The organism is Bradyrhizobium sp. MI1.3, from assembly GCF_055811695.1.
Genome location: NZ_JBVVPQ010000020.1, coordinates 71949 through 116625, shown reverse-complemented (window position 1 = coordinate 116625; position 44677 = coordinate 71949). Strand labels below are relative to the sequence as shown.

Here is a 44677-nt window from a genome sequence, read left to right as displayed (position 1 = left end):
GCTTGTGTCACTCGATCCTCATCATGTCACGTTCGCGCGCGGCTTCTTCTTCACCGCGCCCCGCTTGCGGGGAGAGGTCGGATTGCATCGAAGATGCAATCCGAGTGAGGGGGGCTCTCCGCGAGTCTCGCTGTCACCGTCCTCGTGGAGACTCCCCCTCACCCCAACCCTCTCCCCGCAGGCGGGGAGAGGGAGAAGATGCGTCCTGCCTTATATCGTCCCGATTCCACGAATTGCCAGCGCCACTGCGCCAAGGACTGCGCCAGAATAGCGTCAAGTCGCCGGGTTGTTGATCGGTCCCTTCTATGCTTTAGGCTTCCTAATCCCCGCCGCCGGTCCAGCCTGATGCTGTTCAATTCCTACCCGTTCATCCTGCTGTTCCTGCCGGCCGCGCTGGCAGGCTATTTCCGGCTCGGGCGGCGCAGCAATCTGGCCCCGGTGATCTGGTTGGCGGCGGCCTCGCTCACTTTTTATGCCATCGGCAATTGGCAGTTCGTAGCCCTGTTGCTGATATCGATCGCCTTCAACTATGGCATAGGCCATCTCCTCATCGTAGCGAAGCTTGCTCGGTCGCAGCGAAAGGCCGCCCTTGCCCTCGGCGTCGCCGGCGATCTCCTCGTGCTTGGCATCTTCAAATATGCCGGCTTCGTCGCCGAAAACGTCAATGCACTGGCCGGCACGCATTTTGCGGTCCACATCCTGCTGCCGGTCGGCATCTCCTTCTACACCTTCACCCAGATCGCGTTCCTGGTCGATGCCTGGCGCGGGCAGGTGGCGGCCTACGCGCTGCCGCACTACGCGCTCTTCGTGACATACTTTCCGCATCTGATCGCGGGGCCAATCCTTCACCACAAGGACATGATTCCGCAATTCGAGCGGGAGGAAACCAAGCATCCGCATGGGCATCTGATCCTGTGCGGCCTCATCATCTTCGCGATCGGCCTGTTCAAGAAGACGTGCCTCGCCGACGGAATCCAGCCGCTGGTCGCGCTCGCCTTCGATGCGCGCGCGCCGAGTTTTGATCAGGCCTGGCTTGGCTCGCTCGCCTACACCTTCCAGCTCTATTTCGACTTCTCGGGCTATTCGGACATGGCGATCGGGATATCGCTGATGTTCGGCATCTTCCTGCCGGTCAATTTCAACTCGCCCTACAAGGCCACCAGCATCGTCGAGTTCTGGCGACGCTGGCACATGACGCTGTCGCACTTCCTGCGCGACTATCTCTACATTCCGCTCGGGGGCAACCGTCGCGGCCGCGTGCTGCGCTACGTCAATTTGATGCTCACGATGCTGCTCGGCGGGCTCTGGCATGGCGCGGCCTGGACGTTTGTCATTTGGGGCGCGCTGCACGGCGCCTATCTCTGTATCAATCACGCCTTCAACGCGCGGGTGCCGAATGTTCCGAAATTGCTCGCGCGCCCAGCTCGCGTCGCCGGGGCCGTGCTGACCTTTCTCGCCGTCGTTGTCGCCTGGGTCTTCTTCCGGGCCGAGCGGGTCGATTGGGCCATGCGGATTCTGAATGCGATGGCCGATCCGGCGAATATCGTGTTCGGCCGCGAGGAGATTGCGGCGTCGGTGATGGTCGCAATTTATGCCGCGCTGGTGTGGCTGGCGCCGAACACGCAAGGAATCATGGGGTACGACCACGCCAATCGCAGGGTCGGTGGCGGCCTGATAGCCGGACGGATGCAGCCGCTGGTCCTCTATGGTGCGTCGCTGGTGCTTGCGTTCGGGGTTTTGGGTATCCAGAGCCACAGTGAATTCATCTATTTCCGGTTCTGATGCAAGGCGCGTTCACACATCCAGGGCGTCTTCTCCTCGCGAGCATCGCGTGCGTGCTGGGCGCGGCTGCGCTCACCTATGTCATCGATCCCTTGCAGCTGTTTCGCCCCTCGCGCCTCGTCGCGCCGTTCTATTCCGATGACACGCGCGTGCAGAATGCCGGGCTGATCCGCAGCCAGTTGTTCGACGCCGCCTTCATGGGCACCTCGCTCGCGATCCATTTCCGCCAGAGCGACATCGATCATGCGCTTGGCGTGCACTCGCTCAAGCTGGCGATGACCGGCTCCAATTCGCGCCAGCAGGGTTTTGTGCTCGAGCAGGCCATCGACCGCGGCGCAAAACGCGTGATCTGGGCGATGGACGATTTCATCTTTGTCGATGCGGCCGACATCGAGACCGATCCTTATCTCTCTGCCGATCTCTATCGCGGGACGGCAAAGGGCATCGCGTCCTACCTGTTCAGCGCGGCGATGGCGAAGGAATCCCTGTTTGCGTTGCTGCGGTCGGTTCCGCCGCTGCGGCAGCCGCTGACCCGGGCCGCGCCTTATCTGCCCGTCAAGTTTGCGTTGGCCGACGTCGACGACATCTATGCGCTGCCGCGCGATATCGACGTCGCGCGCGCCTATAATGCGAAAAGGACGCTCGCGGCCTTCGCCTATATCACCGATCCCGTACGCAGCCGCTTTCTCGGTGAAGGCTATCGTTACGATGCCATGATAACGCATTTCGAACGCGACGCCGTCGGCCTGATCGCGCGCCATCCGGACGTGACCTTCGACATCTACTTCCCGCCCTATTCGATCCTGCAATTCGTCGCGATGCGCGACGCTTCGCCTGCGACGCTGAAGATCGTCACCGACCTCACCGCCGTCATTGCGCAGCGCCTGACGCAGCTTCCCAATGTGCGCCTGTACGATTTCCGGGCGATCAAGGACGTGACGCATAACCTCGACAATTACGGCGACGTCATCCACCATTCGCCGATCGTCGATGCGAAGGTGCTGTCGTGGCTGGCGCGTGGGGAATATCGGGTGGATCCGAAGGCGCCGCTTGCCTCGCTGGAGGAACTGAAGGCGCAGGTCGAGGCGTATCGGATCCCGCCGCTGCCGTAGCCCGCATGAGCGAAGCGACATGCGGGGACTCACGCAAGAATCCCGGGTGTCGCTCCGCTCACCCGGGCTACAAGATTGCTCCCCCAAGGGGAGAAGGAAAAAAGACGCTTACGCCGCCACCTCTTCGCCGAGATACGCAACCGCCGCTTCGAGCCCGCCCTTGCCGTGCGGGATCTTCAGCGCGTTCAGCCCGACCTCGATCACCCCCAACGTGCCGAGCAGCATCGGGGCGTTGACGTGGCCCATATGGGCGATGCGGAAGGCTTGTCCCGAGAGATCGCCGATGCCGGTGCCGAGCACGACGCCGCACTTCTCCTTGCAATAGCGTTGCAGGATTGCGGGATCATGGCCGTTGCTCATGGTCACTGTGGTCACGGTGTTGGAGCGTTCGCTGGCTTCCGCGATGTTGAAGCCGAGCACCTGGCCTTCCGACCATGCGCCGACCGCGCGGCGCGCGGCTTCGCCGAGCAGGCTGTGGCGGCGGAAGGCGTTCTCCAGCCCTTCCTCGTGCAAGAGGTCGATCGCCTGGCGCAGCGCGAACAGCAGATGAACCGGCGCGGTGCCGGCATATTTGCGATAATGCTCGCTGCCTTCGCGCTCGCTCCAGCTCCAATAGGGTGTCGCCATATTGGCCTTCTTGTGGACCTCGAGCGCACGCGCATTGGCCGTGACGAAGCCGAGGCCGGGCGGCGTCATCAGGCCCTTCTGCGAGCCCGACATCGCAACGTCGATGCCCCATTTGTCCATCTCGAACGGCATGCAGCCGAGTGAGGCGACAGTGTCGACCATGTACAGCGCCGGATGACCGCTCGCCTTGATCGCCTTGCCGATCGCCTCGATGTCGTTCTGCACGCCTGAGGCGGTGTCGACCTGGACGACGACGACGGCCTTGATGGTGTGCTCCTTGTCGCGGCGCAGGCGCTCCTCGACTTCGTGCGGCCGCACCGCGCGGCGCCAGTCACCCTTGAGCACCTCCACCTCGGCACCCATCAGCGCCGCGGCATGGCCCCAGCCGATCGCGAACCGCCCGCTTTCGAGCACCAGCACCTTGTCGCCGCGCGACAGCACGTTGCTCAATGCTGCTTCCCAGGCGCCGTGACCGTTGGCGATGTAGATGTAGGACTTGCCCTTGGTGGCAAACAGTTTCGAGATGTCGCTGAGCAGGCTCTCGGTCAGATCGGTCATCTGCTTGGAGTAGATGTCGATCGCCGGACGATGCATCGCCCGCAGCACCTCGTCGGGCATATTGGTGGGCCCGGGGATGGCCAGAAATTCCCGGCCCGCGCGAACGGTCATTGCTGTTGGTCCTTGTTGCCTGAGAACAGGATGGTGGGTCGCTGATTCACACTTTTACGCGGCGCTGCGGTGCAAGAAAAGGCCGGAAAACGCAGGTCTGACGTGGGTTATCTCTTAGTCTCGCGGCAGCCCGCATCTTCGGCTTCCTCCACCGAGCAGAACCAGCGCGTGCCCTTGCTGATCTTCATCTTGATCTGCGCATACCAGCGGCTGGTCGGCCGGTGATAGATGCACTCGCCGGCGGTGTTGACGTTGCCCTTGATGGTGCAGTCCGGCGAGGGCGCGACGGGCCCCGAGGCCGAAGCGAGCAGGATCGCATGCGCGCCGTCGGGCGGCTTGGTGGCGCCGAGGATGGTGGTCTTCTTGTTGCGCACGCGCCAGTCCCAGGGCGCGATGAAGGCGCCCTGCCACATCCCGGCCTTGGCCTCCCGCGCGGCCTTCTCGTCCGCCTCATAGTCGTGCGACATGCGGGTGTAGGCCAGCGCCCAGCCTGCGCGCACCAGCCATTTCTGGATATCCTCGCCGCCGACATCGCAACGCGCCACGGTGCGGCCGCGCCGGTCGATCGACCTCGCATGGCAGACCCAGTTCTTGCCGTCGACATATTTGGCGAGCTCGTCGCGGGCCGCGATGCCGCAGGTCCAGCGCTCGCCCTTGTTGTTGAGGCAGAGCTGGTCGACCGCGGGCGCGTCGATGCCGCCGAGCCTGATCCGCGTGTTGCCGATCGCCACCGCGTCGCCGGCGCGGACCTTTGCGGTGCCGGTGATGTCGGCGGCCTCAGCCTGCGACGCCAGGCCGGGCAAGGACAAGGCGAGCAATGACAGCGCAATCAGGAATTTTCGCAACATGCCGGTCCGCGTGTGATGAAAATTGCGATAGACCTCGCAATTGTGGTCGGCTTTTGTCCGCCCGGCCAGCATATGCCTGGCACTTGGGCTTTCAACTTCCCGTCATCGAGCGAAGTTTTGTAGGGTGGGTTAGCCGAAGGCGTAACCCCACCTCTTTCGTCTCCACGGCGGCAGAAGTGGTGGGTTACGCTTCGCTAATCCACCCTACGAAACCTATCCCCGCGTCATCGCCCGCTTGGCCACCGCCAGCGCCATCAGCACGAACGCCGACGTCACCTCCGGACCGCCGACCAAAATCCGCGTCGGCGTCTTCATCTTGTTCCATTCATAGGCACGGAACGGGCCGCGGCGGCCGCCTTCGCCGAGGCTCGCGACGATCACGTTCAGCGCCGGCGCAAAGGCGCGCGGGTCCGCACCGAGATGGCCGAGCGCGATCAGCGCGAGCGCTGCGTCGAACACGTTCATCTCGGCGGCCATCAGCTCGCCCTTGACGTAAGACAGCACGCGGTGGCGGATGAAATCGAAATCGCCGTCGGGATCGATGATCGCCTGCGCCGCCAGCGGCAGCGCCAGGAAGGCGGCATAACAGCGGCCGAAATAGGCGCTGTAGAGCTCCGGCAGATAATAGATGTGCGAGCGCGGATTGGCGAAGGCGCCGCTCGCCGCCAGCCGCTTCTGGAAGCCGATGATGCGATGCACGGTGGCGAGCCGCGCCGGCGTCTCCAATACTTTCCAGCGCGCGAGGTTGCGAAAGCTGACCTCGAGAATGTCGAGATTGAGCGTCGGATCGAGATCGTTGCCATAGGGCCGCTCGCCCTTGAGATTGTCGATCCAGGTCGCAACCCCGCCCTCATAGTCGATATTGTCGTTGATCGGCACGGTCACGCGCGGCTCGTTGACGCCGGCGCGCACCTGATAGCCTGCATAGAAATCCAGCAGCGGCTGGTCGAGGATCGGATCGGTGCAGCCGGCCTGCGTCGCCGCGGAGATCGAGCACGCCGTGGTGTCGCAATCCGGCACGTAGACGCCGAAACCGAGGTCCTGCTTGATCTGGGCGAAATAGCGTGAGAAGCGCGGATGCGGCGCCGGCGCGAGCGCGGTGATGACGTTGAACCGCGCCCCGTCGATGCCCTCGACCTCTTCGCGGCTGATGTTGACGCAGAAATCGACCATGTCGGCAACCGCGCGCTTCGCCGCCGTCATCTCGGTAGGCGAGGCGAGACCGCTCTCGACATAGCCGAGCAGCGCCTCGATGAAGAACGCGTCGTAATAGGCCGAGCGGTGGCGGATCTGCACCGGCTCCCACATCGGTTCGGCAACCCCTCGCCAGGGCGGATTGACGACAGCGCGCGCCGGCGATCGCGCGATGAAGACACGGGCGAGGTTGAACAGCAGCGAGGAGTTCTTGTAGCCGCGCGCGTTGAGACCCGAGAGCGCGATGGTCAGCTCGCGGCCGCGGAAATCGGGGTCGCCGATCAGGTTGAACGCAGCGTAGGTCGGCAGAAAGCCATTCTTGCGGTACGAGCCCAGCAGATGCTGCGCGCAGTCGCGGATCACGCCGTCGATCTGCGATTGTTGCGGCATGGCGCCGGTGAACATGGCCGGCGGCGGCTTGGGATGATCCAGCGCGATGCTGTCGACGAGGTCGGCAACGGGCTGGCCGACCGCCGCCCAATCGGGCTCGGCCTCGTCGCGGGCGCGCACCAGCGCGTGGCGCAGCCGGGCCAGTTTGCCTTCATCGCGCAGTTCGGGCAGACCGGCCCGGCGGAGCAGCACCCGCAATGCGGGATTGCCGAGGGCGGTCTTGTAGAACTTGGCCAGATGCGGATCGCCGCTGGCCGCAACGGACAATACGGGATCGCAGACGTCGTAAAGCGAGGGGCCGTCCTTCCGCGCCGTCAGCGCCCGGCAGGTGGCGCCGGCAAAATATTGAAAGCTCATGAAATACCTGGTCGCGGGAATTTGGCCGAGGGCGCCGGCCGGCACGCTCCCAGCCGCGTGCCACCCCCTGCAAGTCGTTGAAAAAGCTACCCGGATTCGCAGGAAATACAAATGTGATGACAGTCACAGAAAAAGCCGGCACGAAGCCTGCCTAATCAGGCTCCGGAAGGCTACGGGGACGCAAAAAAATCACACTTTTGGCGGTGCAAATTAGCGCGTACTTCCAGTGACTTAGCTCAAATTTTCGGCGATCTATTGCGGGGGAGGCGATATCCGGTTAAGGCTTTGTTTGGTGCGGCGCCGCAAATTGCGCGCAATTCGGGGGCACACCCCGGCCAATCCCTCAAACCCAAAGACGCTATCGCGCTACTCAAACAGTGTGCGCGTGCTTGGCTGGTCTTTGGCAGTGACAGGAATGACGCGAGATGAATGTAACGCAGCTCGACATTTCCCGACGCACGATCGCGCTGGCCGCAGCCCTCATCGGCACGGTCTCGCTCGTGATCGGCGCCCATGCTGCCCTGAACATGCGGGCGCTCGATGCCGCCAAGGCCGTCTCGACCGACCAGGTCACCGGCTCGATCGGCCAGGCCTCGCGTCTCGCCCTCGTCATCGGCAATGGGCACTACCCCGACGCCAATGCGCCGCTGACGCAGTCGATCAACGACGCCCGCGCGCTGTCTTCGTCGCTGCGCAAGAACGGGTTTGACGTCGACATGGTGGAAGACGCGACCAAGGACGACATGGTCCGCGCCGTCAATCGCCTGAAGTCCCGGATCAAGCGCGACACCGTCGTCATGCTGTTCTTCGGCGGCTACGGCGTGCAGGCCGGCCGCGAGAGCTACATGCTGCCGGTCGATGCCGTGATCTGGAAGGAAAACGATGTCCGTCGTCAGGGCGTCTCCATCGAAGGCGTGCTCGACATGATGAAGGAGCAGGGCGCCAAGGCCAAGCTCGTCGTGGTCGACGCCTCCCGCCGCAATCCCTATGAGCGCCGCTTCCGCTCCTACAGCCACGGCCTCGCGCCGATCAGCGCGACGGACAATGCGCTGATCCTCTCCTCGGCTTCGCCCGGCAAGGTCGTCGACGACGGCAAGGGCGAGCACAGCGTGCTTGTCAGCGAGTTCCTCAACAACCTCAATGCCCAGGGCAGCGCCGAGAGCGTCTTCAACAAGACCCGCCTCGCCATCTCCCGCGCCAGCGAAGGCGACCAGGTCCCGTCCGTCTCCTCCTCGCTGCTTGAGGACGTCCATTTCGGCGAAGCCGGCGGCTAGTTTTTCTTAGGTCTTGTAGGGTGGGCAAAGGCGCAACGCGCCGTGCCCACCATCTCTCCAACATTTCGATAGAAGACGCGCTCTATAGAAGACGTGGGCACGCTTCGCTTTGCACACCCTACGATGTGCGTGTTTAACGCACATCTGCCTCTCCATCGTCATTGCGAGCGGAGCGAAGCAATCCAGAATCTTCCCGCGGAAAGATTCTGGATTGCTTCGTCGCTTTGCTTCTCGCAATGACGATTGTGGCGATTACTTCGCCGCTTCCGCAGCCATCACCGTGCGCACCGGATCGCCTTCGCGCAGCAGCGCGCCGGCGCGGGCCACGACGATATCGCCTTCGTTGAGGCCGTCGCGGATCTCGATATTGCCGCCCGACATCAGTCCGACCTCGACGCGCTTGGTCTCGACGCGGTTGCGGCGGATCACCTGCACGACGGTGCCGGCGGAGGAATACTGCACCGATGTCAGCGGCACCGCGACGTTGCAGCTCTGGCCCGACTTGATCAGCGCGCGGCCGCTCGCATTCAGCAACAGCCGCTTCTGCGAGGAAATGCCGATATAGACCATGCCTTGCTGGATGTTCGGCTCGACCGTCGGGCCGATGCGGCGCACCTTGCCGTCGATATCGCCCGCGCCGGCGATGCGCACGGTCGCCACCTGGTTGACCGCGAGCTTGCGCATATCGCTGGTCGCGACGAGGGCGACGAGATCGTACTCGCTGCGCGCCACGATCGTGAACAGCGCCTCGCCCTTGGCGGAGGCGAGGTTGCCGATCTGCGCGGTCGACGTCGCGATCACGCCTGCCACGGGGGCGGTGATCTGAAGTGTGCCGCCCTCGGGCAGCGCCAGCCGCGCCAGCACCTGGCCTGCGGTGATGGTGTCGCCGGCTTCCGCCAGCACCTCCGTCACCTTCAGGCCGGGCCGCTCCGGCCGCACCGAGCTTGCCTCGCGCGCGAGGATGGTGCCGGTGCCCTCGACGATGTCGGAGAAACAGGATTTTGCGACCTTCAGCACCGTGACCGCCGGCCCCTTGGGCGCGTCGTCATCGGCGGCGGCAGCGGGCTGGGCCGACAGCAACAGCAGTCCGGTGAGCGCAACGAGATGTCTGGAAACAGAACGCGCAGGCAATGAACGCATGGGTCATTCCGGTTGGGGCCTTGACGGCCTTATCGTTAGCAGAAGCGATCGCTGCGAGCCAAGGGCACATCAGGGCCGGCCGAATGAGAATGCCGCAGCAGCACGGGCGGCGCGATGCCGCCCGTTGATTTAGTCTTCGGGACCGGCGCCAAGGTTCGCTGTCTTCCACTGTCCCTGCGGCCATCCTTCGAGACGCCCGCCTGCGGCGGGCCCTCAGGATGAGGTCATGCTTCGCGGCGGGATGTCAGACCCTCATGGTGAGGAGCCCGCCAAAGCGGGCGTCTCGCACCATGCAGGCCGAACTCATCCCGCAGCGGAGCAATCTCACGGCAGGCTCAAGAACTCCACCCAGTTCGGCTTCTTGCCGGTGGCATAGGACTTCAGCTTGGCGAGCGCGCCGCTGCTCTGGTCGATGGCATAGACCGTCATGCTGTCGGAGAGCTCGCCGACTGCGGCGAGGTAGCGCCCGCTGGGATCGATGTGAAAGCCGCGCGGCTGCTTCTCGGTCGGCACGCTGCCGATGGTGGTCAGCTTGCCGGTGGTTGCATCGACCTTGTAGGCGGTGAGCGTGCTGGTGGTACGCTCGGAGGCGTACAGGAAACGGCCGTCGGGGGTAATGTGGATGTCGGCGGCCCAGGGCTTTCCGGTAAATCCTTCCGGCAGCGCGCTGGTGCGCTGGATCTCGTCCCATGCGCCGCCCTTGGCCTCATAGGCGAACGCCGCGACGTCGCCGTTCAGCTCGTGGAGGAGATAGACGAACTTGCCGTTGGGGTGGAACACGAAATGCCGCGGCCCCGATTTCTCTGGCACCTTGTGAGCCGGCGGATCGCTCGGCGTGAGCGTGCCGGTCGTGGCGTCGAACGCGAAGGCAAGAATCTGGTCGGAGCCGAGATTGGTCGCGAACGCGAAGCGGTTGTCGGGCGAGGGCAGGAAGGCGTGCGCGTTCAGTCCGGTCGGGATCACCTGCTTCGGCTCGCCCGCGACGCGGTTGGCGAGCAGCGGATTCAGTGCGACCTTGTTGCCGCCATAGGAGGCGCTGAACAGGAATTTGCCGCCGCGGTCGATGGCGATATTGGCCATGCTGTCGGCGAGCGGGCCGTTGCCGATATGGCTGAGCTGGCCCGTCTTGGGATCGATCGCAAAGCTCACCGCAACGAACGGCTGCGAGCGGACACCGGCGATCAGCACGCGATGATCGGGCGTGATCGCGAGCGGCGTCGAGGAGCCGGGCTTTTCGACGCCGGTGAAGGCGGCCTTCTGCACGGGCGTCATCTCGCCGCTCTCGGCCATTTTGAACACGCTGATGTCGTTACTGTCGGCATTGCCGACATAGGCGAAGGTCTCGGCCATGCCGGCGCGGACTCCAGAAATGAGAGTGAGGAAAGCAAGCGTGGTGGCGATCGCGGCGCGGGGTACGCCGGATCTGATGCGTCGGGTCGGTCTCAGCATGGGGTCCCTCCTGGATGCCGGTGCGGCATTTGTCGTTTTGCCGGGAGGATAGCGGCAGCCGCCCCGCCGCACCAAATTCCAATTGGGATCGATTGATGCCGAAATGGTATCGGTGGGAGGCTTACCGTATCGCCGCTGTGCGGGAGGGCAGATGGGGCCCGGGCGGGGTGTGGGGCGGCCCGAGCACGGTCCACACGGTGACCGCGAGCAGCGCGCAGGTCAGGATCGTCCAGGCGACAAGTCGTTTCCGCATCGGGCCGAATCCGTCAGTCATATGAATGAGAATGCTCCCGGGGGTGGGCCTGGCGATCGTGCGCTGCAAATCGCGGCTATCCTATGAACTCGTTCACAGGCGAACCGAACCAATGCCGCGCGAGCGCATTGAACCGGCATGCCCCGTGAAAACGATCTCGAAGGTAAGCCCGACATGGGCGGCAAGCATGGCGGTCAGGCGGGCCAGCCCAAGTCGCCGCCGCGCCCGCGTCAGGCCGAGCGCGATGAGGACGTCGTGGCAAAGCGCCACACCGGCCAAACCGATACCAACGCCGCGCCGACCAAACCAAAATAGCACCTCGCCCGCGCCGCTCGCGGACTGGGAACGGCAGCCTCGCCTTGCCGTTACCCTGATCCCGCGGGCGGAGCAGATCGAAACGGAGGCTGGCACGTGTTTTGGATTTATTGGGACACCGCCTGGTCGCTCATCATCAGTGGCATCATGTTCGCCACCATCGTCGCCCATCCCGACGCCGAGTTCGTCGAGATCCACGCGGCCAAGCAAATCAAGTGAGCCCGCGCGTCCGGTTCAAGGCGCATCGTTGCATGCTGCGCCGCGCCCGGGACATTAGAATTCAAAATCTCAAATCATGCTGCCGGGCATGAAGCAGCGGATCTTGGCGCGGCCGTTGACGTAATACGGCCAGACCATGGTGCGGCCGGCGCGGTTTGGCTCGGTGATCACGGTGTCGTCCGGCACCTCGATCCAGTCGCCCAGGAGCCTGACACGATAATGTCCGTTGCTCGTGTCCCAGTCGACGTCGTCCAGGGCGGTGCCGTCGGCGTCGGCACAGCAGGGACCGCCGCCCTTGCTGTGCAGGCTCTCGAACCAGCCCTTGAGGGGAGAGTTCGCGTAGCGACCGTCGTCGCGGGCCTGCACGGACGGGCCGATCATGGCAGCAACCGCTACGAGAGTGATCATCCTGAATGCCGCGATCGCCATATCTCCTCGCTCGATCTCGCGCGCGCAAGAGCGCAGACGAGGAGCCGCCTGCGCTGCACGTGACGCAATGCCGGCTGGCGCCCGCTGATCGGGTTCCAGCCGTCTCAGCAGGGCAACCGCGAGGGTCGATGTTTGATCCTATTTTCAAGGGCGCGGACTTATCGAGTCCGCGCCCTGCTTCAGCCCTAACCCGGCAAGCGGTCAGTAGTCCCAGAACACCGGCACCCAACGGAAGGCCTCGCCGTCGGCTGCCACCCGGCCCACGGACGGGAACGGCAGGTGCGTCGCCACCAGCATTTCGCCGGTCTCGGCAAGCTGTCGCAACAGATGAACGCGAACGCGCGCGGCCTCCTCGGGGTCGTGTTCGAAACCGTTAAACCAGTCGGGTTGCTCGAACCCGACGGCAAACACGGCATCGCCGGCGAATGTCAGCGCGTCATCGCCGGACGCCATGCGAACCACGCTGTGTCCGGGGGTGTGACCGCCGGTGCGACGGGCGATGACGCCGGGCGCAATCTCGTGCTCGTCATCGAACAGCCGCAGCTGAGGGCCGTACTCCTTCAGGAACTGCTTGGCGGTCGATCGAAGCGCGTCCGGAAACCCTTCCGGCATGGCAGTGCGGGAGAAATCAGGCTTTTCCCAGAATTTGACCTCGGCGGCCGCGACATGGATACGCAGGTCCTTGCGCAGCTGCTCCTTCACGCCGTCGACCAGCAGGCCGCCAATGTGGTCCATGTGCAGATGGGTCAACACCAGATCGGTCACCGCCGAAAGATCGATGCCGGCGGCCGCCAGTCGCCTGATCAACTGTCCGGCGCGCGGCAAGTTCAGGTTCGGGTCCGAGCCCAGTCCGGCGTCGATGAGGATGGTCTTGCCGCCGCTGCGGACCATGACGGCGTTCAGCGCCCAGTCGAAAGCGTCCTGCGGCAGGAACATGTCGTGCAGCCAGGTCGCCCGCACCGCCGGGTCAGCGTTGTGCGCGAGCATCTTGGTCGGCAGCGGCAGCACGCCGTCGCTGACCACCAGCACGTCGATCTCGCCGATCTTCAGCGCGTAGCGCGACGGAACGAGCTCTTCGGGTCCCGATGACACGGGATATGAGGTATTGTGCAGATTCATGTTGGTCTCCTGTTCGAGCGTTGGGCGCTTGGTTGGTGTTGACTCTGGCTGGTCCTGGTTGAGCAAGCCGCGCCGCCAGGGAGAGCGCGGCCGTCATCGCTTGGTGGATTAGAGGCTCGTCACGCGCTCATTGCGCGGTCCAGCCGCCATCGACGGAGATCGTCGTCCCGGTGATCTGGTCGGCCGCGGCCGAGCACAAGAAGGCGACGGTGCCACCGATCTGCTTCGGGGAGGCGAAGTCCAGCGACGGCTGCTTTTCGGCGAGAAGCTCGTCGGCTGCTTGCTTCTGGCTGATGCCTTTCTCCGCCGCGATGTCGCTAATCTGTTTCTCCACGAGCGGCGTGCGCACCCAGCCGGGACAGACTGCGTTGCAAGTGACGCCGCTGCCGGCGGTTTCAAGCCCTACCACCTTGGTAAGGCCGACGAGGCCATGCTTGGCCGCGACATAGGCTGCCTTGTGGGTGGATGCGACGAGGCCATGCGTGGAGGCGATGTTGACGATGCGACCCCATCGCTGCTTTTTCATCTGAGGCACGGCTGAAGCGATGCCGTGAAAGGCGGCCGACAGATTGATGTCGAGAATGGCCCTCCACTTGGCGGGTGGAAACTCCTCGATCGGCGCGGTGAACTGGATGCCGGCATTGTTGACGAGGATGTCGAGCCGTCCGAATTTTTCGATCGCCGCCTCGATCATTCCGCGCACGGCCTCGCCATCCGACATGTCGGTGCCGTCATACGCGACGCGCACGCCGTCCTCGCGTTCGATGCCGGCCCTGATGTTCTCGATTGCTCCCGGTTCGCCAAAGCCGTTCAGGACGATATCGGCGCCGAGGCTGGCCAGCTCTCTTGCGATCCCGAGGCCAATGCCGCTGGTCGATCCGGTGACGATCGCTACTTTGCCTTTCAACATGAAAAACTCCTTTCGATGATGGTTGCCGGCGACGTCAATCGCGGCGGTGAATGTCGTGGGTGACGATGCCGAGTTCGGAAGGCGGCGGCTCGAGGCGCCGTCCGTCGGCAAGCGTGCGGCGGATGTCGTCCCGCCCGCTTTGCCAGTGCGCGCGCATCGCCTTCGGTCCGAACTCGTAGTCCTTGGAGTGACCCTCATGGAGCTTGGACTGGTAGATCAGGTGGATGATGTTGTGGGAGCGGTGACGGGCGAGCTCGGCGATGGCGTGCATCTCCGGATCGTTTCTTGCGGCCTCCGGCAATCTGTCGATCGTCCGCTGCAGCGCCTGACGCATCTTCTGCATCCGCAGCGCCTGGTCGGTGACGGCGCGGGTGCGACTGGAATACTGAATGTCCTTCTGTCGGCTCGAAACCTCCATCATGTCGTGCGGCACGCGGCCCCGCGCCGACCAGAGATCGATCTGGAACGTCAGCGTGTCTTTCGCATCGCCCGACAGCACGCGGGAGAGAGGCGTGTTGGAGACCACGCCACCATCCCAGTAGTGCTCGGAGTCGATTTCGACGGCGGGAAATCCGGGCGGCAGCGCGCCCGAGGCCATGAAGTGTTTCGGACCGAGCCGCCGCTCGGCTGTATCGAAATAGGTGAGATTGCCGGTGCGGACGTTGACCGCGCCGACGCTGACGCGCACTTCGCCCGAGTTCAGCCGGTCGAAATCGACCAGCTGTTCCAGCGTCCGCTGCAACGGCGCCGTGTCATAGAAGCTGGTCGACGCGTCGCCCGAGAAGGGCGACCACAAGGGCGAGGGGAAGCGCGGCCTGAAGAAGCCGGGCTGGCCCTGGAACAGCGCGCGCATCGCGGCAAGCGTGTTGTGCAGGGAGTTGAAGTCGAACGCGAAGGGTAGCGCGCCGGCCAGTCCCTCGCCGGCAGGCCATTCCACCGGGGTTGCGCAGATCGTCTCCCAGAACTCGCGCAGCCGCGCCACGCGCTCGTCTTCCGGGGAGCCCGCGATGATGGCGGCGTTGAGCGCGCCGATCGAGATGCCCGCCAGCCAGTTCGGCCGGATCCCGGCCTCGTGCAAGCCTTCGTAGACGCCCGCCTGGTAGGCGCCGAGCGCGCCGCCACCCTGCAGCACCAGCGCAACGACGTCGTAGGGCAGCGGATTGATCGGTCGTGCGGAATCGATTTGTTCGCGCGTCACGTTGAACATGGCGACTACTCCTTGCAATGCGACCCGTTCGGTCAGCCGGCCTGTGTTTCGGTCAGGATTTCAGCTTCGGCTCCACGCGATCGCGCCACCGCGGACCGCTCCAGATAGTCGTGCACCACGGTGCCTAATCCGAGCGTCAGGTCGGCAACGATATGCTTGGCCGAGAGCACCTGAAGAACCGGCAGCTCGGCGACCGGCGCGAGCGCGTGGGAGAAGAGATCGAGCGCGGCGGGCCCCGTCCACGCGCCCTTCACCGTCACGTCTTCGAGATGGAAGCGGACCAGCTCGCAAATGCGCGCGGTGCCGTCGACATGCGGAATGATCTTCAGCAGGAAATTTGGCGCGATGAGCTTCCGTGCTTCGGCGGAAAGATCGAGGGCGCGATGCTTGTAGCCCATGGTGCCGGTGGCGATGCGCACCGAACCGTAGTCCAGCGTACCGACCAGGGTATCGGTCTCGACGGCCAGCTTCGGCTGGGCCAGCTTCTTGGGAAAGCCCCACAGCTCGCGGCCACCGGCGATCGGCGGATGGTCGTTGAGGAACATCTGGTGGACGAAGCTGCCGGTCTGGCCGCGGAAGGACACCGGGATGATCTGGCCGCTTTCCGTGTAGTCGCCGAAGCCGGTGGAATCGGGCATGCGAATGAATTCGTAATTCACCACAGGCTCGGTCAGCTCCAGCGGCTCCGGCACGATCCGGCGCAATGCCTCTGGGTCGGTCCGGTACTGGATGATGAAATATTCGCGATTGATGAAGCGATACGGGCCGGGCGGGAAAGCCGGGTTCGTCAGCGGCATCGCGAACGCGAGGTTGCGGATCTGCTGGTTCATGCTGTGGGCTCCTGATTGATCGGTCTGCAGTGGCGGCCGCGCGCCCCGCGGGAGCGCGGCCATCATCACGTGGGCGTCTAGACTTCGGTCACCCGTTCCGGATCGGCCGACGCGAGCGCCAGGGCGCGCTCCGCCTTCGGCGGATAGATCCAGACGGTGTTGATCTCACGCTTGGTCTTCTTGGCGACGTCGCCGACCAGCTCGACCTTGCGCTCCCATCCGCGTGTGAACAGCGCACCGGCTTCGCCAAGGTCGAGGCACGTGACATAGGCCTTCTGGTGGTAGGGCCTGGTCGGAACGCCGAGCAATTCGGCCGCGGCGTTGTTGCCGGCAAAGGCACCCATCCGCGTGGCGTGCTGGCACGACATCAGCGCGTAATTGCCCTCGTCGTCGCAGGCGGCGCGTGCTGCGTCGCCGGCCGCGAAGACACCCTGAACGCCTGGCACCTGCAAGCAGCGATCGACCAGCAACCGTCCGAAATTGTCGCGCTCGGCGGGAATCTGCCCGGTCAACGGCGCCGCACGAATGCCCGCCGCCCAGATCACCGTCTCGGTTTCGATGTGCTCACCGCTGGACAGGGTGACGCCGCTCTCGTCGAGCGCGGCGACGCCGGCGCCGAGCCGTGTCTCTACGCCAACCTTGCGCAAGGCTTCCTCGATGATGGGGCGGGCGCCTGCACCCATGTCGGGTGCGATCGCAGTGTTGCGATCGACGATGACGACGCGCGTCCTGGCATTGGGGCCCAGGATTTCGCGCAGCCGCGCCGGTATTTCGGTGGCCGCCTCGATCCCGGTGAAGCCGCCGCCGGCGACGACGACCGTGTCGCGTCCGTTCACGGCAGGCCGCTTCGCGAGACCATGCAGATGCTTGTCGAGCGCAACGGCATCGTCGAGCGAATCGACGCTGAAAGCATGCTCGGCGAGGCCCGGAATGTTCGGACGGAACAGCCGGCTGCCGGTGGTCACGACGAGGCGGTCGTAGGACAGCGTCTTTCGCGCGCCCTTCGCGGGCGTGATCTGCACCGTTCGGGCCTCGGTGTTGATCCTCTCGGCGCTGCCCTGGATGTAGTCGACGTCGATCGCCTCGAGGACGTCGAGCAGCGGGGCCGTCAGGGTTTCCGGCTTCGGCTCGTAGAGCCGCGGACGGACCACCAGCGTCGGCTCCGGTGAGACGAGCGCGATCTGCAGATCTTGCGGCGAGACGCCTCGGATGTCGCGCAGCCGGGCTGCGGAAAGGGCGGCGTACATGCCGGCGAAGCCGGCGCCGATGATGATGAGTCGCATGGATTCTCTCCTTGGTTGCTTTTCGAAAGACCGCGCGCGACCGCGCTGCTGCGTTGGGGGCAGCGTCCGGCGTCGGCGCGTGGAGGTGGGTTGGGTCGCTGGTCTTAAGGCGCGATGCAGCGTGCCTGCAGCGAATTCGGTGGCCGGCCGTAGCCTAGGACAACGGGCTGAAGCTCACTTCGACTCCAGTCCTGATAGGGAAGGCCGGGGCCATTTCGGATCATGATGGAAACGGGCGGCTGTGCCGGGTGCATGGTGTAAGCTGGAATTTCCACTTCCTCGCCCGTCGCCGACGTGAAGCGAACGGCCAGCGAGAGTCCGTACAAGGTCGCGGTCGCAAGGCTTCGGCGGCGTGAGGCAATCAGCCGTCGGTTGACGAAGTTTTTCCAGGTCATCTTTGGTCTCCCTCGATTGGTCTGGACATGGAGATGATGTAGCTGACCCGATTTGCCGGTGCCCCAGCGCGATTGCCGTCGTTGTCGAGAGATTGCTGCTAACGCATGCGCCTGCGCCAATCGCTCGGCGTCTCGCCCGTCAGCTTCTTGAATGCCGCGGCGAAGGCGGTCTGCGAGGAGTAACCAAGCGCCGCGGCGACCGAGACGATCGATTCGTCGCTCTCCCGCAGCATGTTCATGGCCTGCTCGAGCCGGTGCTGGCGCAGCCAGGCATGCGGCGACAGCCCGGTGCTCTCCTTGAAGGACCGGCAGAAATGGAAGCGCGATAGCCCGGCATCGGACGCCAGCGCATCGAGCGAGACGTCCGCTTCGCTATCGGAGCGCAATCGTTCGATTGCACGGAGCAGGACCTTCGGCGCCAGTCCGCCCATGGTCGGCTGGAACGTGGTTGGCGAGCCTGCATGCGCAGCCAAAAGGCGCGTGGCCAGAAGATCCGTGAGCTGATGCCGGAACAGCGTATCAAGCACGCCATGGCTCTCCAGCGAATCCGCCGCGCTCAGGAGCAGTCGGGACGTGATCGTGTCGGGATGCGCCGTTCGCTCAATCAATTCGGCGGGCCCGGCGGTTCCGGCCTCGCCGGCGATGCGCTGCAGCGTTGCGTCGGGAAGGTAAAGCTGCACGACGTCGACGGGCTTCGGAATGTCCCATCGGGAGCTCGACCCTTCCGGAACGATGTTCACGACCCCCGGACGAAACGTGCCGATCGAGATCGATTTTCCCGAGCGCCGCTCCATGCGCTGCATCACGCCTTTATGCGCCATGACCACGTGGTGGCGCATGGGCTCGACGACGTCGTGCAGCGGATCATGCTTCCAGTGCGCGATACCGGCACCCGAGGAGTCCAGCGCCACGCGAAACGGCTCGGTCCTGAGCACACGCGCCATCTCCGCGTCGGCGGCGCGCCGTTCGGACGTCGAGCGGTCGTCAGGCTGTGCGTCGGGTGCGGGCGGCAAGCCCTTGTGCGAGGGATTGCGCATGAGTGCAATGTTCCCGGTCATGGTGTGGCTCCTCCTGATCAGCTCGGGCTCTCGATCAGTCGTCCGCATTTGTACGGAACGGCGCGTGTTCTATGCGCCGCGATTGCGGTGCGTATTTCCTGAACCCGGCATGCTTTGTCCGATCCTGCTCCAAGCCGGCCCGCGCTTTCGCGAACGCACGGCGGGCGGGCGGGGAGGGGAAGTGCTTGTAAGAAAAGGGGGGCAGGCCGCCACACGGCCGTCACATCGACGTCGCGATTGGGCACGCTTGTGGCGCGGGATGGCCGGATTTCGAAGCGGACAAGCCTTGTCCGATTCTGCGACACATCCTCCAAACGGCGGGACCGGATGACCGGGGCGCCGCTACGCCGCGGCCGCCTGTGCCGACAACAGCTGCTTCAGTTTCGCCGCCGGCACGGCAGGGCTGAACAGCCAGCCTTGCATCTGGCTGCATCCGAGCTGGAGCAGCACCGCGCGCTGCGCTTCGGTCTCGACGCCTTCGGCGGTCGTCGCCATGTGGCGGGCGGCGGCCATGTGCACCACCGCCTGCACGATCGGCGAGGAATCCTCGGGTTCGCCGATGTCGCTGATGAAGCTGCGGTCGATCTTGATCTTGTCGAACGGAAAACGATGCAAATAGCTCAGCGACGAATAGCCGGTGCCGAAATCGTCGAGCGCGATGCGCACCCCGAGTTCGCGCAACTGCTGCAGGATCGTCAGCGCCTCCTGGTCATCGCGGATCAGGACGGTCTCGGTGATCTCGAGCTCGAGCCGTCCGGGCGCGAGCCCCGACTCGGCGAGCGCGGCTGCCACCTTCAGCGCCAATGTCCGCGAGCGGAACTGCACCGGCGAGACGTTGACCGCGATGTCGATGTCGCCGGGCCAGCTGGCGGCCTCGAGACAGGCCTGCCTCAGCACCCATTCGCCGATCTCGCCGATCAATCCGGTCTCTTCCGCAACCGGGATGAAATCGGCGGGCGAGACCATGCCGCGCTCCGGATGATGCCAGCGCAGCAGCGCTTCGCAGCCGGTGACGACATTGGCCGCGAGATCGACCAGCGGCTGGTAGTGCACCTCGAACTCGCCGCGGGCCAGCGCCTGCCGCAGATCGAACTCGAGCTGGCGGCGCAGCCGCGCCTTGGCGTCATATTCGGGCGCGAAGACACGGAAGGTACGGCGGCCCTCGGATTTTGCCGCATACATCGCGAGATCGGCGCGCTTGAGCAGATCATCGGGATTGTCGCCGTGGTCGGGTGCGATCGCGATGCCGATGCTGGCATCGGTCGGGATGTCCTGGCCGTTGCAGTCCACGGGCGCGCGCAGCGCCTTCAGGATCTGCTCGGCCAGGGCCGTCAGCTCGGCGTCGTCGCGGGTGCCGGCCTTGACAATGGCGAATTCGTCACCGCCCAGCCGCGCGACCATGTCGTTGCCGCTGACGCAGGCGCGCAGGCGGTTCGCGACCTGGCGCAGCAACTCGTCGCCGACCTCGTGTCCCAGCGAATCGTTGACGCCCTTGAACTCGTCGACGTCGATATAGAGGATCGCGAACGGCTTGCCCTGGGCAAGCTCGGCGACGCGCCGCTCCAGATGGCCGCGCATCAGCACGCGGTTGGGCAGGTCGGTCAGCGCGTCGTAATGCGCCATATGCGCGATGCGCTCGTCGGCGCGGATGCGCTCGGTGACGTCGTCATGTGTCGCGAGCCAGCCGCCGGCGGCGCCGGGCTGGTTCTTGATCTCGATCAGGCGGCCATCGGAGGTCTCGACGATCGTGCTCTGCGTCTGCCCGGCATCGCCCAAAATGCGGTCGCAATAGGAATCGACGTCGCCGTGGAACGAGCCGGTGTCGTGGCGATGCCGGATCACCTGGCGGAAATATGCGCCCGGCTTCACCACATCGGCCGATAGCCCATACATCTCGATGTAGCGCCGGTTGCAGACGATCAGCCGCTCGTCCTGGTCGAACATCAGGAGGCCCTGCGTCATCGTGTTCATCGCGGTGTCGAGCTGCTGCTTCTCCGCGGCGAGCCGGCGCGTCATCTGGCGGAAGATGAAATAGAGCGTCAGCACGAGCAGGCCGATCGACAGCACGGCGACGGCCACGAAGAATTTCGTTTGCGTGTGCCATGTCGCCAGCGCCGCATCCAGCGACTTGGTCGCGACCACGACCAGCGGCTCGCCGGTCAGGAGGCGTGCGGCGACGATGCGATCCTTGCCGTCGATCGGGCTTGCGAGCTGCATCGTGACGAAGGTTCGCTCGAACACCGCCATCTGCTCGCGCGTGCCGTTGCGGAAATTATGCCCGATCATCGCCTCCACATGCGGAACGCGCGCGAGCAACTGGCCGTTCTGGTGATGCATCGCGATCGAGGAATCCTCGCCGAGCCCGCTCGAGGCGAAGAAGGATTCGAGTTGCTCCGGCGCGACCGCCCGCGAGACCAACCCGAGGAATTCGCCGTGGGGGCCGGAGACGCGGCGCGCGAATACGATGACCGGTCCGCTGCCCAACCGTCCGGGCACGACCTCGACCTCCTCCTGCGAAGCCGGATCGTTCTTGAGGCGATCGAAATAGCCGCGGTCGGCGACCGAAACATCGGCGACCGGCCAGCGCCGCGACGAGTTGATCAGCACGCCCTTGGCGTCGAACAAATTGGCGCCGGCGACGTCGGACCAGCCGCTGGCTTTGGCGCGCAACACCTCGTGCATGGCGAGCGTGCCCATCTCGCTGCGGAAGACGTCTGCGGATTCGATGCCATGGCTTTCGAGTTCCGCGATGATGCTCTTCTGCAGCACCGCAAAATCCTCGAACTCGCGGTCGAAATGGCGGGCGAGCAATCGGACCGCGCTCTCCACGCTGTCACGGCCGCTTTCAATTGCATTCTGCCGGAAGCGGTCGACGGTGAGCGCGGTGCCGATCGCCATTGCGGCCATCAGCACGAAGCCGCCTGCGATCAGCCATGTCAGCGGCGCTCCGCGCCAACGGCGCAGCAACGCGCGCATGCGCGCGCTCCATCGGATCGATGTGCCCATGCAGTCCTCCCGTGGGATGCAAGATGCGGCAAAACCGACAAGAGCGCGTTACCAGTGAGGGTTAGAAAAGCATGAATCGGAACGGAATCAGAGGGTTGGTTCCCTCGCTTGTCTGAAGGCGCGGTGGACCACGGTTCCCTCAGCGTCGGATTTCCCATCTCAACGCTTCCGCATTGGACTTGGCGAACATCGATGGCACGTCGAAAGCCCCGGTCTTGAGATCATAGCGGCAGCGCCAGTCGGCCAATCCCTTCACGGCGACGTTCTTCGGGTGCTTGTCCATTTCGCCCGACAACGAGATCACGAGGTAACGGTTGTCCGGCCAGTGCACGCCAAGGCCGCGATAGGCCTCTTCGGTGCCTTTCACGAGATTGGCCGAGATGTGGTAGTCGAGCTTCATCTTCCCAGTGTCCGGCCGGCCGTGGAAATAGGCCCAGGCCAAGTCGCTGAGCGAGGTCTTCGTCGCGCTGACGAAGGCACCCTTCTCGGCATGGTAGAGATAGAGGTCCTGCTCGCCGGAGCCGGTCTTCTGCATCCGCACCAGCCATTGCGAGTCGGGGGTCCAACGGAAGCCGGCCCCGTAGCCCTGCTCGGGCTTGAGCTCCGTCATCTGTTCGCCACGCCTCGTCCAGGCCTGCCATTTGACGTCGAAATCCCCGCCGTCCTTCATGTACTGCTCGATCCCCGTGGCGCCGTCGGGTGAGGTGAAGGCGAGATCGGCATTGTCGGTGAGGATGTAATCCGGCGGCGGGCCGGACGCGGCGAGCCCTGGAGTTGCGGCCATTGTCAGGGCAAGCACCAGCCCAACAGGCCATTGTGCGGGACGGCAAAATGCGTTCACGGGACAATTCCTCGAGAAAAATGCCGCGATGCGGCCTTGAGCATTTGACACCGGCGGGGGTGCGTCGGTTCATCTCCGTGCCGGCTCATCATCCTATCGACCGTCTTGCTGCCGTGACCAAAACGGCGCACCTTGCCGGGCCGATTGATTTGCAAAATTCTTCCTGATCAAGGTTCGTTTCCGATGGTGACCGCATCCAAGGCCTTCATTGCATTCTGTCTGCTCGCGGTGGGCGGCACCGTGCTAGTGGTCGGCCCCACCGAGCTGCGTCGCCTGCTGCCGAACGGGGCGAAGACCGACATCGCCGCCAAGCCCGAACTCAAGGTCGAGCCCAAGCCGGAACTCAAGCCGGAAGAGCCCAAGCTCGCCGCGGTCGCGCCGCCGGCGCCAGCTGCGTCTCCGGCACCGGCCCCCGAGCCGAAGGCGGGTGCGCTGGCCGAGACGCAAAAGCAGGTCACGGCCGCGCTTGCCGATCTTGCACCGGTCAAGCCGCCGCCGGCGGTTGCCGATAGCGGCCCCCGCTTCGACGTCGCACGCGTCGACGATCACGGCGAGGCGGCGGTGATCGCGGGCCAGGCGACGCCGGGCGCCAAGGTCGAGCTGTTGCGCGACGGCAAGCCGATCGACACGGTGGTGGCGGATGCCTCGGGCCAATTCGTCATGACGCCGCCGCAGCTTCCCGCCGGTTCCTATGAGCTGACCCTGCGGGCGAAATCGCTTGACGGCACCGTCACGCAATCCGGCCGCAGCATGCCGGTGACGATCGCCGAAGCCGCGCCGCCGCCCGCGCGCCCTGCACCGGCCGCAAGGCAAGAGGCGAAACAGGAGCCGAAGGCCGAGAAGCCCGACGACAAGTCGGATGTTGTGGCATCGGTATCGGACAGGCCTGCGGCCCGGCCCCGAGTGATGGGCGCACCGAAACCAAAGGGCGGGTCGGGGGTGATGGCGCGGGCGCCCGCGGCCACGACCGTCGCATCGGCCTCGCCGGCTGAAATCGTCAGCGGTGCACCGGCGGAAACAGGCGGCAGCCGGGTGATCTCCCGCGGCGACAGCCTATGGGCGCTCAGCCGGCTCGCTTATGGCGACGGCGCCCGCTTTGCCGTGATCTACAACGCAAACCGCGCCAAGATCCACAATCCCAATTTGATCTATCCTGGCCAGACCTTCGTGCTGCCGCAGAAGGCGGAGTGAAGGCGGCGCTTCGCCGCGGCTCCTGCGGCCATCCTTCGAGACGCCCGCCTGCGGCGGGCCCTCAGGATGAGGAATGAGTCTGCGGCGGCATTCAACGCAGAAGGATGCGCTGCCAAGCCTCATCCTGAGGAGGCCGCGAAGCGGTCGCCTCGAAGGACGAGGCGCTCGCTCAGGCGCCGCCGAGACGTCCTAAGCAAATACCGCGACGCTTTGCCCTGTACGCTTCCGGAACATTTGGTTCCCTCGCGCGTCATTGTGATGCGACGCGATGCGCGCTTGGCGCCGGAGGAGGGCCAAGGTGGACAGGTCAGTGGTCATGTCGAGATCACGCTTGCAGCCTAGGCTGAGGCCGAGGCTACGGCTGGCGTTATCGGGCGTAACCCTCGTGATTCTGGCGGCGCTGTTGCCAGGTCGCGCCGAGGCGCAGTTCGGCTTCCGCGGCGGCCCGCTCGGTGTCGCGCGCTTTGCCGTCGGCCACATGATCGGCATGTCGCGCTTGCGCCATGCCCGCATGGCGGTGCGGGGCAGCCGATACCGGTCCGCAGCGTTGCGGTCGCAAGATCCGCGCGGCTCGGAGCGCGGCCAGCCTGCCAATCCTTTCGTAATGCGTGCGGCGATGACGGCGCAAGCCGCGCTGTCGGGCTGGCGTGGCGGCCGCCGTCCGCAGGGCTGGTGGCGCCATCCCGACGGCAGCTACGGCTGGGTCGGCCCGGTGTTCTGGCCATTCGCACATGACGACCTCACCACCGCAATCATCCTCGGCGATGCGACCAGCCTCTCGCTCTATGGCTATGGCGATATCTATGCCGCGATCTTCGCGCCCTATGCGGCCACGGAGCTTGCCGCCTACACCACGCCGCACGGCCGGCGCGGACGGCGAGTCCCGACCGCGGAGACGGTCTGCGATGCCAGCGACACCGGCGGCCTGCCGGTCGATCGCATCGCCGCTATCGTGCAGCCGAATGAATTGCAGCGCACAGCGCTCGACGAGCTTGCGACCACGTGGGCATCCGCGCGCGACACCATCCGCGCCGCCTGTCCAACGCAGGTCCCCGCGACGGCCATGGAGCGCCTCGGCCTGATGCGCGAGCGTATCGAAGCCATGATCAAGGCAACGGATGCCGTCGCGCCATCCCTCGCCAAGTTCGTCGATCTCCTCGACGACGACCAAAAGGCCAAGCTCGACAGCCTAGCCAACGAACGTCGCGCCGCGCTGGCAGCGATCCAGCAAAAGAATCCGCAGGCGGCATCGGCCTGCCAGGCGGACAGCGATCCCCGCTACGACGAGAAGCTGCAGCGCCAATACGAGCAGCTCATTCAGCAGCAATGGCCCGCGGCCGAGATCGCCTCCACGCTCAAGCTCGACGACACCGGCCGCGCCCGCCTCGACGTGCTCCAGGACACCACGCTGCGCACCATGGAAACGCTCAGCGCCTGTCCGTCACAGGCCGGACCGACACCACAGGCCCGCCTCACCGCCGCGAAGGCGCGGCTGGAGACGATGCTGCAGGCGGTGAACGGCGTCAGTGACGCGCTCGATGATTTCGAGGCGGACCTGAGCGACGAGCAGAAGGCCGGGTTCGAGGCGATGGGGCCGAAGCGCGGGGCGTGATCACCCGCACCGCTTCCAGCCCATTCCGTGCCCGCGTAAGCCATTGATCTTGCAGGCCCCGGCTACTGTGCATGGGGTTGTTTTCGCAGTTTTTTGTTTTGGCTAGCCGCGCCGCCTTGCCGCGGCGGCGTCCACCACGTTCTCGACCTCCTCGCGCCACGACAGAATCTCCATCGCGAGCACGGGGTGGTTAAAACCTTTGAGCACGAGATCGTCGAGCGCGCGGGCTTCGACCCAGGGCTCGACCATGCCGTAGACGCGGCGGCTGACGACGACCTGGCCGGCCTTGGCTTCGTCGCAGAGGCGGGAGGAGAGATTGGTGACGCTCCCGATCGCGGCATATTCGAGCCGCTGCTCGAAGCCGATCTGGCCGAGCGTGGCGTAGCCCATGGCGACGCCGACGCCGAATCCGAGCGAGTGGCCGCGGTTCTTCCATTTCTCGGTCAGGGCGCCGATCGTGTCGCGCATCTCGACGGCCATCTTCACCGCGCGCTTGGTGTGGTCGGCGAACTGGATGGGCGCATTGAACAGGATCATCACGCCGTCGCCGGCAAAGCGGTCGAGCGTGCCTTCATAGCGGTGGATCAGCTCGCCAAGCGCGGCGTGATATTCGCGCAGCACGTTCATCGCCTCTTCCGGCTCGGTCGCCTCCGTGAACGAGGTGAAGCCGCGCAAATCGCAGAACACGACGGTGACCTCGCGGCGGTGGCTGTCGAGCAGCGCATCGTGGCCGTCGGACGAGGCGATCAGCTGAGCGACTTGCGGCGCGAGGAAGCGTTCGAGCCGCTTAATGCGGCCGATCTCGCCGAGTTGTTTCTCGACCCGCTCTTCCAGCGAGCGGTTCCAGTTGCGCAGCTGCTCGGTCTGCTCCTGGAGCTTGGCGGCCTGCTGCTGCACGGTTTCGTGCGCAGCCGCGAGCTCACGGCCCTTGTGGTCGACCTCGGTGAACAGCCGCGCATTGCGCATCGCCAGCACGGCCTGGTTGGCAAAGGTGCGCATCAGGCCGATGATGCTGGCGGCGAACTCGCCGCTGGCGCGGCGCAGCACCACCAGCGAGCCGAGCGTGCCCTGCTGGTCCACCAGCGGCACCACCAGCACCGAGTGGAAGCCGGCCGCGATCGCGACGTCGCGCAGCGGCTGCTCGGAGGCCTGGTCGAGATCTGAAATCGCGATCGGTTCGCCGCTGCCGGCCGCATCGCTCAGGATATCCTGGCCCTCGTCGATGGTGACATGGGCGCCGTCGGCGGATTTGTCGATGCCGTTGGCCTCGACCAGCTTGAAGCGGCGCGCCTCGGCCTCATAGCCGTAGATCAGCACCGCGTCGGCATGGGTGATCTCGATGGCGCGCGCGGCGATCGTCGGCAGCACGGCGTTGAGATCGAGCGAGGCGGCGACCGCGCGGCCGACCTCTTCCAGCACCTTGAGCTCGTTGATCGACTGCGCGAGATCGCGGGTGCGCTCCTCGACCTTGGTCTCCAGATCCGAATAGGTCTCCTGGATCTGGCTGGCCATGCGGTTGAACTGGCCGGCGAGATCTTCCAGCTCGTCCGCGGTGTGCACCTCGATGCGATGGCTGAAATCGCCCTCGCCGAGCTTGTGCGCGCCGTCGCGCAGCGCCGTGATCGGAATGATCATGCGGCGCGCCAGAAGCGTGCCGGCAAGGATTGCGACCAGCAGGCCCATGCCGATCAAAAGCGCAATGCGCACCAGCTGGTCGCGGATCGGCATCAGGGCTTGCGTGGTCGGCTGCTCGAACAACACGCTCCAGCCGAGCTTCGGCACAGTGCTCGCGGCGCTCATCACCGCATGGCCGTTGAAGTCGGTGCCCGAATTGTCGGGCGCGTGGCCCGGTGCGACCGCGGCCGCAACCTGCGGCAGCTTCGACAGGTCCTTGCCGATTTCGGGCCCTTTCGAGGACGTCGCCAGCACGCGGCCGCGCGGATCGACCACATAGGCGAACGCGGCCTTGCCGACCTGGGCGTCGGAGAGGTACTCGGAGAGAAAGCTGAGATCGAGCTCGGCCACGGTGACGCCGGCGTTGAAACCGGAATGCGCCACCGAGATCGACATGAACGGTGTCCGGTCGGAGAACCAGGCCGGTGCGTAGCTGACGCCGCGGGCGACGGTGTCGGTGAAGCGCATGTCGCGGGAGAGGTCGGCATTGCTGCCGGTCGTGGTCGACTGGCGCGAGACGCGGAGCACCTCGCGGCCGTCGCCGTTGAGCTGGAACAGCTGAGTGACGACCGAGACCTGGTGCAGCAGCTGGGCATAGTCGGCGCGGCGCTTCTCGAGCGTGTCCTGGCTCGCCCGCGTCACCCAGCTGATCTGGCGCTCGAGCTCGGAGATCGACTGCTCGATCCGCCGCGCGGCTGCCTGCGCCTTGTCCTCGAGACCGTCGGTCAGCTGTGTCTTGGTGGCGCGGTAGGAGATCCAGCTCTCCATCGCGCCGTTGACGGCGAGCACGAACACGACGAGGCCGACAAGAGAGACGACGTATTTGGCGAACAGACCCTCGCGCAGAAACCGTGTCTTGTCGTTCGCTCCTGCCATCCCGATCCTCTCGCGCCACCATCAGCGCCGGCGCTACGGTCCGCACGGACCCTGCGAGCCTTCTAGCACAATTTGGTCCAGGGGACTGTGAAGGGACTGGTCAAGGGCCGGCCGAGCAGCCGGCGTGGTTACCCGTCTTGGTTATCCGCCTTGGACGCTGGGCAGGCGCAAGCATGGTGAATTGTCGCAGTCTCGTCCGTTTGGAGGAAGCCGCTGCCGGGCAAGCCGATGTAAGGGGATGGGCTTGGCAAGGGAGGGCTGGGAGTCCAGCGCTTTGGTCCTGCAATCATCGATTAAAGAGCTGTCGCAGCACGTCGTTCATCGGCTGGCTGTCCTGCTGCGCCGCCGGCGGGTCCTCCAGGGCGGGGGACGCCGGCGAGGCTTGCGGCGTCAATGGGGATGGCGCCGCAGGCAGGCTGCGGCTGCGGCCGGTGCCAGTGCCGGTGCCAGTCCCAGTCGCCGTGCCGTTTCCCGCGCCACCGGAAAGTCCCTGCTGGATCAGATTGCCGAGCGCCTCGCCCAGGGGGCCACCGAGCAAATTGTTCTGTCCGGCGGGCTGCTGGGTTTGCGGATTGGCATTGCCGGCCGCATTGCCGCCACCCGGCGCGGTGGTCCCTCCGAGACCAAGGCTGCCCAAGATGTTGCCGAGCCCGGCGCCATCAGCGCCGAACAGCCCCTTGCCCATCTCGCGCAGCTTGGCATAGGCGGCATCCGGATTGTCCAGCATGCCGGCCATGTCAGGATAGATCCGTGGCTGCGACCAGGTGCCCTGGATCATCACGGGAATGCCGAAGCCGACCGGCTCGGCGGCGCGACCCTGGCCTTCGGTCGTCATCACCAGCTTCGGCTCGACGCGGAAGCCCATCATCTTGGTGTCGAGTGCGATCGTGCCGGCGCCGGTCACGCGGACCAGCGGTCCGGTCAGGTTGAGATCGGTGGTCACCGCCTGGCCCTTGTCGATCCGGAACGACGCCGAGAGCTGCGACAAATCCGTGCTCTGCTCCCGACTGCTGTCTCCGTTTTCCTGCCAGCCGGACAGCGTGCCCGATGTCAGCGAGCGGATCATCTGTGCGACGTTGATGCCGCGAATGGCGCCGTCCTGGAAATTGACGAAGGCCGTGCCTTGCATGTTCGCCATCAGCGCGCGCTGGCTGGTGCCGGCGCTGCGCAGCGCGAGCTTGGCCTGCAGCTTGCCGTCGATCCGGTCGAATTCGGCGAGGCCCTGCAGCAGCGGCAGCGCGCGCACGCCGGCGAGGTCGGAATGCATGGCAAAGCTCGGCGCGCCGCTGGTGGCATCCAGGATCAATTCGCCCGTGACCTGGCCGCCATAGGCGCCGAGATTGGCGGTGCCGGCCTTCAGCACGCCGCCGGCGAGTTTTGCATCGACCGCCAGCGGCGCGAGGCGTGCCTCGCCGATCACCGCCTCATGCGCGGAGATCCTGATTTGCGCATCGACATAGTTGAGCGCGGACACATCGATCGGCGCATCGCTCCAGGGCTGGCCGGACGCGCCTTCCGGCGATTTCGCCAGCGGGATCGCGAGCCGCTGGAAGTCGAGATCGAGCTTGACCAGAGGCTTGCTCGCGATATCGACCGAGGCCCAGCCGTTGAACGCGCCGTCGCCGAGCGTGCCGCTCACGCCGTTGATCATCACGACGTCGCCGCTCAGCCGCATCTCGGCATGACCTGCGAGCCGGGACTTCAGCACGTCCGGCATGTCGATGGCGAAATCCACCGGAATGGTCGGCCGGTCGGCCGGCGGCGCCGGCGTGGTTGCCTTGATGTCGAACTTGGTCGGATGCTCGCCGACCCGTGCGGTGCCGGTGATGTTGACCTTGCGGTCGCGACCGACGATGGCATCGGCATTGACGGCGCTGATGCGGCTCTCGACACGATCGCGCATGCGCGCGAATGCGATCTCGCCATCGGTGACCTTGACGCGGTCGATGGCGGCGCCGTCGGTATCGAGCGCGACCGGCTTCGACGTGCCGCCGGCATTCGGCAGGCGTTCACGCAGCAGCGGCTGGTAGAGCACGGGATGGGTGACGACGAGTTCGCTGATCTTCGGGCGGCCCGACCAGACGCTCGAGAGCGACATGTCGGCCTGCACGCTGTCGATGGTCAGGCGCGTGATGCCGCTGCGGTCCTTGGGGTCGGCAAGCGTGAGGTCGTTCAGCGTTACGTTCAGCGTCGGCCACAGGCTGATTCTGGTCGTGCCGTCGATCGACAGGCGATAGCCGGTCGCGCTCTCAACACGCGAGGCAATCGTCGACGTCAGGAAGCCCGAGGGGATCCCGACCACCAGCAGGAGTGCGATCACGATGACGACGGCGGCCACCGCCGCGCCGGCGAATTTCACTGCTCTCATGTCGACTTTCCAGCGGCGGACGATCGGCGTCGAATCCGGCAGATGACCGTCATTTGCGCGCGTCCTTTGCGCCTGAGTTTATCCCGGGACGGGAAGCGGCTCCAAGCACGGAAAAATAGTCTGGGGGTGCTGCAAAGTTATGTGACTTATGGCACACTTCCCCGGCGCGGTTTTACGCGATCCTGATGTTGATGGTTCCAAGCGATTTGCCAACGAAATTCACAAGGACATTGAAATGAGCAAGCAGGCCGAATTTGCGGTCATCCTCAAGATGAATGCGATGTTCGCCGATCTCGGCGCAGACGAGCTCCAGCGGCTGGCGAATCTCTGCCACACCCAGCATCTGGGGAACGGCGAGGTGCTGTTCCAGAAGGGCGACGCGGGCGATGCGCTGTTCGGCGTGCGCCGAGGCCAGGTCCGTATCGAGACCGGCGCCTCCGACGGCAGCCGCCTGACGCTGAACTTCATGGGGCCGGGCGACCTGTTCGGAGAGGTTGCGGTGCTGGACGGCCAGAGCCGCACTGCGGACGCCACCGCGGGCGAAGCCAGCGAGTTGTTCGTGCTGCGGCGCGAAGACTTTCTGGCTTTCCTCGAACGCGAGCCGAAAGTCGGGATCAAGATCATCGCGCTGCTGTGCCAGCGCATCCGCTGGCAGAGCGAGCGCATGGAAGAGTCCATGCTCCAGCCGCTGCCGGTTCGCCTCGCGCGGCGCCTCTGCGCGCTCGCCGCCGATTTCGGCTCGGAGGTGCACATCTCGCAGGAGCAACTCGGCGTCTTCGTCGGCGCCGCCCGCGAGAGCGTCAACCGCCAGCTTCAGGCCTGGCGCAAGGAAGCGATCCTCGATCTCCAGCGCGGCCGCATCCTGCTGCGGAACATGACCAAGCTGACGGCGATCGCGCGGAACGAGTAGGGGCGTCAGGTCCGTGCCTCACGGCCATGCCAGATTCTCGTAATGAGAATATCGCCTGTCTCGGGAGCGATGACATATCGCACGATGTAACCTGACGAGCCGAAGCGGATGATGATTTGGCGGATGACGGCATCCTCAGTCGGTTTGCCCAGCGCCGGCAATTCCGGCAGCCGATCGATTGCCTTCCAGATCGAGGCCAAGGCGCGTTTCGCGGCGCCAAGATTAACAGTATCGAGGAGTGTTCGCAGCCGCTCGATGTCTTCGACCGCGGCTGGCGAAAGGTGGATCATTTCACCTTGCGCGGCTGGGGACGGGGCAGCTCGTCTGCCGAGTCCCAGCTTGCCACCCACGCTTTAACGTCGTCGAGTGGGACAGCCAGGCCGGTGCGCTTGAAGTCGTCGTAACGACTGCGGTCCTCTGCGAGATCTGGACTGGAAACGTCGATCACTGAATCGAGCAATGCGACGGCCTCTGCGAGAACCGTTGCGATGTCCTTTCCCCGCTCGGACGCGATCTCCCGGAGACGGGCATCAGTGTCGGCGTCGATCTCAAGCGTTCGGCTTATGAGGTTCATTCCCGAAAGATAGCACTTCACTTACCGATGTCGAGCCCGAGATCTGAAGGCAATAGCTACTCCGCCGCAGGATGCACGATGTTTTTCGGCCGCTGCATCGCTTCCGCCGGCGCAGCTCCGTGGTGACTTGCGCCCTCCGCATCTTCGCTGTGCACGACCAGCCGCTTGCCGAAGCGCCAGATCAGGGCGCCGAGATCGTCCATCACCATGAACATCGCGGGCACGAACACCAGTGACAGGATGGTCGAGAAGATCAGGCCGCCGATCACCGCGAGCGCCATCGGCGAGCGGAATTCGCCGCCCGCGCCGACCGCGAGCGCGCTTGGCATCATGCCCGCGGCCATTGCGATCGTGGTCATCACGATCGGGCGTGCGCGTTTCATGCCTGCGTCGATCATGGCTTCTTCGCGCGGTGTGCCGGCGTGAATGGACTCGATGGCGAATTCCACCAGCATGATCGCATTCTTGGTGACGATGCCCATCAGCATTAGGATGCCGATCCACACCGGTGTCGTGAGCTGCTTGCCGGTGATCAGCAGGGCCGCGATCGCGCCGCCGATCGAGAGCGGCAGCGAGAACAGAATGGTGATCGGCTGCAGGAAGGTGCCGAACAGCAGCACCAGCACGGCGTAGACCATCATCAGGCCCGCCGTGATCGCGGTGGCAAAGCCTTCGGATAGTTCGTTCAGGCTTTCGGCGTCGCCGGAGGGGGAGACCTTCACGCCCTTCGGCCGGCTCTTCATGACCGGCAGGTCGTAGATCTTCTTGGTGGCGTCGCCGAGCGCGGCGGAGCCGACGAGATCGGCCGCGACGGTCGCCTGTCGCTCGCGATCGTAACGGTTGATGCTGGTCGGACCCTGGTCGAGCTTGACGTCGGCGATGACGGAGAGCGGCACGCCGCCCTTCTCGCCGTGTTCGCCGAGTGGCACGCGCAACTGTTCGAGCGTCTTCAGATTGCCGCGCGCGGCATCCTCGAGCTGCACGCGGATCGGCACCAGACGGTCGCCGACGTCGAACTTGGCGAGCGCGGGGCCGACGTCGCCGATGGTGGCGACGCGGATGGTCTGCGACAGGCTTTCGGTCGAGACGCCGAGCCGTGCGGCGAGATCGGCGCGCGGTTCGACGCGCAGCTCGGGCCGCTCCAGCGTGGTTTCCGAGATCACGTTGGAGATGGTGGGAATCCGCTTCATCTGCGTCGCGAGTTCGCTGGCGACGTTGTTGACGATGTTGGCGTCCGCGCCGGTCACGACCAGCGAGATGGCGCGCAGGCCGTTCTCGTCGAGGAACCAGAAGCGGATGTCCGGAATGTTCTCCAGTTCCTGGCTGATCGAGAATTCGAGCTCGCGCTGCGTGATATCGCGGCTGTCCTTGGGCGTGTAGTTGATGATCAAGGCGGCGCGCCGGACTTCCTGGGTCCCTGGTGGAACGCGGCCGCCATCGACGAAGATGCTCTTCACCTCGGGCCGCTTGCGCAGGCGCGCCACGATGTCTTCGGTGACCTTTTCGGTGTAGGCGAGCTGCGTGCCCGGCGGCAGCTCGAGGGCAACCAGCGAGCGCGAGCTGTCCTGCGCCGGCAGGAAACCCTGCGGCAGCAGCGTGATGCTCCAGATCGAGGCGGCGAAGACGCCGAAGCCGGCCAGCACCGTGATGAAATAGTGCTTCACCGACCAGCCCACGATCCTGTGATAGGACCGCAGCACGCGGCCGGGCGGCGGCTCTTGGTGATTGCCATGTTTGAGGAAGTAGGCGGCGAGCACCGGCGTGACAAAGCGCGCCGCGAGCAGCGAGAAGAACACCTGTACCGAGACGGTGATGCCGAACTGCTTGAAGAACTGTCCGGCGATGCCCGACATGAAGCTCGCGGGTGCGAAGATCGCAATGATCGTCAGCGAGATCGCGATCACCGCGAGGCCGATCTCGTCGGCGGCTTCCAGGGCGGCACGATAGGGCGACTTGCCCATGTTCATGTGCCTGACGATGTTCTCGATCTCGACAATGGCGTCGTCGACCAGAATACCCGTCGACAGCGTGATGGCGAGAAAGCTGACGAGGTTGAGCGAGAAGCCGAGCAGGTCCATCGCCCAGAATGCCGGGAAGATCGACAACGGCAGCGAGATCGCGGCGATGATGGTGGCGCGCAGGTCGCGCAGGAACAACAGCACGATGACGACGGCGAGGATGGCGCCCTCGAACAGGGTCGAGATCGCCGCGTGGTAATTGCCGTTGGTATATTCGACCGAGGTGTCGATCACCTTCAGGTCGACGTCGGGATAGGTGGCCTTGAGCGTGTCGATGCGCTTCTGCACGGCCTCGGCGACCTTCACGTCGCTGGCACCCTTGGAGCGTTTGATGCCGAGCGCGACGATGGGCTCGCCGTTGAAGCGGGCGAAGGTACGGCGGTCGGCGATGGTGTCGGTGACGGTGCCGAGATCGTCGAGCCGGACCTCGCCGCCGCCGAACAGCGGAATCATGGTGCCGGCGAGGTCGCTCAGCGTCTTGGCGCCGGCGAGGGTGCGGATCGCCTGGTCGTTCTTGCCGATCTCGGCGCGACCGCCGGCGACGTCGACATTGGTACCGCGCAGGCTCTGGCTGACATTGACGGCCGTCAACCCCATCGACTGCAGGCGGTCGGGATCGAGCGAGACCAGGATCTCGCGCTCGACACCGCCGATGCGCTCGACCTGGGCGACGCCGCGCACGCCCTGCAGCGCGCGCTTGACCACGTCGTCGACGAAATAGGAGAGCTGCTCCGGCGTCTTGCCGGGCGAGATCGCGGCGTAGGTGACGATCGGCAGGCCGATGACGTCGACGCGCTGGATCAGCGGCTCGGTGACGTTCTGCGGCAGGTTGGAGCGCACGCGCGTCACCGCGTCCTTGACGTCGTTGAGCGCGCGGTCGGTGTTGGTTTCCAGCGCGAACTGGATCGTCGTCACCGACAGGCCGTCGGTGATCTGCGAGGTGATGTGCCTGACGCCTTCGACACCGGAGACGGCGTCTTCAACCGTCTTGGTGACCTGGGATTCGAGCTCGGCGGGTGCCGCGCCGAACTGCGATACCGCGACCGAGATCACGGGAATGTCGGCCGAGGGTAGCCGCGTCACCGCGAGCTTGGTGAAGGACACCCAGCCGAGGATCAGGAGGATGATGGAAAAAACCACCGACGGCAGCGGATTGCGAATCGACCATGCCGAGATATTGAGAGCCATCAGCGTACCCGCGTGCGATCGAGTTCATCGGCGAACATGGTCTTGATCTGGTCGCCGTCATGCAGCGAAGAGCCGGCGTCGGCGACGACGATCTCGCCGACGTTGAGGCCTTCCAGGATTTCCGTCGCGCTGTCCGATGACAGCCCGACCCGTACCTTGCGCGTCTCGACAATGTTGCTCTTGACGACCTGCACGGTGAGATGGTCGATCGCGGTCTTGGGAACCGCGACGCCGCAGCTTCGCTTGGCGTCGATCGAGGCGCGGGCGAACACGCCGACTTTCAGCGAGGGATTGTTGGTGACGCTGATGCGCACGCGGCCGAGCTGGGTGGCGCGATCGATTTCGGGCGCGACCAGCCTGACCCGCCCGATCAAATCGGGCGCGTCGTCGCGGCTGATGCGCACGGTCGCGCCGGAGCTGAGCTTGGCCATGTGCACCGCCGGGACCTGCGCGTCCAGCTCGATCTCGTTGTTGACGGCGATACGGAACATCGGGCCGGCCTGTGGCGAGGCCGGTGCGCCGACGATGGTGCGGACCTCGGTGACGAGGCCCGGCGCAGGGGCTTTCAGCGAGACCGGTCCTTGCGGGCCGGGCCGCTGCGGCTGGCCCGGGATCTGGGGCGGTGCGGTCAGGCGCGCCAGCTCCTGATTGTCGGTGACGAGGGTGCCCTCGGTGACGAAGAGGTCGGTGACCCTGGATCCCTCCTGGTCGGCGACGACCACGGCTTCGCGGCGCGGCACGAAGAAGCCGGTCACCCGGACCAGGTCGGAGAAGCAGGCATTGGTCGACTTGGTCACGATGACCAGCGCCTCGCTCGGCGTTTCCTTGGGCTCGGCGCGGTGCCGATGCTCGAACAGATAATAGCCGACGCCGAGCACGACGACGAAGACCACCGTTCCGGCCGGCTTGAGATATTCGGAGAGGTTCATTGCCGGATCGTCCTGGCCTGGCTCGCGGCCGTCCGCGCGCGGCCCATGGTGAGCGTTTCCCTGAAATAAAGCAGCGTCCCGCAAGCCTGCGGGACGCGTGCTGGAAGCGAGACTTTACACCACATCACGACTTGTCACTTCAAAGGATTACGTCGTGCTCACTTCGATGCGGTGGTCTTGTTTTCCATGTTGACGACCTGCACGCGACGGTTGACCTCCGCCATCGGCTGGGCCGGGTCCTTCAGCTTGCTCTTGCCATAGCCGACCGTGACGAGGTCGGTCGCGGAGATGCTGTATTTGTCGACCAAATAGCGCTTGATCGAATCCGCGCGGCGCTCCGACAGATCCTGATTATAGCTCTCGCCGCCGGCGGCGTCAGTATGTCCGGCGACCACGAAGGTCGAGCCCTTCAGGTCGGGGCTGGTCAGCGCGCGGCCGAGCGCCTGGACCGAGGCAAGCGATTTGGCGCTGATATTGGCCGAGTTGTAGTCGAACGTGATTTCGAGATCGATGTTCGGCTTGTCCTTGGCCGCCGACGCGATTTCTTCACGCTCGGTCGATGAAAGCGACCTTGTCGAGCGGCCGCGCACGGACTGGATCAGCTTGGTCTCCGTCGCACTCGGTGCGGGATCGGCCTGCGGAGCGATCGAGAGGCCGCGGGTCAGCGGCTTCTTCGGCGGCGGCGCCAGCGCGCGGACGATCTCGTCCTCGGTGACGTTCTTGCTGTTGCCGTCGTCGCCCGCGAATGCCGGCGGGATCGTCAGCGACAGCGCGGCGCCAACGGTGATGATGGACAGGATTGCGGTAAGTCCCTTTGCAGCCAATCTCATAGCCAGTCCCTCCTGCGCAGCCAGCTCGCGTCGTTCCAAAATCCCCGCAATAAGCCCCCGAAGGGACGGCCTGCGGCATCCGTTCGATTAGTCTTCGCGGGGCCGCCGCGGGTTCGAGGCACACCGGCCTCGATTCAAAAAAATATCAACGCACTCCGTAGCTTGCGAATTCCTGAACAATGTTCGGGTCCATCGCCTTGGCATTGGCGATGTCGAGTGCACCTTCCTGGGCCGAGCCGTTGCGCTGCTTGGCGATCCCGCGTCCGAACAGCGAGGAGGTCAGGCGCGGATTGATCCTCAGGGCTGCCTCGAAATCGGCGATGGCGTTCTTGACCGCCCCCGATTTCAGATTGACCAGCCCCCGGCTGTCCAGCGCGTCGACGAAGTTCGGTCGCAGCCGCAGGGCCTCGTTGCAATCCTTCAGCGCGCCCTGGAGGTCGCCGACCACGGTGCGGGTCCAGCAGCGGTTGTTCAGAGCCTCTACATCCTTCGGGTTGATCCGGAGCGTCTCGTCAAAATCCTTGATGGCCAAGCTGTAGGCGCCCTTGCTGGCATAGACCTGGCCGCGCCGGTAAAGCGCGTTCACGTCGTCCGGATTGGCCGCGATCTTGGCGGTCAGCCCCTTGATGGTGGGGTCGTCGGCCAGGACGGCCGCACTCGGCCCGCTCTCCATGCTCGGAGCGGTGACGGGGTCGGCCGGAATCACGGGCGGAGGCGGCGGCGGTGCAGGAGGCAAGGCAGCCTCGACCTGCGGCTTCGGTGACGGAGCCGGTGCTGCGACTGTGTCGGCCGGTTTCGGCGGCACAGGCGATGGTGCGGGCGGAGCCGGCGGCGGGTTATTGGCGACGGCCGGCGGCGCGGGAGGCGGGGGTGGCGGGGTCATTGTCGGGCGCGACCCGCCGGCCCCTGGAATGAACGAGAAATCCTCGGCCAGTGATGAGGATATCCACGGCACCTGCTCGCCCCGCGAGGCACGGGTGACGCCCATCTTGGTGCGGTTCAGCGTCTCCTCGGCCATCAGGTCGGGGACGCGGATTTCCTTGAGGAGTTCCTGGACGAACAGGCTGTGCTCGCCGCCGGCGTCCGAGACTACTGACGCCAGCGCCGCCGAATACATCACCAGCGTGCCGTTCGGCGCGATGACGGGGGTGAGGCCGGCCGAGAAGCTGCGGAACCGGCGCTCGAACGGGTTGCGCCTGGAGGCGTCGACCAGCGCGATCTTGACGCCGGCGCCGCGGGTGTTGAGCTCGCCGAGCACGGTTTCGAGGCTGATGCCGTCGCGGCGCACATCGGATTCGGTCCAGATCTGCGCATCGATCGGCAGCAAGTAGCTCTGCCGCGCGGACTGGATGCCGAAGCCGCTGAAGAACACCAGTGCCACCGACCCCGGCTTGATCTTGCCGTAGAGCTTGTCGAAGGCGCGGCGCATGCCGTCGCCGGTCAGGTTCTCACCGATCTCGACGGAAAAGCCGTCGCGCTTGAGCTCGTCTGCGACGTCGCGCGCGTCGTTGAGCGGTTCCTTCAGGGGAGCGTCCGCGTCCGGATATTTGGCATTGCCGATGACCAGCGCAAAGCGATCGCCGGCCGCAAGTGACGGAGCGGTCGGGACGAGCGACACGAGCAAGGACAGAACGAAAAGCAGGCGAATTTTCATAATTAGCGCGATCCAGCCAAAAAGGCGCCGTTTCCAGCTTGCGCCGCGGCGACCTTAACTTACGCAATGTGCATTATCAAACCGGCGAAGGGGGGCGTCAACCGCTTGCGGATTCGGCGCTATCGCGACAATTGACCGCGACGCATGGGCATGTTGCGGGGGGAATAAACGGGCGGTCACGATTGCACGCGATGCATTCTGGTTGTCATTGCGGCTGCACGTTAGGGCAGCCGTGGCTACAACAATGTGATTGGTCTCACATTGCGGACGGGCCTGCTTCGCAACCTCCGGTGTTTGACCTTTGCGGTGGACGATGGCTTGGTGCGGTCGATCGCCCCTGAAGGTGCATCCACAAAAGAGCAAGATCAAAATCATGGGAAACGCCTACGAAATCTACGCACTGCGCTATGCGACGATGTCGCCGCGCACGCCCAATATGAACTTCCTCGCGCCCGACCCGCACGACAGCGCGGCGCAGGACCTCGACTATTTCGTCTGGCTGATCCGCGGCAACGGCCGCGACATTCTGGTCGATACCGGCTTCAATGCCGAGGAAGCGTCCGCGCGGGCGCGCAAGCTGACGCTCAATCCGGTCGACGCGCTGGAGCGCTTTGGTGTCGCGGCGTCGAGCATTCGCGATATCATCGTGACGCATCTGCATTACGACCACGCCGGCAATCTGGACCGTTTCCCGCACGCGCGCTTCCATATCCAGGAGCGCGAGATGGCCTACGCGACGGGGCGCTGCATGTGCAACGGACTGCTGCGACATCCGTTCTCGGTCGAGCACGTCACCCAGATGGTCCGCCATGTCTATGGCGAGCGCGTCAATTTCTATTCCGGCGACGGCGAGGTCGCGCCCGGCGTCACCGTGCACCGCGTCGGCGGCCATTCGGACGGCCTGCAGGTGGTGAAGGTTGAGACCGCCCGCGGACCGGTGGTGCTGGCGTCGGATGCCGCGCATTATTACGCCAATCTCCAGCGCCGAAGCCCATTCCCGATCGTCTACAATGTCGGCGACATGGCGGTTGGCTGGGAGACGATCGAGCGTCTCGCCGGCCATCCTGACCGGTTCATTCCCGGGCATGATCCGATCGTGACGGAGGTCTATCCGCGCGCCAGCGACAAGGTCGATGTTTGGGCGCTGCATTTGCCGCCGTCGCGATCGTTTGCGAAGTGATCAATACGCCTGCTTGGCGTCGGCCTCTTCGCTGGTCTGGATCAGGTCGAGGCTCTGTTCGATCTTGCCGAGCAGCGTCGATAGCTGTTTGCGCTCCTGCGCCGAGAGGCAGGCGAGAATCTCGTCTTCCCGCCGCAGCAATTGCGGAAACAGTTCCTCGTAGAGCGTGCGGCCTTTCCTTGTCAGTCGCAGGCGGAATTCGCGGCGGTCGGCTTCGTTCTCGACGCGCTCGATCAAACCCTGGTGCAGCAACATGGTCACCGCGCGGCTGATGGTGGATTTGTGCGTGCGGGTGCATTGCGCGACGTACTGCGCGCTGCAGGCATCGTTGCGGAAGCCGAGCGTCGCGATCACGCGCCAGGCCGGGATGTCGAGGCCGTGACGTTCCTGATATTCGACCGCGAGCGCGGAACTCACCTCCGCGGCGAGCCGGTTGAGGCGGAACGGCACGAACCTGAATAGGTCGAGCCGTGTTTTTGGCCGCGCTGAGGCCTCATCGGCCTCGCGTGTCTTCAGCGCGATGTCGCTGGATGTCCTCGCCAAGGGAGAGCGCTCCGAATTCCAGTTGACGGCCGGCCGGCTCCGGTCCAAAATAGTTGCACGTGAGACTATTAGCAGATCAGGCCTCTCCTGACCAGAGCCGAGGTTAGCGCATGGCGAAGGCCAATACGCATCAGGCCAAAACCCAGTTCGGCTATCGCCGCCACCCCGATCAGGATCGTCCCGGCCAGAGCGCGGCCGAGCATCCCGTGGTGGTCGTCGGCGCGGGCCCGGTCGGGCTGTCGCTTGCGATCGACCTTGCCCAGCGCGGCCAGCACGTCGTCCTTCTGGATGATGCCGACCGTATCGGAGAGGGCTCCCGTGCGATCTGCTTCTCGAAACGGTCGCTGGAATATTGGGACCGGCTCGGCGTCGGCGACCGCATGGTCGACAAGGGCGTGGTCTGGAGCGTCGGCCGCATCTTCCACGGCGAGCAGCAGCTCTACCAGTTCAATCTGCTGCCGGAGGACGGTCACAAGCGGCCGGCCTTCATCAATCTCCAGCAGTACTACGCCGAAGCCTATCTGGTCGACCGCATCGGCGATCTACCCGAGATCAACCTGCGCTGGCGCAACAAGGTGACGGCGCTGGAGCGCCGCAACGATTCCGTTGCGCTGACAATCGAGACGCCGGAGGGCGCCTATCGCCTGCACGCGCAATATGTCGTCGCCTGCGACGGCGCGCGCTCTTCGCTGCGGCAGATGGTCGGCGCCGACTTCGCGGGACAGGTGTTCGAGGACCAGTTCCTGATCGCCGACGTCAAGATGACCGCGGAATTCCCGACGGAGCGCTGGTTCTGGTTCGATCCGCCGTTTCATGCGGGACGTTCGGCGCTGTTGCACCGACAGCCTGATGATGTCTGGCGCATCGACCTTCAGCTCAATCGCTATGCCGACCCCATCGTCGAGAAGAAGCCCGAGAACGTGCGGCCGCGGATTGCGCGCATGCTCGGCCACGACAAGTTCGAGTTCGAGTGGATATCGCTCTACAAATTCCAGTGCCGACGGATGGACCGCTTCGTCCATGGCCGCGTGATCTTTGCAGGCGATTCCGCGCATCAGGTGTCGCCTTTCGGCGCGCGCGGCGCCAACTCGGGACTTGAGGACGCCGAGAATCTCTCCTGGAAGCTCGACCGCGTGCTGCGCGGCGCTTCACCCGCGAGCCTGCTCGAGAGCTATCATGTCGAGCGCAGCCTGGCTGCCGACGAGAACATTCGCGAATCCACCCGCTCGACCGACTTCATGGCACCGAACTCGCATCAGGAAGCGCGGCTGCGTAAGGCGGTGCTGTCGCTGGCCAAGGAAACGGAGTTCGGCCAGCGCATGGTCAATGGCGGGCGGCTCTCGGTGCCGTGCAGCTATGACTCGCCGCTGTCATCGCCGGATGCGGATGCGTGGCGCGGTGGTCCGCTCCCGGGTTGTTCGATGCTCGATGCTCCCGTTGCGACGCCCACGGGCGAGCAAGCCTATTTGACGGACGCGTTCCGCAAGGGTGGAACGGACTTCACCTTGCTGTCATTCAGCAATGGCGCGGCGATTGAGGCGCCGGTTGGTGTGAAGGATATCCGCATCGGCGGGAAGGACGGGCTCGCAGATCCGGCAGCGCTCACCGCAAAGCGCTATGATGCGGAACCAGGCTCAGCCTACTTACTCAGGCCGGACGGCTACGTTGCGGCGCGCTTCCGGCGTCCAACGCGCGAAGCGATTGCGACCGCGCTGTCGCGGTCTCAAGGCTTGAATTGAGGATTCGCATGCCGCTCTCGACCAGTTCCAACTTCGCGCGGCCCGACGACGCCTTTCGCGCCATCGTGGAGGCGCATCGTGGCTTCACCGACGAGCAAAGCGCCGATTTCGACGCGGCGCTGGTGCTGATCCTCGCCAATCACATCGGCGATATCGACGTGCTGCGGGAGGCGATCCTCCTCGCCAGGCGGCGCATGATCGACGGCCAGCAGCAGCAACAGCAACAACAACAGCAACAACAATAACCCCGAAGACTTGAAGGATGAATTGATGGCGAAGAACTTCGCATCCACCGGCGACCTCTCCGAAAAGAAGATTACCTTCTCGGAGATCGGCACCGATCTCTACGCCTTCACCGCGGAGGGCGATCCGAACACCGCGATCATCGTCGGCGACGACGGCTGCCTGGTGTTCGACGCGCAATCGACGCCGGCGATGGCGAACAAGGTGATCGAGCGCGTCCGTACCGTCACCGATAAGCCGATCAAATATGTCGTGCTGTCGCATTATCACGCCGTGCGCGTGCTCGGTGCCTCCGCCTACAAGGCGCAGGGCATCGTCGCCTCGCAGGAGACCTATCGCCTGATCGAGGAGCGCGGCCAGCAGGATTGGGATTCCGAGTATGGCCGCTTCCCGCGCCTGTTTCAGGACGCATCGAGCATTCCCGGCCTGACCTGGCCGACGCTGACCTTCGAAGGCGAGATGTCGATCTATCTCGGCAAGCGCGAGGTGCGCCTGATGCAGCTCGGCGCCGGCCACACCTCCGGCGACATCGTCGCCTGGGTGCCCGATGCCGAGGTGATGTTCTCCGGCGACCTGATCGAATACCATTCGGCCTGCTATTGCGGCGACGCGCATTTGCGCGAATGGCCGCTGACGCTGAACGAAATCCGCAACTTCAATCCCAAGGCGATCGCGCCGGGCCGCGGCGATGCGCTCAAAGGTGTTGCCACGGTGCGTGAAGCCATCGCGATGACGCGTGACTTCGTCACCTCGCTCTATGGCGCCGCCGAAATCTCGGTCGCCAAGGGCCGCACGCTGAAGGAATCGATGGCCGCGACGCGCGAGGTCATGGATCCGAAATTTTCGAGCTTCGCGATCTACGAGCACTGTCTGCCGTTCAACGTGTCGCGCGCCTTCGACGAGGCGTCGGGAATCGACGACCCCGTGATCTGGACCGACAAGCGCGACCAGGAGATGTGGGCCGCCCTGCAAGGAGGAGGATCATCATGAACATCAATACCTCGCCCGATCAGATCATTCGCAGCACGGCCCAGGTCACGCCGGGCTACATGTCCGGCTTTGGCAACAGTTTTGAGACCGAGGCGCTGCCGGGCGCGCTGCCGATCGGGCGCAACTCGCCGCAGCGCTGTGCCTACGGCCTCTATGCCGAGCAGCTCTCCGGCTCTCCCTTCACGGCGCCGCGCGGCAGCAACGAGCGCTCATGGCTTTATCGTATTCGCCCGTCGGTGAAACATTCGGGTCGCTTCGAGAAGGCCGACGGCGGCCTGTGGCGCTCGGCACCGTGCCATGAAAACGATCTGCCGATCGCGCAGTTGCGCTGGGATCCGGCGCCGATCCCGAAGGAGGACATGACTTTCCTTCAGGGCGTGCAGACCATGACCACCGCCGGTGACGTCAATACCCAGGCCGGCATGGCCGCCCATGTTTATCTGATCACCAAGTCGATGGTGGACCAGCACTTCTACAATGCCGACGGCGAGCTGATGTTCGTGCTGCAGCAGGGCAATCTTCGCATCGTCACCGAGTTCGGTCGGATCGATGCCGAGCCCGGCGAGATCGTGGTGATCCCGCGCGGCGTCAAGTTCCGGGTGGAGATTCCGAGCGGACCGGCGCGGGGCTATCTCTGCGAAAACTACGGCGGCGCCTTCACCCTGCCGGAGCGCGGGCCGATCGGCGCCAACTGCCTCGCCAATGCCCGCGACTTCCTGACGCCGGTCGCGCACTACGAGGACAAGGACACACCGACCGAGCTATTCGTGAAATGGGGCGGCGCACTGTTCAAGACGACGTTGCCGCACTCGCCGATCGACGTCGTCGCCTGGCACGGCAATTATGCGCCGTATAAATATGATCTGCGCAGCTTCTCGCCGGTCGGCGCGATCGGCTTCGATCATCCCGATCCCTCGATCTTCACCGTGCTGACCTCGCCGTCGGAGACCCCAGGCACGGCGAATATCGACTTCGTGATCTTCCCCGAGCGCTGGATGGTCGCCGACAACACCTTCCGCCCGCCGTGGTATCACATGAACATCATGAGCGAGTTCATGGGCCTGATCTACGGCGTCTACGACGCCAAGCCGCAAGGTTTCGTGCCGGGCGGCATGAGCCTGCACAATTGCATGCTGCCGCACGGCCCCGATCGCGACGCTTTCGAGCACGCCAGTAATGGCGAGCTGAAGCCGGTCAAGCTAACTGGCACCATGGCCTTCATGTTCGAGACCCGCTACGCGCAGCGCGTCACCGCGCACGCCGCGAATTCCGCGACGTTGCAGGACGACTACGCGGATTGCTGGAAGGGCCTGGAAAAGCGGTTCGATCCGAGCAAGCCGTAGCGATCTTCCCCTCTCCCCTTGTGGGAGAGGGTGGCTCGCCGCTCAGCAGCGAGACGGGCGAGGGGTCTGTGTGCCCGCACAACCCTCTCTCAATAGGACACGCAGATA

38 protein-coding genes are annotated in these 44677 nt (G+C 64.9%); 13 read left to right on the top strand and 25 right to left on the bottom strand.

Going from position 1 to position 44677, the window contains the following annotated elements:
• Nucleotides 1-345: 345 nt before the first annotated feature.
• Nucleotides 346-1782: an MBOAT family O-acyltransferase gene (locus AC0L3A_RS17230; RefSeq protein WP_007598980.1), complete on the top strand. Its 1437-nt coding sequence runs from the start codon at nt 346-348 to the stop codon at nt 1780-1782.
• A complete protein-coding gene (locus AC0L3A_RS17225) occupies nt 1782-2894 on the top strand; it encodes a hypothetical protein (RefSeq protein ID WP_354127118.1) in 1113 nt (370 codons plus the stop codon). Before AC0L3A_RS17230 ends, AC0L3A_RS17225 begins: the two co-directional genes overlap by 1 nt.
• Nucleotides 2895-3002: 108 nt before the next feature.
• On the opposite strand, the gene AC0L3A_RS17220 is transcribed toward AC0L3A_RS17225, so the two are convergent.
• The 3 genes from AC0L3A_RS17220 to AC0L3A_RS17210 all read right to left on the bottom strand — a co-directional run bounded on the left by AC0L3A_RS17220 (nt 3003) and on the right by AC0L3A_RS17210 (nt 6979).
• Nucleotides 3003-4190, bottom strand: coding sequence for a pyridoxal-phosphate-dependent aminotransferase family protein (locus AC0L3A_RS17220; protein WP_007598984.1), 1188 nt, complete (start codon nt 4188-4190; stop codon nt 3003-3005).
• Nucleotides 4191-4297: 107 nt separating this feature from the next.
• Nucleotides 4298-5038, bottom strand: a complete 741-nt coding sequence (locus AC0L3A_RS17215) for a thermonuclease family protein (RefSeq protein WP_035995378.1) — start codon at nt 5036-5038, stop codon at nt 4298-4300.
• 213 nt (nt 5039-5251) lie between these two features.
• A complete protein-coding gene (locus tag AC0L3A_RS17210; RefSeq protein WP_007598995.1) occupies nt 5252-6979 on the bottom strand; it encodes a hypothetical protein in 1728 nt (575 codons plus the stop codon).
• 425 nt (nt 6980-7404) lie between these two features.
• Here AC0L3A_RS17210 and AC0L3A_RS17205 point away from each other — a divergent pair, with 425 nt between their 5' ends.
• The gene (locus AC0L3A_RS17205; protein ID WP_007598997.1) at nt 7405-8253 is read left to right on the top strand and encodes a caspase family protein; all 849 of its coding nucleotides are present in this window, start codon (nt 7405-7407) and stop codon (nt 8251-8253) included.
• Nucleotides 8254-8505: 252 nt separating this feature from the next.
• On the opposite strand, the gene AC0L3A_RS17200 is transcribed toward AC0L3A_RS17205, so the two are convergent.
• From AC0L3A_RS17200 to AC0L3A_RS17190, 3 genes are all read right to left on the bottom strand, one after another.
• On the bottom strand, nt 8506-9393 hold the full coding sequence (locus AC0L3A_RS17200; RefSeq protein WP_007598998.1) for an efflux RND transporter periplasmic adaptor subunit: 888 nt from the start codon (nt 9391-9393) through the stop codon (nt 8506-8508).
• Between the two features lie 324 nt (nt 9394-9717).
• Nucleotides 9718-10842, bottom strand: a complete 1125-nt coding sequence (locus AC0L3A_RS17195) for a lactonase family protein (protein ID WP_219683376.1) — start codon at nt 10840-10842, stop codon at nt 9718-9720.
• A gap of 121 nt (nt 10843-10963) precedes the next feature.
• Nucleotides 10964-11095, bottom strand: a complete 132-nt coding sequence (locus AC0L3A_RS17190; RefSeq protein WP_354127119.1) for a hypothetical protein — start codon at nt 11093-11095, stop codon at nt 10964-10966.
• Between the two features lie 138 nt (nt 11096-11233).
• Here AC0L3A_RS17190 and AC0L3A_RS17185 point away from each other — a divergent pair, with 138 nt between their 5' ends.
• Both AC0L3A_RS17185 and AC0L3A_RS17180 read left to right on the top strand, forming a co-directional pair.
• A complete protein-coding gene (locus AC0L3A_RS17185) occupies nt 11234-11410 on the top strand; it encodes a hypothetical protein (protein WP_219683392.1) in 177 nt (58 codons plus the stop codon).
• A 96-nt stretch (nt 11411-11506) separates the two neighbouring features.
• A complete protein-coding gene (locus tag AC0L3A_RS17180; protein WP_007599008.1) occupies nt 11507-11629 on the top strand; it encodes a hypothetical protein in 123 nt (40 codons plus the stop codon).
• A gap of 69 nt (nt 11630-11698) precedes the next feature.
• Here the strand turns inward: AC0L3A_RS17180 and AC0L3A_RS17175 are convergent, their stop codons facing one another.
• The 10 genes from AC0L3A_RS17175 to AC0L3A_RS17130 all read right to left on the bottom strand — a co-directional run bounded on the left by AC0L3A_RS17175 (nt 11699) and on the right by AC0L3A_RS17130 (nt 22707).
• Nucleotides 11699-12058, bottom strand: a complete 360-nt coding sequence (locus AC0L3A_RS17175) for a hypothetical protein (RefSeq protein WP_219683375.1) — start codon at nt 12056-12058, stop codon at nt 11699-11701.
• A 201-nt stretch (nt 12059-12259) separates the two neighbouring features.
• Nucleotides 12260-13177, bottom strand: a complete 918-nt coding sequence (locus AC0L3A_RS17170) for an MBL fold metallo-hydrolase (protein WP_473254827.1) — start codon at nt 13175-13177, stop codon at nt 12260-12262.
• A 127-nt stretch (nt 13178-13304) separates the two neighbouring features.
• Entirely contained in the window at nt 13305-14087 is a 783-nt protein-coding gene (locus AC0L3A_RS17165) for a 3-hydroxybutyrate dehydrogenase (protein ID WP_473254826.1), read from the bottom strand.
• 34 nt (nt 14088-14121) lie between these two features.
• Nucleotides 14122-15294, bottom strand: coding sequence for a patatin-like phospholipase family protein (locus AC0L3A_RS17160; protein ID WP_473254825.1), 1173 nt, complete (start codon nt 15292-15294; stop codon nt 14122-14124).
• 32 nt (nt 15295-15326) lie between these two features.
• The gene (locus tag AC0L3A_RS17155; protein ID WP_007599014.1) at nt 15327-16124 is read right to left on the bottom strand and encodes an acetoacetate decarboxylase; all 798 of its coding nucleotides are present in this window, start codon (nt 16122-16124) and stop codon (nt 15327-15329) included.
• A gap of 77 nt (nt 16125-16201) precedes the next feature.
• Nucleotides 16202-17407, bottom strand: a complete 1206-nt coding sequence (locus tag AC0L3A_RS17150; protein ID WP_473254824.1) for an NAD(P)/FAD-dependent oxidoreductase — start codon at nt 17405-17407, stop codon at nt 16202-16204.
• Between the two features lie 104 nt (nt 17408-17511).
• Nucleotides 17512-17802 carry a hypothetical protein gene (locus tag AC0L3A_RS17145; RefSeq protein WP_007599017.1) on the bottom strand — a complete coding sequence of 97 codons (291 nt, stop codon included), beginning with the start codon at nt 17800-17802 and terminating at the stop codon, nt 17512-17514.
• A gap of 98 nt (nt 17803-17900) precedes the next feature.
• Nucleotides 17901-18860 carry a helix-turn-helix domain-containing protein gene (locus AC0L3A_RS17140; RefSeq protein ID WP_007599018.1) on the bottom strand — a complete coding sequence of 320 codons (960 nt, stop codon included), beginning with the start codon at nt 18858-18860 and terminating at the stop codon, nt 17901-17903.
• A 342-nt stretch (nt 18861-19202) separates the two neighbouring features.
• Entirely contained in the window at nt 19203-21866 is a 2664-nt protein-coding gene (locus AC0L3A_RS17135) for a bifunctional diguanylate cyclase/phosphodiesterase (RefSeq protein ID WP_473254823.1), read from the bottom strand.
• Between the two features lie 139 nt (nt 21867-22005).
• Nucleotides 22006-22707, bottom strand: coding sequence for a TolB-like translocation protein (locus tag AC0L3A_RS17130; protein ID WP_473254822.1), 702 nt, complete (start codon nt 22705-22707; stop codon nt 22006-22008).
• 183 nt (nt 22708-22890) lie between these two features.
• Between AC0L3A_RS17130 and AC0L3A_RS17125 the strand changes: the two genes are divergently transcribed.
• Together AC0L3A_RS17125 and AC0L3A_RS17120 are read left to right on the top strand one after the other, a co-directional pair.
• Nucleotides 22891-23898, top strand: a complete 1008-nt coding sequence (locus AC0L3A_RS17125; protein ID WP_473254821.1) for a LysM peptidoglycan-binding domain-containing protein — start codon at nt 22891-22893, stop codon at nt 23896-23898.
• A gap of 316 nt (nt 23899-24214) precedes the next feature.
• Entirely contained in the window at nt 24215-25510 is a 1296-nt protein-coding gene (locus AC0L3A_RS17120; RefSeq protein ID WP_473254820.1) for a Spy/CpxP family protein refolding chaperone, read from the top strand.
• A gap of 102 nt (nt 25511-25612) precedes the next feature.
• On the opposite strand, the gene AC0L3A_RS17115 is transcribed toward AC0L3A_RS17120, so the two are convergent.
• Both AC0L3A_RS17115 and AC0L3A_RS17110 read right to left on the bottom strand, forming a co-directional pair.
• Nucleotides 25613-28060, bottom strand: a complete 2448-nt coding sequence (locus tag AC0L3A_RS17115; RefSeq protein ID WP_473254819.1) for an adenylate/guanylate cyclase domain-containing protein — start codon at nt 28058-28060, stop codon at nt 25613-25615.
• Between the two features lie 286 nt (nt 28061-28346).
• Nucleotides 28347-30428, bottom strand: coding sequence for an AsmA family protein (locus AC0L3A_RS17110; protein ID WP_007599025.1), 2082 nt, complete (start codon nt 30426-30428; stop codon nt 28347-28349).
• A 235-nt stretch (nt 30429-30663) separates the two neighbouring features.
• Between AC0L3A_RS17110 and AC0L3A_RS17105 the strand changes: the two genes are divergently transcribed.
• On the top strand, nt 30664-31338 hold the full coding sequence (locus tag AC0L3A_RS17105; protein WP_007599026.1) for a Crp/Fnr family transcriptional regulator: 675 nt from the start codon (nt 30664-30666) through the stop codon (nt 31336-31338).
• Nucleotides 31339-31343: 5 nt separating this feature from the next.
• Here the strand turns inward: AC0L3A_RS17105 and AC0L3A_RS17100 are convergent, their stop codons facing one another.
• The 6 genes from AC0L3A_RS17100 to AC0L3A_RS17075 form a co-directional block, all read right to left on the bottom strand.
• On the bottom strand, nt 31344-31688 hold the full coding sequence (locus AC0L3A_RS17100) for a type II toxin-antitoxin system RelE/ParE family toxin (RefSeq protein ID WP_198288261.1): 345 nt from the start codon (nt 31686-31688) through the stop codon (nt 31344-31346).
• Nucleotides 31625-31933 (bottom strand): hypothetical protein, encoded by a 309-nt coding sequence (locus AC0L3A_RS17095; RefSeq protein ID WP_245285962.1) that lies wholly within the window; start codon nt 31931-31933, stop codon nt 31625-31627. Before AC0L3A_RS17095 ends, AC0L3A_RS17100 begins: the two co-directional genes overlap by 64 nt.
• Nucleotides 31934-31968: 35 nt before the next feature.
• A complete protein-coding gene (locus tag AC0L3A_RS17090; RefSeq protein ID WP_007599034.1) occupies nt 31969-35118 on the bottom strand; it encodes an efflux RND transporter permease subunit in 3150 nt (1049 codons plus the stop codon).
• Nucleotides 35118-36047, bottom strand: coding sequence for an efflux RND transporter periplasmic adaptor subunit (locus tag AC0L3A_RS17085; RefSeq protein WP_007599035.1), 930 nt, complete (start codon nt 36045-36047; stop codon nt 35118-35120). The genes AC0L3A_RS17090 and AC0L3A_RS17085 overlap by 1 nt, the downstream gene beginning before the upstream one ends.
• 158 nt (nt 36048-36205) lie before the next feature.
• Nucleotides 36206-36877 (bottom strand): OmpA family protein, encoded by a 672-nt coding sequence (locus AC0L3A_RS17080; RefSeq protein WP_007599036.1) that lies wholly within the window; start codon nt 36875-36877, stop codon nt 36206-36208.
• Nucleotides 36878-37022: 145 nt separating this feature from the next.
• Nucleotides 37023-38531, bottom strand: coding sequence for a caspase family protein (locus AC0L3A_RS17075; RefSeq protein WP_007599037.1), 1509 nt, complete (start codon nt 38529-38531; stop codon nt 37023-37025).
• A 373-nt stretch (nt 38532-38904) separates the two neighbouring features.
• Here AC0L3A_RS17075 and AC0L3A_RS17070 point away from each other — a divergent pair, with 373 nt between their 5' ends.
• Nucleotides 38905-39711 carry an N-acyl homoserine lactonase family protein gene (locus AC0L3A_RS17070; protein WP_473254818.1) on the top strand — a complete coding sequence of 269 codons (807 nt, stop codon included), beginning with the start codon at nt 38905-38907 and terminating at the stop codon, nt 39709-39711.
• On the opposite strand, the gene AC0L3A_RS17065 is transcribed toward AC0L3A_RS17070, so the two are convergent.
• Nucleotides 39712-40254, bottom strand: coding sequence for a MarR family winged helix-turn-helix transcriptional regulator (locus AC0L3A_RS17065; protein WP_007599039.1), 543 nt, complete (start codon nt 40252-40254; stop codon nt 39712-39714).
• A 110-nt stretch (nt 40255-40364) separates the two neighbouring features.
• Between AC0L3A_RS17065 and AC0L3A_RS17060 the strand changes: the two genes are divergently transcribed.
• The 4 genes from AC0L3A_RS17060 to hmgA are packed head-to-tail and all read left to right on the top strand — an operon-like array spanning nt 40365 to nt 44569.
• Nucleotides 40365-41993 (top strand): FAD-dependent oxidoreductase, encoded by a 1629-nt coding sequence (locus AC0L3A_RS17060; RefSeq protein WP_007599040.1) that lies wholly within the window; start codon nt 40365-40367, stop codon nt 41991-41993.
• 8 nt (nt 41994-42001) lie between these two features.
• Nucleotides 42002-42238 (top strand): DUF2783 domain-containing protein, encoded by a 237-nt coding sequence (locus tag AC0L3A_RS17055; RefSeq protein WP_007599042.1) that lies wholly within the window; start codon nt 42002-42004, stop codon nt 42236-42238.
• A 25-nt stretch (nt 42239-42263) separates the two neighbouring features.
• Entirely contained in the window at nt 42264-43226 is a 963-nt protein-coding gene (locus AC0L3A_RS17050) for an MBL fold metallo-hydrolase (protein ID WP_007599044.1), read from the top strand.
• Nucleotides 43223-44569: a homogentisate 1,2-dioxygenase gene (gene hmgA, locus AC0L3A_RS17045; protein WP_007599045.1), complete on the top strand. Its 1347-nt coding sequence runs from the start codon at nt 43223-43225 to the stop codon at nt 44567-44569. Before AC0L3A_RS17050 ends, hmgA begins: the two co-directional genes overlap by 4 nt.
• Nucleotides 44570-44677: the final 108 nt, after the last annotated feature.

Coding starts and splice junctions, on each gene's coding strand:
- AC0L3A_RS17230 (WP_007598980.1), top strand. CDS start 346: ATGCTGTTCAATTCCTACCCGTTCATCCTGCTGTTCCTGCCGGCCGCG.
- AC0L3A_RS17225 (WP_354127118.1), top strand. CDS start 1,782: ATGCAAGGCGCGTTCACACATCCAGGGCGTCTTCTCCTCGCGAGCATC.
- AC0L3A_RS17220 (WP_007598984.1), bottom strand. CDS start 4,190: ATGACCGTTCGCGCGGGCCGGGAATTTCTGGCCATCCCCGGGCCCACC.
- AC0L3A_RS17215 (WP_035995378.1), bottom strand. CDS start 5,038: ATGTTGCGAAAATTCCTGATTGCGCTGTCATTGCTCGCCTTGTCCTTG.
- AC0L3A_RS17210 (WP_007598995.1), bottom strand. CDS start 6,979: ATGAGCTTTCAATATTTTGCCGGCGCCACCTGCCGGGCGCTGACGGCG.
- AC0L3A_RS17205 (WP_007598997.1), top strand. CDS start 7,405: ATGAATGTAACGCAGCTCGACATTTCCCGACGCACGATCGCGCTGGCC.
- AC0L3A_RS17200 (WP_007598998.1), bottom strand. CDS start 9,393: ATGCGTTCATTGCCTGCGCGTTCTGTTTCCAGACATCTCGTTGCGCTC.
- AC0L3A_RS17195 (WP_219683376.1), bottom strand. CDS start 10,842: ATGCTGAGACCGACCCGACGCATCAGATCCGGCGTACCCCGCGCCGCG.
- AC0L3A_RS17190 (WP_354127119.1), bottom strand. CDS start 11,095: ATGCGGAAACGACTTGTCGCCTGGACGATCCTGACCTGCGCGCTGCTC.
- AC0L3A_RS17185 (WP_219683392.1), top strand. CDS start 11,234: ATGCCCCGTGAAAACGATCTCGAAGGTAAGCCCGACATGGGCGGCAAG.
- AC0L3A_RS17175 (WP_219683375.1), bottom strand. CDS start 12,058: ATGGCGATCGCGGCATTCAGGATGATCACTCTCGTAGCGGTTGCTGCC.
- AC0L3A_RS17170 (WP_473254827.1), bottom strand. CDS start 13,177: ATGAATCTGCACAATACCTCATATCCCGTGTCATCGGGACCCGAAGAG.
- AC0L3A_RS17165 (WP_473254826.1), bottom strand. CDS start 14,087: ATGTTGAAAGGCAAAGTAGCGATCGTCACCGGATCGACCAGCGGCATT.
- AC0L3A_RS17160 (WP_473254825.1), bottom strand. CDS start 15,294: ATGTTCAACGTGACGCGCGAACAAATCGATTCCGCACGACCGATCAAT.
- AC0L3A_RS17155 (WP_007599014.1), bottom strand. CDS start 16,124: ATGAACCAGCAGATCCGCAACCTCGCGTTCGCGATGCCGCTGACGAAC.
- AC0L3A_RS17150 (WP_473254824.1), bottom strand. CDS start 17,407: ATGCGACTCATCATCATCGGCGCCGGCTTCGCCGGCATGTACGCCGCC.
- AC0L3A_RS17145 (WP_007599017.1), bottom strand. CDS start 17,802: ATGACCTGGAAAAACTTCGTCAACCGACGGCTGATTGCCTCACGCCGC.
- AC0L3A_RS17140 (WP_007599018.1), bottom strand. CDS start 18,860: ATGACCGGGAACATTGCACTCATGCGCAATCCCTCGCACAAGGGCTTG.
- AC0L3A_RS17135 (WP_473254823.1), bottom strand. CDS start 21,866: ATGGGCACATCGATCCGATGGAGCGCGCGCATGCGCGCGTTGCTGCGC.
- AC0L3A_RS17125 (WP_473254821.1), top strand. CDS start 22,891: ATGGTGACCGCATCCAAGGCCTTCATTGCATTCTGTCTGCTCGCGGTG.
- AC0L3A_RS17120 (WP_473254820.1), top strand. CDS start 24,215: ATGTCGAGATCACGCTTGCAGCCTAGGCTGAGGCCGAGGCTACGGCTG.
- AC0L3A_RS17115 (WP_473254819.1), bottom strand. CDS start 28,060: ATGGCAGGAGCGAACGACAAGACACGGTTTCTGCGCGAGGGTCTGTTC.
- AC0L3A_RS17110 (WP_007599025.1), bottom strand. CDS start 30,428: ATGAGAGCAGTGAAATTCGCCGGCGCGGCGGTGGCCGCCGTCGTCATC.
- AC0L3A_RS17105 (WP_007599026.1), top strand. CDS start 30,664: ATGAGCAAGCAGGCCGAATTTGCGGTCATCCTCAAGATGAATGCGATG.
- AC0L3A_RS17090 (WP_007599034.1), bottom strand. CDS start 35,118: ATGGCTCTCAATATCTCGGCATGGTCGATTCGCAATCCGCTGCCGTCG.
- AC0L3A_RS17085 (WP_007599035.1), bottom strand. CDS start 36,047: ATGAACCTCTCCGAATATCTCAAGCCGGCCGGAACGGTGGTCTTCGTC.
- AC0L3A_RS17080 (WP_007599036.1), bottom strand. CDS start 36,877: ATGAGATTGGCTGCAAAGGGACTTACCGCAATCCTGTCCATCATCACC.
- AC0L3A_RS17075 (WP_007599037.1), bottom strand. CDS start 38,531: ATGAAAATTCGCCTGCTTTTCGTTCTGTCCTTGCTCGTGTCGCTCGTC.
- AC0L3A_RS17070 (WP_473254818.1), top strand. CDS start 38,905: ATGGGAAACGCCTACGAAATCTACGCACTGCGCTATGCGACGATGTCG.
- AC0L3A_RS17060 (WP_007599040.1), top strand. CDS start 40,365: ATGGCGAAGGCCAATACGCATCAGGCCAAAACCCAGTTCGGCTATCGC.
- AC0L3A_RS17055 (WP_007599042.1), top strand. CDS start 42,002: ATGCCGCTCTCGACCAGTTCCAACTTCGCGCGGCCCGACGACGCCTTT.
- AC0L3A_RS17050 (WP_007599044.1), top strand. CDS start 42,264: ATGGCGAAGAACTTCGCATCCACCGGCGACCTCTCCGAAAAGAAGATT.
- hmgA (WP_007599045.1), top strand. CDS start 43,223: ATGAACATCAATACCTCGCCCGATCAGATCATTCGCAGCACGGCCCAG.